52 protein-coding genes, 2 tRNA genes and 1 pseudogene (1 of these 55 cut by a window edge) are annotated in these 55,522 nt (G+C 70.8%); 20 read left to right on the forward strand and 35 right to left on the reverse strand.

Going from position 1 to position 55,522, the window contains the following annotated elements:
* Positions 1-110: 110 nt before the first annotated feature.
* The 9 genes from LVY72_RS12950 to LVY72_RS12990 form a co-directional block, all read right to left on the reverse strand.
* Entirely contained in the window at positions 111-527 is a 417-nt protein-coding gene (locus LVY72_RS12950) for a VOC family protein (RefSeq protein WP_237821485.1), read from the reverse strand.
* A gap of 92 nt (positions 528-619) precedes the next feature.
* The gene (locus tag LVY72_RS12955) at positions 620-994 is read right to left on the reverse strand and encodes a hypothetical protein (RefSeq protein ID WP_237821487.1); all 375 of its coding nucleotides are present in this window, start codon (positions 992-994) and stop codon (positions 620-622) included.
* Positions 960-1,886, reverse strand: coding sequence for an NADP-dependent oxidoreductase (locus LVY72_RS12960; protein WP_372463711.1), 927 nt, complete (start codon positions 1,884-1,886; stop codon positions 960-962). The genes LVY72_RS12955 and LVY72_RS12960 overlap by 35 nt, the downstream gene beginning before the upstream one ends.
* A gap of 69 nt (positions 1,887-1,955) precedes the next feature.
* Positions 1,956-3,203: a serine hydrolase domain-containing protein gene (locus tag LVY72_RS12965; RefSeq protein ID WP_237821491.1), complete on the reverse strand. Its 1,248-nt coding sequence runs from the start codon at positions 3,201-3,203 to the stop codon at positions 1,956-1,958.
* Positions 3,200-4,894, reverse strand: coding sequence for a biotin carboxylase (locus LVY72_RS12970; RefSeq protein ID WP_237821493.1), 1,695 nt, complete (start codon positions 4,892-4,894; stop codon positions 3,200-3,202). The genes LVY72_RS12965 and LVY72_RS12970 overlap by 4 nt, the downstream gene beginning before the upstream one ends.
* Before the next feature lie 276 nt (positions 4,895-5,170).
* On the reverse strand, positions 5,171-5,368 hold the full coding sequence (locus tag LVY72_RS12975) for a hypothetical protein (RefSeq protein ID WP_237821495.1): 198 nt from the start codon (positions 5,366-5,368) through the stop codon (positions 5,171-5,173).
* 100 nt (positions 5,369-5,468) lie between these two features.
* Positions 5,469-6,284 carry a hydroxymethylpyrimidine/phosphomethylpyrimidine kinase gene (locus LVY72_RS12980; RefSeq protein WP_237821496.1) on the reverse strand — a complete coding sequence of 272 codons (816 nt, stop codon included), beginning with the start codon at positions 6,282-6,284 and terminating at the stop codon, positions 5,469-5,471.
* 89 nt (positions 6,285-6,373) lie between these two features.
* The gene (locus tag LVY72_RS12985; protein ID WP_237821498.1) at positions 6,374-6,868 is read right to left on the reverse strand and encodes a hypothetical protein; all 495 of its coding nucleotides are present in this window, start codon (positions 6,866-6,868) and stop codon (positions 6,374-6,376) included.
* Positions 6,865-7,536: a TetR/AcrR family transcriptional regulator gene (locus LVY72_RS12990; protein WP_237821500.1), complete on the reverse strand. Its 672-nt coding sequence runs from the start codon at positions 7,534-7,536 to the stop codon at positions 6,865-6,867. Before LVY72_RS12990 ends, LVY72_RS12985 begins: the two co-directional genes overlap by 4 nt.
* 266 nt (positions 7,537-7,802) lie before the next feature.
* On the opposite strand from LVY72_RS12990, the gene LVY72_RS12995 reads away from it, so the two are divergent.
* A complete protein-coding gene (locus LVY72_RS12995; protein ID WP_237821502.1) occupies positions 7,803-8,498 on the forward strand; it encodes a queuosine precursor transporter in 696 nt (231 codons plus the stop codon).
* A gap of 118 nt (positions 8,499-8,616) precedes the next feature.
* Here LVY72_RS12995 and LVY72_RS13000 read toward each other — a convergent pair whose 3' ends face one another.
* Positions 8,617-10,356, reverse strand: coding sequence for a putative bifunctional diguanylate cyclase/phosphodiesterase (locus LVY72_RS13000; protein WP_237821504.1), 1,740 nt, complete (start codon positions 10,354-10,356; stop codon positions 8,617-8,619).
* Positions 10,357-10,429: 73 nt separating this feature from the next.
* Between LVY72_RS13000 and LVY72_RS13005 the strand changes: the two genes are divergently transcribed.
* The 3 genes from LVY72_RS13005 (at position 10,430) to LVY72_RS13015 (ending at position 13,165) form a co-directional block, all read left to right on the forward strand.
* Positions 10,430-11,011, forward strand: coding sequence for a DUF4126 domain-containing protein (locus LVY72_RS13005; RefSeq protein ID WP_237821506.1), 582 nt, complete (start codon positions 10,430-10,432; stop codon positions 11,009-11,011).
* A gap of 220 nt (positions 11,012-11,231) precedes the next feature.
* Entirely contained in the window at positions 11,232-12,638 is a 1,407-nt protein-coding gene (locus LVY72_RS13010; RefSeq protein ID WP_237821508.1) for a serine/threonine-protein kinase, read from the forward strand.
* On the forward strand, positions 12,635-13,165 hold the full coding sequence (locus tag LVY72_RS13015; RefSeq protein WP_237821510.1) for a hypothetical protein: 531 nt from the start codon (positions 12,635-12,637) through the stop codon (positions 13,163-13,165). The genes LVY72_RS13010 and LVY72_RS13015 overlap by 4 nt, the downstream gene beginning before the upstream one ends.
* A 21-nt stretch (positions 13,166-13,186) precedes the next feature.
* Here LVY72_RS13015 and tgt read toward each other — a convergent pair whose 3' ends face one another.
* On the reverse strand, positions 13,187-14,443 hold the full coding sequence (gene tgt, locus LVY72_RS13020; protein WP_237821512.1) for a tRNA guanosine(34) transglycosylase Tgt: 1,257 nt from the start codon (positions 14,441-14,443) through the stop codon (positions 13,187-13,189).
* A gap of 755 nt (positions 14,444-15,198) precedes the next feature.
* Here tgt and LVY72_RS24380 point away from each other — a divergent pair.
* A pseudogene (locus LVY72_RS24380) lies at positions 15,199-15,732 on the forward strand (FUSC family protein); the annotation flags it as partial.
* A gap of 92 nt (positions 15,733-15,824) precedes the next feature.
* On the opposite strand, the gene LVY72_RS13030 reads toward LVY72_RS24380, so the two are convergent.
* The 3 genes from LVY72_RS13030 to LVY72_RS13040 all read right to left on the reverse strand — a co-directional run bounded on the left by LVY72_RS13030 (position 15,825) and on the right by LVY72_RS13040 (position 18,220).
* Complete coding sequence (locus LVY72_RS13030) at positions 15,825-16,601, reverse strand: SRPBCC domain-containing protein (RefSeq protein WP_237821514.1); 777 nt, start codon at positions 16,599-16,601, stop codon at positions 15,825-15,827.
* Between the two features lie 55 nt (positions 16,602-16,656).
* The gene (locus LVY72_RS13035; protein WP_237821516.1) at positions 16,657-17,541 is read right to left on the reverse strand and encodes a DUF6707 family protein; all 885 of its coding nucleotides are present in this window, start codon (positions 17,539-17,541) and stop codon (positions 16,657-16,659) included.
* A 139-nt stretch (positions 17,542-17,680) separates the two neighbouring features.
* A complete protein-coding gene (locus LVY72_RS13040) occupies positions 17,681-18,220 on the reverse strand; it encodes an NUDIX hydrolase family protein (RefSeq protein WP_237821518.1) in 540 nt (179 codons plus the stop codon).
* 72 nt (positions 18,221-18,292) lie between these two features.
* On the opposite strand from LVY72_RS13040, the gene LVY72_RS13045 reads away from it, so the two are divergent.
* The gene (locus tag LVY72_RS13045) at positions 18,293-18,883 is read left to right on the forward strand and encodes a YdeI/OmpD-associated family protein (RefSeq protein WP_237821520.1); all 591 of its coding nucleotides are present in this window, start codon (positions 18,293-18,295) and stop codon (positions 18,881-18,883) included.
* 148 nt (positions 18,884-19,031) lie between these two features.
* Here the strand turns inward: LVY72_RS13045 and LVY72_RS13050 are convergent, their stop codons facing one another.
* The 4 genes from LVY72_RS13050 to LVY72_RS13065 form a co-directional block, all read right to left on the reverse strand.
* The gene (locus tag LVY72_RS13050; RefSeq protein ID WP_237821522.1) at positions 19,032-20,129 is read right to left on the reverse strand and encodes an ABC transporter ATP-binding protein; all 1,098 of its coding nucleotides are present in this window, start codon (positions 20,127-20,129) and stop codon (positions 19,032-19,034) included.
* A gap of 33 nt (positions 20,130-20,162) precedes the next feature.
* Positions 20,163-21,755, reverse strand: coding sequence for an ABC transporter permease (locus tag LVY72_RS13055; protein WP_237821524.1), 1,593 nt, complete (start codon positions 21,753-21,755; stop codon positions 20,163-20,165).
* Between the two features lie 51 nt (positions 21,756-21,806).
* A complete protein-coding gene (locus LVY72_RS13060) occupies positions 21,807-22,856 on the reverse strand; it encodes an iron ABC transporter substrate-binding protein (protein WP_237821526.1) in 1,050 nt (349 codons plus the stop codon).
* Between the two features lie 106 nt (positions 22,857-22,962).
* Positions 22,963-24,096 (reverse strand): glycoside hydrolase family 76 protein, encoded by a 1,134-nt coding sequence (locus tag LVY72_RS13065; protein ID WP_237821528.1) that lies wholly within the window; start codon positions 24,094-24,096, stop codon positions 22,963-22,965.
* A 97-nt stretch (positions 24,097-24,193) separates the two neighbouring features.
* Between LVY72_RS13065 and LVY72_RS13070 the strand changes: the two genes are divergently transcribed.
* Both LVY72_RS13070 and LVY72_RS13075 read left to right on the forward strand, forming a co-directional pair.
* Positions 24,194-24,970 carry an SDR family NAD(P)-dependent oxidoreductase gene (locus LVY72_RS13070; protein ID WP_237821530.1) on the forward strand — a complete coding sequence of 259 codons (777 nt, stop codon included), beginning with the start codon at positions 24,194-24,196 and terminating at the stop codon, positions 24,968-24,970.
* 219 nt (positions 24,971-25,189) lie between these two features.
* On the forward strand, positions 25,190-26,134 hold the full coding sequence (locus LVY72_RS13075; protein ID WP_237821532.1) for a hypothetical protein: 945 nt from the start codon (positions 25,190-25,192) through the stop codon (positions 26,132-26,134).
* Positions 26,135-26,209: 75 nt separating this feature from the next.
* Here the strand turns inward: LVY72_RS13075 and LVY72_RS13080 are convergent, their stop codons facing one another.
* The gene (locus tag LVY72_RS13080) at positions 26,210-27,019 is read right to left on the reverse strand and encodes a DUF1684 domain-containing protein (RefSeq protein ID WP_237821533.1); all 810 of its coding nucleotides are present in this window, start codon (positions 27,017-27,019) and stop codon (positions 26,210-26,212) included.
* Positions 27,020-27,225: 206 nt separating this feature from the next.
* Here LVY72_RS13080 and ppc point away from each other — a divergent pair, with 206 nt between their 5' ends.
* Both ppc and LVY72_RS13090 read left to right on the forward strand, forming a co-directional pair.
* On the forward strand, positions 27,226-30,033 hold the full coding sequence (ppc, locus tag LVY72_RS13085) for a phosphoenolpyruvate carboxylase (protein ID WP_237821535.1): 2,808 nt from the start codon (positions 27,226-27,228) through the stop codon (positions 30,031-30,033).
* 9 nt (positions 30,034-30,042) lie between these two features.
* Positions 30,043-30,351 (forward strand): hypothetical protein, encoded by a 309-nt coding sequence (locus LVY72_RS13090; RefSeq protein WP_237821537.1) that lies wholly within the window; start codon positions 30,043-30,045, stop codon positions 30,349-30,351.
* A 15-nt stretch (positions 30,352-30,366) separates the two neighbouring features.
* Here LVY72_RS13090 and LVY72_RS13095 read toward each other — a convergent pair whose 3' ends face one another.
* On the reverse strand, positions 30,367-31,188 hold the full coding sequence (locus LVY72_RS13095) for a TspO-related membrane protein (protein WP_237821538.1): 822 nt from the start codon (positions 31,186-31,188) through the stop codon (positions 30,367-30,369).
* Positions 31,185-31,835 (reverse strand): DedA family protein, encoded by a 651-nt coding sequence (locus tag LVY72_RS13100; RefSeq protein ID WP_237821540.1) that lies wholly within the window; start codon positions 31,833-31,835, stop codon positions 31,185-31,187. The genes LVY72_RS13095 and LVY72_RS13100 overlap by 4 nt, the downstream gene beginning before the upstream one ends.
* 53 nt (positions 31,836-31,888) lie before the next feature.
* On the opposite strand from LVY72_RS13100, the gene LVY72_RS13105 reads away from it, so the two are divergent.
* Positions 31,889-32,407, forward strand: a complete 519-nt coding sequence (locus tag LVY72_RS13105; protein ID WP_237821542.1) for an O-acetyl-ADP-ribose deacetylase — start codon at positions 31,889-31,891, stop codon at positions 32,405-32,407.
* Positions 32,408-32,513: 106 nt separating this feature from the next.
* Here LVY72_RS13105 and LVY72_RS13110 read toward each other — a convergent pair whose 3' ends face one another.
* Positions 32,514-33,440, reverse strand: a complete 927-nt coding sequence (locus LVY72_RS13110) for an RluA family pseudouridine synthase (protein WP_237821776.1) — start codon at positions 33,438-33,440, stop codon at positions 32,514-32,516.
* A gap of 32 nt (positions 33,441-33,472) precedes the next feature.
* A complete protein-coding gene (locus LVY72_RS13115) occupies positions 33,473-34,228 on the reverse strand; it encodes a DUF427 domain-containing protein (RefSeq protein ID WP_237821543.1) in 756 nt (251 codons plus the stop codon).
* 260 nt (positions 34,229-34,488) lie between these two features.
* Between LVY72_RS13115 and LVY72_RS13120 the strand changes: the two genes are divergently transcribed.
* The 3 genes from LVY72_RS13120 to LVY72_RS13130 all read left to right on the forward strand — a co-directional run bounded on the left by LVY72_RS13120 (position 34,489) and on the right by LVY72_RS13130 (position 35,833).
* Positions 34,489-34,953 carry an SRPBCC family protein gene (locus tag LVY72_RS13120; RefSeq protein WP_237821545.1) on the forward strand — a complete coding sequence of 155 codons (465 nt, stop codon included), beginning with the start codon at positions 34,489-34,491 and terminating at the stop codon, positions 34,951-34,953.
* On the forward strand, positions 34,950-35,288 hold the full coding sequence (locus LVY72_RS13125; protein WP_237821547.1) for an ArsR/SmtB family transcription factor: 339 nt from the start codon (positions 34,950-34,952) through the stop codon (positions 35,286-35,288). Before LVY72_RS13120 ends, LVY72_RS13125 begins: the two co-directional genes overlap by 4 nt.
* Before the next feature lie 104 nt (positions 35,289-35,392).
* Positions 35,393-35,833, forward strand: a complete 441-nt coding sequence (locus tag LVY72_RS13130; RefSeq protein ID WP_237821549.1) for an SRPBCC family protein — start codon at positions 35,393-35,395, stop codon at positions 35,831-35,833.
* Positions 35,834-35,925: 92 nt separating this feature from the next.
* Here the strand turns inward: LVY72_RS13130 and LVY72_RS13135 are convergent, their stop codons facing one another.
* The 8 genes from LVY72_RS13135 to LVY72_RS13170 form a co-directional block, all read right to left on the reverse strand.
* Positions 35,926-37,917 (reverse strand): DUF6541 family protein, encoded by a 1,992-nt coding sequence (locus LVY72_RS13135; RefSeq protein ID WP_237821551.1) that lies wholly within the window; start codon positions 37,915-37,917, stop codon positions 35,926-35,928.
* 28 nt (positions 37,918-37,945) lie between these two features.
* Positions 37,946-38,740: a DNA-formamidopyrimidine glycosylase family protein gene (locus tag LVY72_RS13140; protein ID WP_237821553.1), complete on the reverse strand. Its 795-nt coding sequence runs from the start codon at positions 38,738-38,740 to the stop codon at positions 37,946-37,948.
* Complete coding sequence (locus LVY72_RS13145) at positions 38,733-43,625, reverse strand: Lhr family helicase (RefSeq protein WP_237821779.1); 4,893 nt, start codon at positions 43,623-43,625, stop codon at positions 38,733-38,735. Before LVY72_RS13145 ends, LVY72_RS13140 begins: the two co-directional genes overlap by 8 nt.
* Positions 43,626-43,761: 136 nt before the next feature.
* Positions 43,762-44,412: a DUF4232 domain-containing protein gene (locus LVY72_RS13150; protein ID WP_237821555.1), complete on the reverse strand. Its 651-nt coding sequence runs from the start codon at positions 44,410-44,412 to the stop codon at positions 43,762-43,764.
* A gap of 235 nt (positions 44,413-44,647) precedes the next feature.
* Positions 44,648-45,370 (reverse strand): YcnI family copper-binding membrane protein, encoded by a 723-nt coding sequence (locus LVY72_RS13155; RefSeq protein ID WP_237821558.1) that lies wholly within the window; start codon positions 45,368-45,370, stop codon positions 44,648-44,650.
* A 131-nt stretch (positions 45,371-45,501) separates the two neighbouring features.
* A complete protein-coding gene (locus LVY72_RS13160) occupies positions 45,502-46,107 on the reverse strand; it encodes a hypothetical protein (protein WP_237821560.1) in 606 nt (201 codons plus the stop codon).
* A gap of 102 nt (positions 46,108-46,209) precedes the next feature.
* Positions 46,210-46,677 (reverse strand): 23S rRNA (pseudouridine(1915)-N(3))-methyltransferase RlmH, encoded by a 468-nt coding sequence (locus tag LVY72_RS13165; protein ID WP_237821563.1) that lies wholly within the window; start codon positions 46,675-46,677, stop codon positions 46,210-46,212.
* Between the two features lie 2 nt (positions 46,678-46,679).
* Entirely contained in the window at positions 46,680-47,522 is an 843-nt protein-coding gene (locus tag LVY72_RS13170) for a thioesterase family protein (RefSeq protein ID WP_237821565.1), read from the reverse strand.
* A 53-nt stretch (positions 47,523-47,575) separates the two neighbouring features.
* Between LVY72_RS13170 and LVY72_RS13175 the strand changes: the two genes are divergently transcribed.
* Complete coding sequence (locus LVY72_RS13175; protein ID WP_237821567.1) at positions 47,576-48,442, forward strand: ion channel; 867 nt, start codon at positions 47,576-47,578, stop codon at positions 48,440-48,442.
* A 78-nt stretch (positions 48,443-48,520) separates the two neighbouring features.
* Here the strand turns inward: LVY72_RS13175 and LVY72_RS13180 are convergent.
* Positions 48,521-48,610, reverse strand: a tRNA-Ser gene (locus LVY72_RS13180).
* A 152-nt stretch (positions 48,611-48,762) separates the two neighbouring features.
* Here LVY72_RS13180 and LVY72_RS13185 point away from each other — a divergent pair.
* Positions 48,763-49,935 carry a macrolide family glycosyltransferase gene (locus tag LVY72_RS13185; RefSeq protein ID WP_237821569.1) on the forward strand — a complete coding sequence of 391 codons (1,173 nt, stop codon included), beginning with the start codon at positions 48,763-48,765 and terminating at the stop codon, positions 49,933-49,935.
* On the opposite strand, the gene tadA is transcribed toward LVY72_RS13185, so the two are convergent.
* Positions 49,932-50,414 (reverse strand): tRNA adenosine(34) deaminase TadA, encoded by a 483-nt coding sequence (gene tadA / locus LVY72_RS13190; protein ID WP_237821571.1) that lies wholly within the window; start codon positions 50,412-50,414, stop codon positions 49,932-49,934. The genes LVY72_RS13185 and tadA overlap by 4 nt on opposite strands.
* 126 nt (positions 50,415-50,540) lie before the next feature.
* On the opposite strand from tadA, the gene upp reads away from it, so the two are divergent.
* Entirely contained in the window at positions 50,541-51,176 is a 636-nt protein-coding gene (gene upp, locus LVY72_RS13195; RefSeq protein ID WP_237821573.1) for a uracil phosphoribosyltransferase, read from the forward strand.
* A gap of 519 nt (positions 51,177-51,695) precedes the next feature.
* Positions 51,696-52,520, forward strand: a complete 825-nt coding sequence (locus LVY72_RS13200) for a winged helix-turn-helix domain-containing protein (RefSeq protein ID WP_237821575.1) — start codon at positions 51,696-51,698, stop codon at positions 52,518-52,520.
* Between the two features lie 120 nt (positions 52,521-52,640).
* Here LVY72_RS13200 and LVY72_RS13205 read toward each other — a convergent pair whose 3' ends face one another.
* Positions 52,641-54,077, reverse strand: coding sequence for a dihydrolipoyl dehydrogenase family protein (locus tag LVY72_RS13205; RefSeq protein ID WP_237821576.1), 1,437 nt, complete (start codon positions 54,075-54,077; stop codon positions 52,641-52,643).
* Between the two features lie 159 nt (positions 54,078-54,236).
* Between LVY72_RS13205 and LVY72_RS13210 the strand changes: the two genes are divergently transcribed.
* Positions 54,237-54,758 (forward strand): SixA phosphatase family protein, encoded by a 522-nt coding sequence (locus tag LVY72_RS13210; RefSeq protein ID WP_237821578.1) that lies wholly within the window; start codon positions 54,237-54,239, stop codon positions 54,756-54,758.
* Positions 54,759-54,882: 124 nt separating this feature from the next.
* Here the strand turns inward: LVY72_RS13210 and LVY72_RS13215 are convergent.
* A tRNA-Arg gene (locus tag LVY72_RS13215) sits at positions 54,883-54,959 on the reverse strand.
* 377 nt (positions 54,960-55,336) lie between these two features.
* Here LVY72_RS13215 and LVY72_RS13220 point away from each other — a divergent pair.
* Positions 55,337-55,522: the beginning of a phosphoenolpyruvate carboxykinase (GTP) gene (locus tag LVY72_RS13220; RefSeq protein WP_237821580.1), read on the forward strand. 1,656 nt of this gene lie beyond the right edge of the window; only the first 186 of its 1,842 coding nucleotides appear in the window; it begins with the start codon at positions 55,337-55,339; its stop codon lies beyond the right edge, outside the window.

Consider the following 55,522-nt stretch of genomic DNA (forward strand, 5'->3'; position numbering starts at 1 on the left):
TGCGGTTTTGTCCGGCGCCGTTTTCAATGCTGGGGGCGGGGGCACCGGGGCCGGCAGCGGACGACGGCGGCGCCCGCCGCGCCGGGGCGGGCACCGCCGTCGTGGCAGGCCTAGGCCTGGGCGCCGGCGATGTTCACCAGCCAGCTGATGCCGAACTTGTCCACGCACATGCCGAAGATGTCGCCCCACGGCGCCTTCTCCAGCGGCACGGTCACGGAGCCGCCGTCGGAGAGCTTGTCCCAGTAGCCGCGCAATTCCGGTTCGTCGTCGCCGCTGAGGGAGACCGAGATGCTGCTGCCGGGGGTGTAGTCCATGCCGGTCGGGGTGTCGGAGGCCATCAGCACCAGGCCGTTGGGGGAGGTCAGCATCGAGTGCATGATCTTGTCCCGCTCGGCCGGGTCGTCGCTGGCGCCGAATTCGCCAAAGGTGCTGCTGTTCAGGTCGCCGCCGAAGATGGAGTGGTAGAACTCCATGGCCTGCCCGGCGTTGTCACGGAAACTGATGTACGGGTTGAGCTGAATGGTCATCTCTGTCCTTCTGGTCGGCATCGTCAACGGTCCGATTATTGACGACCGGCAGGCAATGGGGAAGCCCGGCCGGTCCGTCGCGCCCGGCCCGGTTAGGCCGCGCCGGTGAGCCGGGCGACGGCGATCGGCACCACGATGAGCGCCGCGGCGCAGGCGGCGGCAATCCACCAGCCCCGGCTGCGGCGCACCAGTGCGATGCCGGCCAGCACCGGGGCCGCCGCCATCACGGCCAGGGCGGTGACGCCGAACATTCCGATGCCCGGATCCGGCGCGGAGCATTCGATGAAGCAGCCGGTGAAGCCCACGGCGGCGGCCAGCAGGGCCCAGAACATGGGAATGGCGAGCGCGGCCCAGGCCACCACGGTGAGCAGGATGCCCCACCAGACCGGGCGCCGTGCGGCGTTTCCGGCGATGCCGCCGGCCCCGGACCGGCTATCCGGAGAACGGCGTGAGGACGAGCTTGCCACCGGTATGTCCCTCCATGCCGGCCCGGAACGCCTCCGCGGCCTGCTCCAGCGGATAGGTCCGCTCGACGTCGACGGTGAGCTTGCCGGCGTCGGCCAGGGCGGTCAGCCGCGCCAGTTCCCGGCCGTCGGGGCGCACCCAGACGTAGCTGCCCCCGTGGTCCCGGACGGACGGGTCGGCGATCGAGGCGTGCCGGCCGCCGCCGCGCAGCACGGCCAGGGTCTCCGCCAGCACGCCGCCGACGAGGTCCGCCGCGGCGTCCACGCCCTGCGGTGCCAGCCTGCGCACCCGGGAAACCAGGCCCGGTCCGTATTCCACCGGTTCCGCACCGAGTTCGCGCAGCCGTGCATGGTGGCGGCCGGAGGCGGTGGCGATCACCCGGGCGCCGCGGTCGACGGCGAGCTGGATGGCCATCCGCCCGGCCCCGCCGGAACCGTTGTGGATCAGCAGCGTCTGGCCGGACGCCAGCTCGAGCAGGTCCAGCGTCCGCTGGGCGACCATCCCGGTCAGCGGCAGGCCGCCGGCCTGTTCCCAGCTCAGCGCCGCCGGCTTGCGCGCGACCATGGACACCGGCAGTGCGACCAGTTCGGCAAAGGTGCCGCCGCCCACCGAGTCGCGCCGTCCGTAGGCGTACACCTCGTCGCCGGCAGCGAATTCGGGGGTGTCGAACCCTACCGCCTCGACCACGCCGGCCACGTCCCAGCCCGGAATGACCGGGAAATGCACGTCCAGCAGCCCGTCGAGCTTGCCGCTCATCACCTTCCAGTCCACCGGGTTCACGCCCGCCGCCTTCACCCGGATCAGCACGGAGCCCGGGGGCAGTTTCGGGGCCGGGACGGTGGCGGCCTCCAGGACTTCCAGGCCGCCGTAGCGGGCATAGGTCATGGCTTTCATGGTCCTGTCCATGGCCCCAGCCTACTGGGCGCGTACCGGTCCGGCGCGGTGCCGGCCGGCCCCGGAAGCTCAGCCCAGCGCCGCGGCGATCGCGTCGAACGCCTGGATGGTGGAGAACAGCCGGTACGCATCCTGCGGGTACGGCCAGCTGGAGAGCTTGACCGCAACCAGCTGTGCCGCCTGGTTGATGTAGATCATCTGGCCGTGGATGCCCAGGCACAGCATCACGTTGCTGCCCGGGTACGGGAACCAGCACTGGTTGCGGTACATGCCGCCAGGCATCACGGCGGCATCCGGGCTGGCCGCGAACGCGGCCCGCGAGTCGGGGCCGCCGGCGAGGGTGTCGGCGATCCAAGCCGGGGAGACCACCGGCTGGCCGGTGAGGCTGACGCCGTCGCGCAGGAACAGCGAGCCGAAGCGGGCCAGGTCGCGCAGGCCCGCGTTGATGCCGCCGTCGAACATCCCGGTGCCGACCGGATCGACGCCGATTGTGGCGTCGGCCTGGGCGCCGATCCGGCTCCAGACCAGCTCCGAGAGGAGCACGGGCATCGGGGTGCCGGCCGCCGCTTCGCAGACCCAGCCCAGCACATCGGTCTCGCAGGAGCGGTAGTTGAAGGGGCCGCCGTGCGCGGACTTCTGCTGCAGCGTGAGCAGGAAATCGTACATCGTGGCCGGACCGGCCGGATTCCGCCGGGGCGCCCAGCCGATGGCCTCCTCGAGCAGGCGCACTTCGGCCTGCGGGTCCAGGTAGTCCTCGGAGAACGCGATGCCCGAGCGCATGTCCAGCAGGTGCCGCACCGTTGCCCCGGCATAGCCGGTTCCGGCCAGGGCCGGGACGTAGGCGGTCACGGCCGTGTCGACGTCGAGGGTGCCGGCGTCGCTGAGCGCGCCGACCACGGCGGCCACCAGGGTCTTGCTGACGGACATCAGCAGGTGCGAGGTGTCCGCCGTCATCGTGCCGAAGTACTGCTCGGTGACCGTGAGGCCGCGGTGCACCACCATCCAGCCGTCCGTTTCCGTGGCGGCCATGATCTGGCCGACGGTCCGCGGCCCGCCCAGCGCCGGCAGCGGGACGACGACGGCGTCCAGCGGCGAGGGGGCGGCGGGCAGATCCGCCACCGGACCGGCGCCGCGGAAAATGCGCGCGGTCGGCAGGAACCCGGCGACATTCTGGAAGGTCCAGTGCTGGTTCGGGGCGGTCTGCCAGTTCGCCAGGTCGATGCCCGGGGGAAACCCCTGCTGGCCCAGGCCGGGTGCCGCCCCGACCCTGTCCCGGGGACCACCGGGCGGGGGCGGTTGCTCCGTGCCAGAGGTCATTTGACCCCGTCCGCCGGCAGGTCTTTTGGGGCGTCGGCGTCCGCCAGCGCAACCCCCGCATAGGCGGCCCGCAGCGACTTGATCAGGTGCTGCGCGCGGATGGTCAGGGCCGTGCCGTTCTGGCCGGCATCGAACTGCAGCCGCCCCTTCGTCACCAGGATGCCCAGGTCGGCGCCCTTCCATCGGTAGTCGCCCGGGCCGTAGACGCGCAGGAAGAATGCCTCGGATTCGTCCTGCAGCTGGTGCCAGTCCAGGGCGGCGCGGCCGAACACCAGGGCGCCGCTGGCATCGAGATAGTACTGGCCGGTGCGCGGCGTCGCGGTCAGCTGTTCGACGATCGGCGAGGTTTCCTTGATGATCATCTGGCTCCAGACATCGGCCGAGGCCAGCTCGTCCCACCGCTGGTTGATCTCATCGACGTCGAGCTCGAAGTCCACATCCATGAATTCAAGCAGATGGAAGAGGAACAGGGGAACATCGGCGTAGGCGCCGGCCGTCACGTTGGTGATGGCCGAGGCGCCGCTGATCCGCGGGTTCAGTTCGCCGAGGTAGACCTCGCCGTTGTCGGTATCGACCAGCAGGTCGACTTCGAAGAAGCCCCGGTAGCCTTCCTTGGCCAGCCGGTCGCCCAGGCGCCGGACCAGTTCCACGGCGCGGGTGCGCTGCCCGCCCTCCAGCACGCACGGGTGCATTTCGTTGCCGCACCAGCCGCCGCGGTAGGGCGTGAGCTCGGCATAGCCCGTCAGTTCCGTCATGAACGGCCCGACGACGGTACCGCAGCGGGTGAGCACGGCCTCCACCGCGACCGGGCGGTTGTTGATCCGGCGCATCACCTTGATGTCCTGGCCGATGATCTGGTCCTTGTGCCGGTCCCAGTCCGCTTCCGAGCAGATGAAGAACGTGGTCTTGCCGGAGTCGCCGTACGGGGTCTGCACCACCAGCTCATCGCCGAGTCCCGCCGCTTGGGCGGCGGCCACGAGCCCGGGCCAGTCCTCGACCTTGGTCAGCACGTTCGGCACGCTGGGGGCGTTGGCCTCGTTGCCGAGCCGGGTGGTGACGATCTTGGAGTCCAGATGCTCGCGCAGGCCGGCGGCGGGCAGGATCAGGTCGTAGCCGAGTTCGGCGCAGATGCCCTCGGTTTCCGCGTCGAAGAACACCATCGCGACCTTCGGCCGGGCTCCGGCCGGCGTGCGCCGGGACATAAACGCCCTGACTTCGGGATTCCTCAGCAGCCAGTTGTTGATCTGCTCGGCGCTGTTGAACGTCCGTTCGGACTTCTGCGCGGGGGAGAACAGCCGGGGGTGGGCGCCATCCCAGCCGTCGTAGTAGGAGATGTAGGAGAAGTTCCGGACCCAGCGGTCCAGCCCCAGCAGATTGAACGGAGTGGCGCCGACGAAGAAAATCGGCACGTCGTTGGTGCGGAAGAAATGCCGGACCTCGGACACGTTCCGCAGCGCATGCCGCACCGGGGCCGGTGCAGCGGGGGCGAACGCGGCGTCGGTGCCCACGCTGATGTCCTTCGGGCCGGCCGGTGCCGGGGCGGCTGCCGCCGCCAGCTGCGCCTGCTGCTGTTGCTGCTGTTCCAGGACCTGCACCAGGCTCGGGGCCTGCTCCTGCTGCGGCCGGTGTGCTGCGGTATTCCGGAACAGGCGGCTGAGGCCAGCCTTGGGTTTGGGGCGGTTCAAAGGCATGATGATGGGCCTTCCGTACGTGGCGGCTGGGAGTGGATGGTGGCTCGAGGCGGGCCCAGCTTAACCAACGTGGGTAGCCGTTTCGTTATATAAGTGCGCTGACTTGTTACCTGTTGGGAGGCTGGCGGATAAGTTCCCAAGTCAGTGCCGGGGGAGCGGGCAGGGCGCGGCAAGCCCGGCGCATAACGGGTGCGTAACGGTTCGACACAATGTTGTCCGGATTACAAAAACGGCTTGGGTCTCTGCCGCCGGCGCCGGGCGGGGCAGGATCCGGGGTCAGGGGAACTCGGTGTAGGGGGTGTCCGCCTTCCCGTCCCGGTCCTTGTCGCCGTAGGCTTCCCGCTCGAGTTCCTCGGCCTTGGCCTTGCTGCCGCCGTGGGCCAGGTCCTGCGGGTCCCCCAGTTCCCTCAGCTCTTCGTCCAGTGCCGCGTTGGCACGTTCGTCCTCGCGGCTGGCAGCGCTGCGCAGCGGCACGGACCAGGATGCACGGAACCCCCTGTCGGGATTCGGGAGGCTGCCTCCCGGATCCCGCCAAGGGGTTCCTGTACCTACGGATTTCCAGCGGCCGGGACGGTTAGCCCGCGCCGCCCTGCCACAGCGCGTCGAACGGGGCGTTGGAGGACACCCTGGCCTTGATTCCCGCGGTCACGAAGGCCTTGGCCGTGCGGGCCGCCTCCAGCGGTGCGGCGCCCTTGGCCAGCTCCGCGGTGATGGCGGCGGCCAGCGAGCAGCCGGCGCCGCTGACGGCGACCTCGCCCACCTTCGGGGCTCTGAGCACCTCAAGGGTCTGCCCGTCGTAGTAGACATCCACGGCGTCCGGGCCCTCAAGCCGCACGCCGCCCTTGGCTAGCACCGCCGCGCCCGAGGATTCGTGGATGCGCCGCGCGGCCTCGGTCAAGTCCTCCACCGACGTGATCGGCATGCCGGCCAGGGACTCGGCCTCGAAGTGGTTGGGCGTGACGAAGGTGGCCAGCGGCAGCAGCCGGGCCTTGAGCGCCTGGTCGGTGTCCAGGGCGTGGCCGGGCTCCTGGCCCTTGCAGATCAGCACCGGGTCCAGCACGATGTGCTTCCAGTCCTGGGATTCCAGGGCGGCCGCGACGGTGTCGATGGTGGCGGGCGAGCCCATCATGCCCAGCTTCACGGTGTCCAGGGAGCCGGCGTAGCAGCTCTGCACGGCCTCGAGCTGGTCCGCGATGACCTGGGGCTCCACCGGCACGAATCGGTGGTTCCAGTTCTCCTTCGGATCGAAGGAGACGATGCAGGTCAAGGCCGCGATGCCGTAGGTGCCCAGCTGCTGGAAGGTCTTCAGGTCGGCCTGCGCGCCGGCACCGCCGGTCGCTTCGGAGCCGGCGATGGCCAGGGTGATCGGGGGAGTGGTCGAAGCAGACATGGCCATAATGCTATCGGGCCGACGGCGGCGGCCTGGCACCCGGGCCGGGCAGCGGGCGGGCGGGAACGACGCCGGCATCCGCCGTCGTACTAACCGCGGACGGTGACCATGCGCCAGACCGAGGCGCGGCCGATCGCCGCGCACAGGCCCACCATCACGGCGAACCAGACGGTCTCCAGCGGATCCCCGCCGTACAGCAGCAGGAAGATCAGCCAGGCGGCGAGCCCGACGACCACGAAGAAGGCCAGCACATGCAGCCACTGGGCGCGGACCGGCCGCAGCAGCATGCCCAGGGCAAAGGCGATCGGCGCCCCGAGGACCAGTCCGATCGCGGCCACGTAGAGGAAGACGACCAGGCCCATGAAGACCGTGCTGCTCAGGTGCAGCTCTCCGTAGGGGCTGCCGACCAGGGAGATGGCCAGGACCGCCACGGAAAATACCGCCGCGGTGCTCAGGAAGCCCACGGCGAAGGCGCCGGGGCCGAAAATCACCCGGTGCCGCGGGTTGGGGTCCAGGAAGTCGTCGAATTCCTCGACGTCGAAGCCGTCATCGGGCTCCTGCGGCTCCTGCTCCGGCGCCCTCATGCCTTCTCCCCACGGATCAGGCCGGCGGTCTCCTCGATGATCTTGCGGACCACCGGCAGCCGGGCCAGCACCACGAGCTTGGCCACCAGCGGCACCCCGTTGGCGATCAGCCGCCGGGTCCGTTCCTGCCTCGGGGAGCTGTCGTAGGCCCAGTACAGGGTGATGCCCCGGTGCAGCAGGCTGAGCAGGTCCGGCAGGCTCGCCCGGACGGCCAGCGGCGGCAGCGGACGGGAGCGCCGCACCGCCTCGCGGAACAGCTCCACCGACGCCTGCCGGGCCGGGGCGCCGGCCGGGACGCTGGTTCCCATCGCGGCGGACACGAAGACGGGGCCGAAGCCGTGGTAGGGCCCGAGCACGTCCAGCCCGGCGCCCAGGATGGCCCGCAGGTGCTCGCCGAGGCTCTGGCCCTCCCGCAGCAGCGGCAGGCAGCGGGCCAGATGCTCGGCCTGCAGCTGGCCGTAGAACTCGCGCACGAGCTCGTCCTTGGAGCCGAAATAGTAGTACGCGTTGCCCACGGAGACCCCGGCGGCCAGGGCGATGGCCCGCATCGTGGTCTTCTCGTAACCGCCGTCGCGGAACAGCCGCATCGCCGTGTCCACCAGCAGCTGCCGGGTCTGCCCGTGCCTGGGCGTCCGGACGGGAAGGACCGGAGCGGCCGCCGTCATCATTCCTCCTTGCCGGTGCGTCCGGATCCGGGCCAACATGGTTTTTGAACGCGTTCAAATGATATACGACCGCGCCGGGGTCCGGACGTGGGACAATGGACGGCGGTCCGGGTGGCAGGCGGGCCCGAGCGGGGTGCGGTCCACCTGCTGTGGCGGCGAAACCGGCACCGCGGGAGCACTCCATCCCTCCAGACAGCGGACGCACTTTTGTACCCGGCCCGGGGCGGCAGGCGTCGCGCGAACCACTAGCTACCAAGGTGAACCATCGGATGACTCAACTGCAGACTGCCCACCGCGCCCGCTTCGCCTCGATCGGCAGCCCCTACTTCGGCATCATGCTGGCCATCATGGCGGTGGTGCTGATCCTGTCCAACATCGGCGCCTCCAAGGGAGTGCTGATCGGTCCGGTGGTGACCGACGGCGGCTTCTTCCTCTTCCCGCTGGCCTACATCCTCGGCGATGTGATCAGCGAGGTGTACGGCTTCAAGGTGGCGCGCAAGGCCATCGTCACCACCTTCGCCCTCTCGGTCTTCGCCTCGCTGTGCTACTGGGTGGTCATCGCGCTGCCCGGCTTCGATGACGACTACGGGCTGGCCAAGCAGGCCGCGCTGGAGAACGCGCTCGGCCCGGTGCCGCTGATCGTGCTGGCCAGCCTGCTCGGCTTCCTGGCCGGGCAGACCATCAACTCCTGGGTGCTGGTGAAGATGAAGCAGCGCTTCGGCGAGCCGAAGCTGTGGGCCCGGCTGATGGGCTCCTCCGGTGTGGGCGAGTTCGCCGACACGCTGATCTTCTGCTCCATCGCGGCCTCGGTCATCGGCATTACGGACTTCGGCATGTTCGCCAACTACGTCGTCGTCGGCTTCGTGTACAAGACGCTGGTGGAGTTCCTCTTCGTCCCGGTGACGACGGCGGTGATTCGCTGGGTGAAGCGGCGCGAGCCGTCCTACGGCCGGATCGCCGCTTAGCGTTCGCCAGCTAGTGCCGAGGGACCCGCCGCGAGCGAAGCGAGCAGCGGGAAGGCACGACGCGCTGCCCCGCACGCTCCGCGCACGGGGACCCCGGGCGGGCTCTCTTGCCGGACCGTCAGTTGAGGGAGAACGCCGGGGCGGCCGACAGGTCGGTGACGGTCCGCGGCTTGGCAATGAGGTAGCCTTGGGCCGTGTCGCAGCCCAGTTCGCGGAGCACCTGAAGCTGCTCCCTGCGCTCCACACCCTCGGCGGTCACCTTCAGCCCCAGCGCGTGGGCGGCCCGGATGAGGCCGCCCACGAACGAGGCCTCATGGTGCGACCGGTCGATATCGTCGATGAACGATTTGTCGATCTTCACGGTGTTGAGCGGAAGGCTCCGCAGCATCGAAATCGAGGAATATCCGGTGCCGAAGTCGTCCAGGTCGACCCGGATGCCGATGGCCTGGAGCTGCCGAAGCTGCCGGCTGGCTTTGGGCAGGTCCGCGATGGCAGAGCTTTCGGTGATCTCCACCCGGATCAGGCTGGCGGGTATGGCCTGGGCCTGCAGCGCCGCGGTCAGGTCCGCCACGACGTTGTCCGCGGCAAGCTGGATGGGCGAGACGTTGATCGAGATGGTGCGGGGGGTGCCCGCGTCCAGCCAGAGCCGGGCCTGGCCGCAGGCTTCGTTGATCACCCAGCGGCCGATATCGTGGATCAGCCGGACGCTTTCGGCGATGGGGATGAACTCGGCCGGGGGCACGTCCCCGAGTTCCTCGTCCTGCCAGCGCAGCAGTGCCTCGACGGAGGAACTGTTGCCGGTGGAGAGTTCCAGCTGGGTCTGGTAGTGCAGCCGGAACGAGCTGTTCTCCACGGCCAGCTGGAGCCGGCGCCGGATGTGCGCGTGCCGGGCGAAACGCGAGGTTTCGCGGCGCTCCAGCCAGACCACCCGCCCCTTGCCGGAGTTCTTCGCCTCCAGCATGGCCCCGTCGGCCTGGCGCAGCAGCACGTCCAGCTGGCTGAGCTCCTCGTCCTGGACGATATCGCTGGCCATGGCCAGCCCGATGGACGCCGAAATATGCAGGTTGTGGCCTTCGTGGAAGAAGGGCTCGGCGGCTTCGTCAAGGATCCTGTTGGCAACCCGGTGTGCCGCGTCGGCGGTGACATCGATCAGCAAGGCCGCAAACTCATCACCGCCCAGCCGCGCCAGGACGTCGGTCGGACGGACGCAGCGCCGCAGCCGTTCGGTGAACTCGACCAAAACGTCGTCGCCGGCGCGGTGGCCGAAAGTGTCGTTGACCGTCTTGAAGCTGTCCAGGTCGATGAAGAGGATCGCCACCCGGCTGCGGTCGCAGTCGCCGATGAGGTCCAGGCCTTGCTCGTCCAGCAGCCGCCGGTTCGGCAGGCCGGTCAGCCGGTCATGCAGCGCCTCGTACCGGAACGTATCCGAGATCGCGTGGAAGACCTGCGAGACGGACACGACCCGCGGGCCGTCCTCGCCACGGATCAGGAAGTCCTGGTAGCGGGTGCGTGCCGGACGCTGCAGGATCAGCTGGGCGGCCGCCAGCAGGGGCAGGCGCGGGTTGAGAGTAAACGTTTCATCAGGGGGCAGGTCGGCCACCTTGGTCCGGCTGTGCAGGGCCCGGCCGTAACCGAGCCGCCCGCTGAGCTCGAACTCCAGCCGTTCCCGGGTCAGCAGCCAGCAGCTGCCCGGGGTCTCGACCACCACGGACCGCAGGGTCCGGTCGGCGCGAAACGAGGCGTCCAGCTCCCTCACCGGGATTTCCGCGGAGACCACGGAAACCTCGTGCCCCAGGCTGCACAGCTGCGGGATTCCGTCCTGCCGGGGCATGGCGAAGGGGGCGGCACTGATAGTCATGGCGTATGCATACCACATCCGGATGCATGCTAAGTGAACCGATTCACCATGGTGGCAGGCGTAGCCTTGAGCCATGGAGTTCCTCACGGGTGTGGGCCTCTCGTCGGCCGCCGGGCTCAACGCCTATATCCCGATGCTGATCCTGGGCCTGCTGGACCGCTATACCGGGCTGGTGCAGCTGCCGCCGGCCTGGGCCTGGCTCTCCAACGGCTGGGTGCTGGCCATCCTTGGCGCCCTGCTGGCGGTGGAGATCGTGGCGGACAAGGTTCCGGTGCTGGACAGCATCAACGACTGGCTGCAGACCGTGGTGCGCCCGGCCGCCGGCGGGATCGTGTTCAGTTCGGGTGTGTCCTCGGAGACCGTGAGGGTCGCCGATCCGGACTCGTTCTTCGGCAGCAACCAGTGGATCCCGGTCGCGATCGGGATCGGCATCGCGCTGGCCGTGCACCTGGTGAAGATGACGATGCGGCCGGTGCTCAACGCCACCACCGCCGGTACGGCGGCACCGGTGGTGAGCACGGCCGAAGACGCGGTCAGCGCGGGGCTGTCTTTCGTGGCCGTGCTGCTGCCGGTGCTGGTCCTGGTCGGGCTGGCCGCCCTCGGCATGGTCCTGTTCCGGACCTACCGGCGGTTCCGGCGCCGGGCCGCTGCCTGAGCTGCGGCAGGGGAGCGGACGGCTATGGCGGAGCACCAATCGACAGCCGGATCTTATCCCTATCACAGCTGCCTCCTAGGTTCTGCGCCTAGGCTGGTGGCCCGCAGCCTCACTCCTCACGTTGCCGGGCCGGACGGCAGCACGGACCGCACGGTGGGATGACTGCGGTACCGCAGCTCCTGCCTGAAGACGAAGCGTCGGACTTGGGAAGGCGGATCAGGTGGACGAAAACCTGGCTCCGGAACCATCGAACAGCCTGCTCGGCGGCAGGTACCGGCTGGGGCCGGTGATCGGCCGCGGCGGCATGGGCGCCGTCCACCGCGGCCTGGACCAGGTCCTGGACCGGGAGGTGGCCGTCAAAGTGTTCGGCCCCGACCAGATGGACCCGGGCCAGCTCCGGTGGCAGCAGCAGGAAATCGCCATGCTGGCGCGACTGAACCACCCGGGGCTGGTTGCGCTCTACGATGCGGGAAGTTCCCCGTGCGACGGCGGGACACTGTGCTGGCTGGTGATGGAACTCATTCCCGGTGCGGACCTGGGACTATATCTGGAGTTCGGGCCGCTGGACCTGGGAGCGACGGCCCGGATCGGCGCAGAGCTGGCCGATGCCCTGCACTACATCCACCGGTGCAATGTGGTCCACCGGGACGTGAAGCCGGGCAACATCGTGATGGCCCGGTATTTCGACGACGACGGACCCCGGCCCAAACTGGCCGATTTTGGCATCGCCAAGACGATGGACGCGGTCCAGCTGGCCTATGCGGACACGTCGCTGGGCACGGCAGGCTATCTCAGCCCGGAGCAGGTCACGGGGGCGGACGTCGGGCCGGCATCGGATGTGTACTCGCTGGGACTGGTGCTGCTGCAGTGCCTCACCGGCAGGGTGGAGTATCCAGGGCCCGCCATGGAATCGGCGCTGGCCAGGCTGGCACGGCCGCCGGGCATTCCGGCGAGTCTGGACCCGCACATGGCCGGGCTCCTGGAGGCCATGACGGCCACCGAGCCCCGGCGGCGCCCGGACTGCCTCGAAGCGGCCCGGACCCTGCGCAGGATCGCCGGCCGTGACGAGGCGCCCGCGGGCCGGGACTGGCCGGCCGCGGGGTGGGAGGGAGCAGCCGCTGGTTGGGAGGAGCCGGCCGCGGGGTGGGAGGGAGCAGCCGTTGGTTGGGGGGAGCCGGCCGCGGGGTGGGACAGACCGCCTGCCGGCCGGGACGCTGATACCGCGGTCTACCGTCCGGCACCCACGGCCCGCCTCTTTGCCGAGGAGGCTCCGGACTCCGCCGGGCCGGCCCCAGCCCCTATCCTGCCGGCGCTGGAGGCCAACCAGCTGACCAACGCCACCCAGGCCTGGCCCTGGCTGCCCCTGTCGGATCTGCCGGCATGGCAGCCATTGCCCGACGACGGGTTCACCCGGTCCGGCAGCAGGCCCACCCGCGGACTCCCCGGCCGCCTGCTGCGGCTGGCCCTGGGGGCAGCGGTGGTCCTGATTTTTGCGTCCGCGGCGCTGGTTTTCGGCGCTGCCCTGCTCGGTCCGGCGTTGTCCGGCCTGGGACCATCGCCGTCGCCCGCCGTGCCTGCCCAGCTGGAGGACCACCTGCGGCAACTGGAAGGAAGCCTGACGCCATGACCCGGCCGAGAATCCTTGTCCGTACGCTCCTGCCCGGTATTTTCGCCGCGGCCCTGCTCGGTGGCTGCAGCCTGCAGACAGCGGAGGTCGCCGGAGCCGCAGCAGACAAGCTGCAGGAACGTGTCCAGACTGTCAGGCAGCTGGTTTCGGAACAGAAGCCTACCGCGGCCCTGGACGAGATCAACGCGCTGGCTGACGACCTGGCTGCGGCGGCCGCCAACGGGGAAATCTCGACGGCGCAGCAGCAGCGCGCGGAGACGGCCCTCGCCGCCGTCCGCACGGATCTGGAGTCGATGGTCCAGGACACCACGGCCCCGGCGGAACCCACCGACGAAAGCAGCGGCGGCCGGGACGGCCGGCAGGAGGACGGGGACCGCAGCGGCGGCCGGGACGGCCGGCAGGAGGACGGGGACCGCAGCGGCGGCCGGGACGACCACGACAGCTGGAACCACGACGAGGCCCAGGACGAAGACCAGGACGGTGAGGACCAGGACGACGACTATGGCTGGGACGAGGACGATGACTGACACCGCCGCCGGCGGGAGCGCTCAGCCGTAATAGCGGCCCAGGGTCTCCGCCTTGAAGTCGAAGAAGGTTCCGTCCGCGATGGCCCGCCGGGCGTCGTCGACCAGTTTGACGATGAAGCGCTCGTTATGGATGGAGATCAGCGTGTGGCTGACCATCTCCCCGGCCTTGTGCAGATGGTGGATGTAGGCGCGGGTGTAGTTCGCGCAGGCGTAGCAGTCGCAGCCCTCCACCAGCGGGCCGAAGTCCTTCTTGAACCTGGCGTTGGACAGGTTCTTGCGGCCTGCCGGGGTGTAGAAGGCGGAGTTGCGGGCCACCCGGGTGGGGGAGACGCAGTCGAAGGTGTCCGCGCCGTTCTCGATGGCGGTGAAGATGTCGTCCGGTTCGGAGATGCCCAGCAGGTGCCGGGGCTTGTTCTCGGGCAGTTCCTCGTTGCACCAGCGCACGATGGTGCCCAGGTTCTCCTTCTCCAGCGCCCCGCCGATGCCGAAGCCGTCGAAGTTCATGTTGCCCAGGTCCCGGCTGGCCTTGCGCCGCAGGTCCTCGTACTGGGCGCCCTGGATTACGCCGAAGAGCGCCTGGTACGGCCGGTGCGAGCGTTCGGCGGTCAACCGTTCGTGCTCGGTGACGCAGCGCTCGGCCCAGCGCCGGGTGCGTTCGAGGCTTTCCTCCTGGTAGCCACGGGAGTTCTGCAGCGTGGTCAGCTCGTCGAAGGCGAACATGATGTCCGCGCCGAGCTGGTGCTGGACCTGCATCGACACCTCGGGGGTGAAGCGGTGCCGGTCCCCGTTCAGATGGGACTTGAACCACACGCCGTCGTCGTCCACGTGCGCCAGGCGCTCCTTGCCGGCGGCCACCTGGTCGTCGGGTCCGGACTGGTCCACCGCGTCCATGTTGATGACCTTCTTGAACCCCGAGCCCAGGCTCATCACCTGGAAGCCGCCGGAGTCGGTGAAGGTGGGGCCGGCCCAGTTCATGAACCGGCCCAGTCCGCCGGCGGCGTCCAGCACCTCCGGGCCCGGCTGCAGGTACAGATGGTAGGCGTTGGCCAGCAGGGCCTGGGCGCCCAGGTCGCGCATGGCTTCGGGCAGCACGGCCTTGACCGTGGCCTTGGTGCCGACGGCGATGAAGGCCGGCGTCTGGATCTGCCCGTGCGGGGTGGAGATGGTGCCCGTGCGCCCGAGGAATCCGCCGCCGTTGGCTTGGGTGTGGGCGGCCGTCGGCGCAGCGGTCTCGGCCAGGCGCTGGCCGATGGTGAAGGAGAAGTCAGACTGGGGCACCTATCCATTTTGCCCGACGCCGCCAAATCGGGTCCGGCGGGGCCGGACGGTGACTGGTTGGTCACAAAAGTGGGCGGCCTAGGTAGTTGACCGGTAAACTATCTGCGTGGCGGGTGGCCATGGATCCGCGGCGGTCCGCCGCCCGGCCCCCGAAGCCGCCAGTGCCGCCGGAACTCTCCTGCCGGATCCGGCAGGGCAGGCAGCGCCCCTCGGCGCACCCCGGATTTGCCAGCCGGCCCGGGCCGGCTTCGGCCCGCCCGCGCCGGACCTGGATGTATTGGCGCAGGAACAACGAAAGGACCCGCAGACAGGCAGTGGCAGGCACACTCAAGCAGCACGTCAAGGAATTCCTCCGGGTCGGACCGGCCCGGAACGACCACTATGTGGCCACCCGGGTTGCCATCAGCGGCGGCGTACCGCTGCTGGCCCTGCTGGCCATGGGCCGGTACGACCTGATGGTCTTCGCGGCCTTCGGCTGCATTGCCGGCATCTTCGGCCGCGGCGAGGAGCACGGCAGCCGGCTGGTCCACCAGGCGCAGGCCGGCGGCCTGCTGATGCTGATGATGTTCTCCGCGTATCTTGCGTCCCTGCTCGGCGGCGGGGCCTGGCTGACCGTCGCCGGCGTCTCGGCGGCCGCCATGCTGTTTTCGCTGGCGGTCAACTACTTCGAACTGCGGCCCGGAGGCGTCGTCTTCTTCACCTTCGGCTTCGGCGCGATCGGCTCCGTCCACCACACGGCGCCGCTGTGGCAGGCCATGCTCACCGGGTTCCTGACCGTCGTCTTCTCCGTCCTGGTGGGCATCAGCAGCCGGCTGGTTCCGTCCTGGCGGACCTCGCTGGCGCTGCCCCGGCGTGCGCACTTCGACCGCGCCCGGTGGCGGGAATTTGGCATCGAGGCCGGTGTCAACGGGCTGGCGGTGCTGGCGGCCGGCAGCCTGGCGACGGTGGTGGGGCTGGGGCACAACTACTGGGCGATGGTTGCCGCGGTGGCGCCGCTGACCGGCCCGTCGCTGGCCCAGCGCGTGCACAAGGGCGTGCACCGGATCCTCGGCACCTTTGCCGGCGTCGGCACCACGGCCCTGCTGCTGTTCTGGCATCCGCAGCCGTGGGCGATGGTGCTGATGGTGATCTTCATGCAGTTCATGGCGGAGATGCTGGTCATCAGGCATTACGCTGCGGCGCTGATGTTCATCACCCCGATGGCGCTGATCATGGCCGAACTGGGCAAGCCCTCCGATCCCGGGCCGCTGCTCGCGGACCGGGCCTTCCAGACGCTGATCGGCGCCGTCGTCGGGCTAGCGCTGGTGTACGCGATGCACCGGCGGACGCTGCGCAAGCAGGCCGCCGGCCGCCGGCTGCGGGACCGGGAAACGGCCGGAGGTCAGCCGCCGGCGATCGGGCCCGCCTCGTTGCCGATCACCAGCGGTTCGGAGGACGGGAAGTGCCTGGTCCTCCAGCCATCCCACTTCGAGCGCAGCTCCGAGAGGGCCTTGGCACCCAGACCGTAGCTGGTGATGAGCACCTGCGTGCCGCCGTCGGGCCGGGTCGGCGTGGCGGGCAGGTCCGCCACGATCAGCAGTCCGTCCCCGTGCCCGGCGTAGGAGCGCACGGTCAGGCCCACCTGGTGCGCCGACCGGAACCAGACCTTGCCGGCCAGCGATTCGCCGGTGCCGAGCGTGGCTTCGTAGTCCTCACCCGGTGCCGGCAGCTTGTCCAGGCCGAGGTTGTGGGCGGCGCCGCCGTGCGGGGCCGAATTGTCCTGGAAGTAGGTGGTCTGGCGCTTGTCGTTTGGATGGCGTTCCAGCGCGAACCGCAGCTGCTGCAGGAAGGACTGCCAGCCCTCGCGGACATCCTCCTCCGGCGGCTCGTTGGGACCCGGTGCGGCGCCGCTGCGCGCCACGGTGACCTTGGTGCCGTCCCCGACCGGTTCCAGGGTGAACGTATAGCGGCCGCCGAGGGTCAGGCTCCGGTGGTCGGCACTTTCGACGGCGTCGGAGAAGTAGATCAGCTCGATCTCCTCGTCCAGGCCCTCCGTTTCCCAGCCATGCCATTGGGCCAGCCGGGACGGTTCGCGCAGCATGACCCACACCTGCCGGGCGTCGGCGTTGATGTGGACGCTCAGCGGCTCGGTCTCGGTATCAACAGTGCTATCCGACATGGCGCCGACTCTACCCCTGACGTGCGGGGGGTGGCCAGAGGCAGGGTGCGTGCCGCTAGTTCAGCGCCCGGATGGCAATCAGCTCGTTGCTGATCCGCCGGTCCAGCTCCAGCGGATCCAGCGTCTCGGAGCCGCCGTGCGTGCGCAGGAACATCAGCACGCCCAGGCGCAGCACCCGCCAGTCCCGCTCGGCGGGCTTGTCCACCGCCGCCATGGCGCGGTGGATCTCCTTGTCGTACAGGTTCGGCTCGTTCATCTGGCGCTGCCGCACGGTGGCGCTCATCTTGGCCCGGAACGGATCGCCGTCGTCGGCGGCGTCGGGGGCGCGCAGCGCCTCGGCGAACCGGTCCGCCGCCGCCAGGTCCCCGGCGTCGTAGCTGATGTAGGCGGCCAGGGCCAGCGCGGACTCGATCCACTTCCAGCGCCCGAAGTTCCCGTCGTAGGGCAGGTCCGTGATCAGCCGGCAGACGGTCAGGGCGTTGTCCTTGTCGTCCAGGTCCACGAACAAGGTGTGCGCCAGGTCCCGCACGTCCTGGAGGTTGCTGCCGGACTTGGTGTTCAGGCCGCGGCTGAGCCGGGCGGCGATGCGCTGGATCCTGGGCCGGTCCGGATGGGCGCGGGCGACGGCCACGATCACCGCCTCCGGGGTGCCCTCCTCGGCCGGAATCAGCTCCAGGTCATCCAGCGCCAGCGCGGTGCCCTTGATCAGCTTGGGCCGGTTGGAGACCACGCGGATGGTGGAATTGTGGGCGATCCGCACGCTGGTGCCGTCCTCGAGCGTGGCGATGATCAGCGCCGGGGTGCCGAAGTCGTCGTGTTCGACGGCGGTGGAGACCACCGCCGCCGAGTGCGTGCGGTTGCGGGTCAGGAACCTGTGTCCGCGGGTGACAGCCTCAGCCTTGACGATATTGATGTATGTCTTCAGCTGAAGCTCTATCATCGGTGCACCCTTCATCAACCCGCCTGAACCCGGCCCCCGCCCTAGTATATGGAACCGTTACCAAAGCGGCGGCGGAGCCACGCGGAGCCGGCGGCATCCGTCCGGCCGGATACGGCCCGGGCGGGCCGGAGGCAGACAGTCAGCGGCACCAGCCGGCATGGGCCAGGGCCTGGCGCAGCAGGTTGCCGCGGCCGCCGGTGAACTCGGCCTGCACCTGCGGGCTCAGGGCGTCCTGCGGGGACATCCAGGTCAGCTCGAGGGCATCCTGCCGGGGATGGCACTCGCCGGTGACCGGGATGAGGTAGGCCATGGCGACGGCGTGCTGCCGGTCGTCGGTGAGGCCGGTTTCCGACGGCGAGGGGAAGTACTCGGCCACGGTGAAGGGGATGGGGCTGGCCGGCAGCTGCGGCAGGGCCAGCGTCCCGAGGTCCTTCTCCAGGTGCCGGAGCAGGGCGGCGCGGATGGTCTCGCGGTACATCACCCGGCCGGAGACGAAGCTGCGCACGAACTCGCCGTCGGCGGTGGCCTGCAGCAGCAGGCCCACCTCGGTGATGTAGCCGAGGGCATCGAGCCGGACCGGGACGGCTTCCACGTAGAGCATGGGCAGCCGCTGCCTGGCTTCGTACAGGTCTTCTTCCGAGAGCCAGCCGGGGTACGGGTCGGGTGTGCGCACGTTCATATAGTTGTTCTACCTTACGACCCCGGAACCGTCACATTAGGGAGTGCTCCGGCCGCCATTACACTGGGCGCCATGGCTGCCGAACTGCCCGAACTGCTGCTGCCCGACGCCGCCGCCTGGCGCGGCTGGCTGGCGGACAACCACTTAGCGTCGCCCGGGGTCTGGCTGGTGCTGGGCAAGAAGGGCGGCGACGTCACCGCGCTGACCTACGACGATGCCCTGGACGAGGCGCTGTGCTTCGGCTGGATCGACGGGCAGGTGGCCAAGCGGGATGCCGGCAGCTACCGGCAGCGGATGACCCGGCGCGGGCCGAAGAGCGCGTGGTCGGCTCGCAACGTGGCGCATGTGGAACGGCTGGAGGCCGAGGGTCGGATGCAGGACGGCGGCCGGGCCGCCGTCGACGCCGCGAAGGCGGACGGGCGCTGGGAGACGGCTTACGCGGGCCAGGCCCGGGCCGAGGTGCCGGCGGACCTGCTCGCCGCGGTGGCCGCGGTACCCGAGGCGCAGGCGATGTTCGAGGTGCTGTCCGCGGTGAACCGCTATGCCCTCTGCTACCGGCTCAACGCGCTGAAGACCCCTGCCGCCCGGGAACGGAAGATCGCCCAGTTCGTGCAGATGCTGGCCCGGCACGAGGCACCGCACCCGCAGCGGAAGAAGCCGTAGGGCGGGGTGCCGGGCGGCGGTTGCGTGCCGCCCCGCCCGGTTTTGAGCCGCCGCCCCCTTGTTTACCCTTCAAGCAACGCGCCGGCCTGCGGCGATGCCGGCGGGGGATTTCAATGGTGGGCGGGGAGGCCCGCCGTGCCGGGCCGGGTCAGGCCGGGAAGGCGACGCCTTCGCCGATGACGCGCAGGGACAGCTCGGAGCCGGGTTTGGCCAGGGTGGCGTTCCAGTGCCGGATGGTGATGGTCTCGCCGTCCAGGTCGCTGCTGCCGCGGCCGTCCGGGTGGAGCCGGAGCCGGACGGTGATTTCCGGTCCGAAGAAGTCGGTTTCCAGCACCGTGCCCTTGATCTGCCCGTCCGGGACGATCCGGATCTGTTCCGGACGCAGCATCAGGTGCACCTTGCCCTGGCAGGTGGGCCGGCGCACCGGGATGCCGCCGAGCGCGCAGGTGGCCAGCGAGCCCTGCAGGTCGGCGTCCAGGATCACCGCATCGCCGAGGAACTCCGCGGTCTCGCGGTCGCTGGGCCGGGTGTAGACCACGAACGGGTTGCCGATCTGGGCCAGCTCGCCGCGGCGCATCACCGCCACCTGGTCCGCGAAGGACAGCGCCTCGCCCTGGTCGTGCGTGACCAGGATCGTGGTGACGCCGGCCTCGGCCAGGGTGCGGGCCACGGCTTTGCGGGTGGCCACCCGCAGGCCGGCGTCCAGCGCGCTGAACGGCTCGTCCAGCAGCATCAGTTCCGGTTCCCGGGCCAGCGCCCGGGCCAGGGCCACGCGCTGCTGCTGCCCGCCGGACAGCTCGTCCGGGCGGCGCCGCGCATAGCCGGGCTCCAGCGAGACCATCTCGAGCAGTCCGGCCACCCGGGCATCCACCGCGGCCCGGCCGGCGAACTTCTTCTTGTCCAGGCCAAACGCGATGTTCTGGCCCACGCTCAGATGCGGGAACAGCGCCCCGTCCTGTGCCACATAGCCCACGTTCCGCCGGTGCGCCGGAATCCAGCGGCCCTCGCCGGCCACGCGTTCGCCGGCCAGGGTGATGGTGCCCGAGTCCGGCGCCTCGAACCCGGCAATCAGCCGCAGCAGCGTGGTCTTGCCGCTGCCCGAGGGGCCCACGATCGCCGTCGTAATGCCCCGGTGCACGGACAGGCTGACGCCGCGCAGCACCTCGGTGTCGCCGAAGGATTTGGTGACCTTGTCGATGATCAGGTGGCTGTCCGGTGTAGGGGTATCGGCTGAGGCTGGGCTCACGGGTGGACGCTTTCGTTTGGGGCGGGGCCGGGCTTACTGCCCGGCGGCCTTCTGGGACTGGGTGTAGAGCAGGTAGGTCATCGGCAGCGAGAGCAGGATCAGGATCAGCGCGTACGGCGCGGCGCCGCTGTAGTCGATCTGCGAACTGAGGATCCAGAACCGCGTGGCCAGGGTGTTCACGCCGGTGGGCGAGAGCAGCAGCGTGGCGGTCAGTTCGTTGGCGATACCCAGGAAGACCAGCGCCGCGCCGCCGGCGGCCGCCGGGGCGGCCATGCGCAGGGTGATCTTGACGAACGTCGCCAGCGGGGAGCGGCCCAGCGACTGCGAGGCTTCCTCCAGTTCCTGCGGGACCTGGGCCAGCCCGGAGCGCAGGTTGACCAGCGCCCGGGGCAGGAACAGCAGGGCGTAGGCGGCGATGACCAGCGGCACACTCTGGTAGAGCGGGCGGAGGAAGTTGATGGCCACGGTCACGAAGGCCAGCGCCACCACAATGCCCGGCAGCGAGGAGGTGATGTAGTTGGTCCCCTCGAGCAGCCGGGTGAACCAGCTGGGGTAGCGTACCGCCAGCCAGGCCAGCGGGAAGGCCAGCAGCACCGTCACCAGGGCGCCGGCCAGGCCGAAGAACAGGGTCTGCAGCAGCGTGTGGACGATCATCGGCCCGTTCCAGACCTCGGCGCCGCCGGCGAGGGTCCAGCGCAGCACGTTGCCCAGCGGCACACCCAGGGCCAGCAGCGCCAGCACGGTGACGGCGGCCAGTGCCGGCAGCCGGTAGCGGCCCAGCGGCAGGGGCTCGGGCCGGCCGGCGACGCCGGAGCCGAGCCGGGCGTAGCGGGCGTTGCCGCGCAGCCGGGATTCGAGCAGCAGCATCAGCAGGCAGAAGCCCACCAGCACGCTGGCCAGCATGTTGGCGGCGGCGCCGTTGAAGGTGGAGCGGTACTGTTCCATGATCGCCGTGGTGAAGGTGTTGAACCGGATCATGGAGAAGGCGCCGAATTCGGCCAGCAGGTGCAGGCCCACCAGCAGCGCCCCGCCGGTGATCGGCAGCCACAGCTGCGGCAGGATGACCCGGAAGAACGTCCGCCAGCGGCCCAGCCCCAGCGAGGCCGCCGCCTGTTCCTGCGCCGGGTCCATCCGGCGCAGCGCCGCGGCGGCCGAGATGTAGACCAGCGGATAGTAGGAGAGCACCGAAATCAGGGTGCCGCCGCCGATGCCGCTGAGCGAGGGGATGGTGCTGACCCAGGCGTAGCTGTTCACGAAGGCCGGCACGGCCAGCGGCGCGGCCAGCACCAGGGCCCAGAACCGGGCGCCGGGCAGCCGGGTGCGTTCCACCAGCCAGGCGGCGCCGATGCCGATCACGATGCACAGCGGCACGGTCAGCAGGATCAGCGCCACGGTATTGAACAGCAGCTCGCCGACCCGGGGCCGGAAGATGAGCCTGGCCGCGGTTTCCCCGCCGGTCAGCACGGTCATGGTGATGACGAAGCCCAGCGGCACCAGCGTGGCCAGCGTGACCGCCACGGCCGCGGCAACCATGCCTGCCGGCGGGCGGGAACGGCCGCGCCGGTTCCGGACCCGGCCCCCGGTCTTGTCGCGGTTCGGGCGGGAGACGACCGTAGCCGGGGTCATCGGACCCCGGCTACCGGCAGAAGATAAAACACCACTTCAGAATATCTGGTTCTAGAGCAGGCCGGCGTTCGTCATCAGTTCGACCACCTGCTGGCCGTTGAGCTTGGCGGGATCCACCTTGGGGGCCTCCAGCTCCTCGATCGGGACCAGGCCCGCGCGCAGGGTGGCATCCTTGCCCACCGGGTACTCGTAGTCAGCGCCGGTGCCCAGCGTCTCCTGGCCCTTCTTGGACGTGATGAACTCCACGAACTTCATGGCGTCCTCCTGGTGCTGGGAGGACTTCAGCACGCCGGCGCCGGAGATGCTCAGGAACGCGCCGGGGTCCTGGTTCTTGAAGTAGTGCGTGGCCACATTCGCGGAGTTTTCCTTGGTCTTGGCCTGGTCCGCGACGTAGTAGTAGTGGTAGATCACCGCGCTGTCGATCTCGCCGGCGTTGACGGCCTTCATGGCGGCGCCGTTGCCGGGGTAGACCTTGGCGTTTTCCTTCATGGCCTTCAGCCAGTCCGCGGTGGCCTGCTCGCCCTTGAGTTCCAGCATCGCGGAGACAATGGCCTGGAAATCGGCGCCGCCGGGGGCGGCGCCCCACTTGCCGGCCCACTTCGGGTCCGCCAGGTCCATCAGGGACTTGGGCAGGTCCGCCTCCTTGAGCTTGTCCTTGTTGTAGACGAAGACGGTGGAGCGGGCGGCGACGCCGGTCCACTTGTCCGAGGACGGGCGGAATTCCTCCGGCACGTTGGCCTTGACGGTGTCCGAAATGTCGGCGAACAGGCCGGCATTCTCCACCTGCGTCATGGCCGGGGAGTTTTCGGTGATGAAGACATCGGCGGGGGAGGCGTCGCCCTCCTGGATGATCTGGTTGCTCATTTCGGTGTCGTCACCCTGACGCAGGTTGACCTTGATGCCGGTCTCGGCGGTGAACTCGTCCACCCAGGCCTGGGTCATGGTTTCGTGCTGCGCGTTGTAGACGGTGATCCCGGCGCCGCCGGAGCCGGCTCCCGCGGAGCCTTCGGGGGTGGCGCTGCCGGAGCCGCAGGCGGCCAGCGTCAAGGCCGCGGCGGCGGCGGTGGCAGCGAAGGACAGCTGCTTGAGTCGGAACTTCATCGGAAACCTTTCGGGAACAGGGGCCGGGCAAGGGTAGGTATGCCTTACCCGGCGGAGCATTCCCCGCTATTGTTCACGACGGTGCGGCTATTTCGCAACATTTACGTCACCTAATGACCGCGGCGGCTTCGAGGGTCAGCCAGGCCTGCAGCTGGGTGGACAGTTCCACGGCCGTCCCGGGCGGGTAGGATTCCTCCGCCGCGACGGCCGCGTCCGCGGAGAAGACCAGCGACTCCCCGGTCCGGTGGCGCTGGAACCGGCGGCCGTCCCAGAAGGCATCCGCCGTCCGGAGCACCAGCCCGGCGGCCAGCTGCCGCACCCCGGAGGGCAGGCCGCCGGCGGCCGCCGCGGCGGCGAGGTAGCGGGCGAGGATGCCGGTGAACAGCCCGCCGTCGCCGGACCCGTGGCTGAGCAGCACCGGCCCGCCCGGCAGCTGCCGGGTCAGCCCGCCGGCCACCCCCTGGACGACCTCCGCCGCGCGGCGCAGGTCCGGCCCGGTACCCAGTTCCAGCAGCGCCCCCAGCACCGGACCCTGGTTGTAGCTGTAGACCTCGGGCACCAGCGTCTGCCGGCCGCCGGCGGTGCGGATGCCGTCCTGGTACAGCTGCCGCGCCGGGTCGTAGAGCCGCGCGTCCAGCCAGTCCAGCAGGTCCCGGGCCCGCTGCCGCTGCCCGGTGCGGGCAAAGTACAGGGCAGCCGGGGCGGTTGCCGGGGTGTTCTTGAAATCCCGCGCGATGTTCCAGAACAGGCCGCCGCCCAGTTCCGGGGTGTGCGCGGATTCCAGCTGGGGCAGCAGCACCGCCGCGGCGTGCCGGGTGCGCCGCCGGGGCTTGCCGGCCGCGGCGGCCAGCGCGTCCAGCCGGTGGGCGGCCAGTGCCAGCCAGGCCATGTCGTCGAAATAGGCATTGGCGAAGCGCAGATGGTTGCGCAGCCGGATGGTGCCCAGCACCCGCGCGGCCAGGGCGCCGGCGCTGGGGCCGTAGCCGCCGTCGTAATGCAGCCCGCGGACCAGCTCCCGGCGGCCGGCGTCCACCAGGGCGTCGATGTAGTGCGCCTGCCACCAGTAGTGCCACGGCCGGCCGAGGTAGCACGGCGCCCGCCGCGGGCTGCTCACCGCGCCCAGGTGCGTGCCGGGCAGGCCCAGCAGGCGGCGGCCGAACTGGCCGACGACGGCGGTGGCGGCCTCGTCCGCCCGGCCCCCGGCCAGGCGTGCGGCCCGTTCGTCTGCTGCGGTCGACATGGCCCCAGCATAGGGGCCCGGGCCGGCCGGCAGGGCCGGGTTATGCTGGCGTCGTCAGCGCGCCGGACGGCGCACCGCAGACCGCAGGGAGCAGCCCATGGAGATTGCCAACACCGTTGCACTGATTACCGGCGGCGCGTCGGGGCTGGGCGCGGCCACCGCCCGCAGGCTGTACGACGCCGGGGCGTCGGTGGTCCTGGTGGACCTGCCGGGGGCGGCGGGCGAGGCCGCGGCGGCCGGGCTGGGGGAGCGGGCCCGGTTTGTGCCGGCCGATGTCACCAGCGGCGAGCAGGTGCAGGCGGCGGTGGAAGCCGCGTCCGGGCTGGGGCCGCTGCGGATCGTGGTCAACTGCGCCGGCGTCGGCACCCCGGGCAAGGTGCTCGGCCGGGACGGCGTGCTGCCGCTGGAGGCATTCGAAAAGGTGGTGAAGATCAACCTGGTCGGCACCTTCAACGTCATCCGGCTGGCTGTCGCGGCCATGGCCGCCACCGAGCCGGTGGAGACCGGGCTGGGCGGACCGGAGCGCGGCGTCATCATCAACACGGCCTCGGTGGCCGCCTTCGACGGGCAGATCGGGCAGCCGGCCTACGCCGCCTCGAAAGGCGGCGTCGCGGCCATGACGCTGCCGCTCGCGCGCGAGCTGGCCCGGTCCCTGATCCGGGTGGTGGCCATCGCGCCGGGGATCTTCGAGACCCCGATGCTGGCCGGGCTGCCGGCCGAGGCGCAGGAATCCCTGGGGCACCAGGTGCCGCATCCGGCCCGGCTGGGCCGGCCGGCCGAATTTGCCGGCCTTGCCGCGCACATCGTGGAGAACGCGATGCTCAACGGCGAGGTGATCCGGCTGGACGGCGCCATCCGGATGGCGCCGAAGTGACGCACGCCGGCGGCAACGGCGTTCCCGCCGGCCGGGGCCGGGCAGGCGCCATCGATGCCCGCGGCGCCGGTGAAGCCGGCCTCCTGATTGTTTGCCGGCCCGCCACAAGAATTCATGAACTTTGCCTAGTACGGCAGCGGGCTGCGGATTATTGTGTGCTTAACCGATTCATTCGCCCGGACCGGTTGCCACTTGCCACGCACCCTGAGGAGTACTGCTGTGTTCAAACGAGTCCTGACCTGTGCCGCTGCCGCCGGCCTGGCCGCTATCCTGGCGGCAACTGCCGCCGGCCCCGCCTCCGCCGCCGGCCCGAAGGACGCCGACCGGGACGGCATCCCGACGAGCTGGGAAATCAAGTACAAGCTCAATCCCCGCAGCGCCAAGGATGCCCGCCTGGACTACGACCGGGACGGGCTGAACAACCTCCAGGAGTACAAGCACAAGGGCAACCCGCGCGACGAGGACACCGACAACGACGGCCAGGATGACGGGGATGAGCTGGCCACCCGCACGAAGGTCAACCGGGCCGACACCGACCGGGATGGCATCCTGGACGGCGACGAGGACCGCGACCGGGACGGCATCGCCAATGAGGACGAGGACGACGCCCGCGAAAAGTGCTCCGCGGACGACGACGACGTCGACCGCGACCACGTGGCGGACGAGGACGAGAACGAACTGAAGCTGAAGGTCGGCCGCGCGGATTCGGACCGGGACGGCATCAAGGACGGCGCCGAGGACGCCGACCGGGACGGCCGGACGAACGAGGACGAGGACGACAACGCCAAGGACCGCTGCCGGCACGACCGGGACCACGACGAGCGGGACGACGAAGACGAGGACGACCTGTTCGGCACCATCGTTTCCTACGACCCGGCCACCGGGGCCCTGGTCATTTCCACCGCGGCCGGCCGGTCCGTGACCGTCACGGTGACCGACCGGACCGAAATCGAGCAGGAAAAGTCGGAGGATTCCGAGGGCCGGGAGCACGAAGATTCCGACGACGAGGATTCGGAGCATTCCCGCGACGGGGAAGACTCCGGCGATTCCCGTGACGAGGCCGGCGACGACGCCGGCACCGCGGCCTTGACGCCCGGACGCAAGGTCCTGGAACTGGAATTCAGCCGGAAGTCCGGACAGCTGAAGGAAATCGAGCTCGGCTAAGTCCCCTGCCGGGACCGGTCCGCGGTCCGCCGTGCCACCGGCGGGACCGCGGACCGCCGAGGCACCGCTTCCGGCCTAGAGCGTTTTCTCCCCGGCCTCGACGGCCAGCGGGAGCCGGTTGGCCGCGAACGGCTCGGGACAGGATGTATGCGCTGAGAAGGCGAACGGGTAGTCCAGCGTGCGGTTGAAGTCCAGGTGCACGGTGCCGTCCGGGGCCGGCGCGGCGGCGTCGAGGTAGCGCCAGGCCGGGGTGGTGCGCCCGTTGGTCCGGTCCCGGAACGGGATCCGCAGCCCGTCGGCGGAGGCCTCCACCGCCAGCCGGCAGGCGGTGCCGCGGTACCGGAAGCTGACCTCGCCGGCCGCGTGCAGGGTCAGCTCCACCTTCGGGTGGGCGGTGGGCACCCGTTCCGGGACCGGCGCGGCGAAGGAGGTGTAGTGGCCGCGGAGCACCCAATCCGGCGAGTAGTCGTAGGTGGGCACGCCGCTGAAATTCTGCTGCTGCACGGACCCTTCCTCGCGGGTGCGCACCAGGTAGCGGTGGTCCCGCCGCAGCAGTTCGACGACGACGTCGTGCTGGCCGCCGGTCCACTTCACCCACAGCGCCTGGCCTCGCTCGTCCAGAGCCTTGGTGAGTTCGCCGATGGCGTCCCGGCCGCCGTCGCAGAGCACGAACTCGTCCTCGTGCCGGGCCACCAGCGCGGCCCCGTGCTCGTCCGCGCTCCAGAGCCCGGGGACCTCGTCCACGGCGTCCGGTTCCGGTCCCAGGCGCTGGAAGGAGGTCAGGCTCAGCCAGCCGAAGTCCGCGGCCAGGGCGTCCTCGCGTGCCCGGCGCCAGGCGGACCAGTCGGCTTCGGCCGTGGTTACTTCATTCTCCAGGCTGGTCATGGCCCTCCCTTCCGGTGCCGCCGCCGTCGCCGTCGGCCACGGCAGCCTGCCACAAAGTCTGCTCCTGCCGCCCGAACAGGACAAGTCCCGCCGCAACGGTTAGCCTTGCGATTAGCGGCCTGCCGTTCCTCGCCCCGTGCGGAGCGGGAGCCTGGGCCGTTGGACTGCAATGTTGTTGGCACCTTCGACGGAAAGTTCCATGGAATATGCCTGCGGTGACCCCGGCCAAGGACCTTGATGCGCGGCTGCGCGCGGATGTGCGGCGCGTGAGCACCCTGCTGGGCGAATCGCTGGTGCGCCAGCAGGGACCGGAGCTGCTGTCGCTGGTGGAGCAGGTGCGCCTGCTGACCAAGGAATCCAAGGAAGCGGCCCGCGGCGGCGGCGAGGCAACCGGCCCCTGGACGGCGCGCGACGTCGCCGAGCAGGTGCGCGAGCTGCTGGCCGGGCTGCCCACCGGCCGGGCCACTGACCTGGTCCGCGCCTTCGCCTTCTACTTCCACCTGGCCAATGCTGCCGAGCAGGTGCACCGGGTCCGCGGGCTGCGGACCCGGCCGGAGGAGGACGGCTGGCTTGCCCGGGCGGTGCGGGAGATCGCCGGCCGGGCCGGGCCCCGGGTGCTGCAGGAGGTGGTGGACCGGCTGGATGTCCGCCCGGTCTTCACCGCGCATCCCACCGAGGCGTCCCGCCGCTCCGTGCTGGACAAGCTGCGCGCCCTCTCCGACGTGCTGGCGGCCGACACCGCCGAGGGCAGCGCGGCCCGGCGCCGGCAGGACCGGCGGCTGGCCGAGATCATCGACCAGATGTGGCAGACGGACGAACTGCGCCAGGTCCGCCCCACGCCGCTGGACGAGGCCCGCAATGCCGTCTACTACCTGGACAACATCCTCACCGACACTATGCCCGGACTGCTGGCGGAGCTGGCCGAAATCCTCGCCGGGGCCGGTGTCAGCCTGCCCGCAGCGGCGGCCCCGCTGCGGTTCGGCTCGTGGATCGGCGGGGACCGGGACGGCAACCCGAACGTCACCGCGGAAACCACGCGGGAAATCCTCAAGATCCAGAACCAGAGCGCGATGCGGATCTGCCTGGCGTGGGTGGACGAGCTGATCTCCATCCTGTCCAACTCCACCGCGCTGGCCGGTGCCAGCGAGGAACTGCTGGCCTCCATCCAGGCCGATGTGCAGAAGCTGCCCGGACTGGACCCGCGGGTCTTCGAGCTCAATGCCCAGGAGCCATACCGGCTGAAGCTGACCTGCATCAAGGCCAAGCTGATGAACACCTCGCGCCGGGTCCAGGCCGGCTCCCGGCACGAACCCGGCCGGGACTACGTATCCACCGGCGAGGTGCTGGCCGAGCTGGCGCTGGTGGAGCGCTCGCTGCGCTCGCACTCGGCGGGGCTGGCCGCCGACGGCGCGCTGGCCCGGGCCAGGCGGACGATTGCCGCCTGCGGCCTGAAGCTGGCCACGCTGGACATGCGCGAGCTGGCCGAGCGCCACCATGCCGTCCTGGCGGTGCTGATGGACCGGCTGGGCGAGCTGCCCGGGCCCTACCTCGGGCTTGGCCGCGCCGAGCGGTGCAGGGTGCTCTCCGCGGAGCTCGGGTCGCGGCGCCCGCTGGCGCCGTCGCCCCCGCCGCTGGACGCGGACTCGGAGCGGATCTTCGCGGTGTTCGGGGAAATCCAGCGGGCCCTGGACACCTACGGCTCCGACGTCGTGGAGTCCTACATCATCTCCATGACCCGCGGTGCCGACGACGTGCTGGCCGCCGCAGTGCTGGCCCGCGAAGCCGGGCTGCTGCGGCTGCACGGGCCGGAGCCCTACGCCCGGATCGGTTTCGCGCCGCTGCTGGAAACGATCCCGGAACTGCAGGGGGCCGGGGCGCTGCTGGACGAACTGCTGTCCGATCCGCACTACCGCCGGATCGTCCAGCTGCGCGGGAACCTGCAGGAGGTGATGCTCGGCTACTCGGATTCGAACAAGGAGGCTGGCGTGGTGACCAGCCTCTGGCAGATCCAGAAGGCCCAGCGCAGCCTGCGCGACACCGCGGCGCGGCACGGCGTGCGGCTGCGGCTGTTCCACGGCCGCGGCGGGTCCGTCGGCCGCGGCGGCGGGCCCACCTACGAGGCGATCATGGCGCACCCCAACGGGGTGCTCGACGGCGAAATCAAGTTCACCGAACAGGGCGAGGTGATCTCGGACAAGTACTCGCTGCCGGAGCTGGCGCGGGAGAACCTGGAACTGTCCCTGGCCGCCGTGATGCAGGCGTCGGCGCTGCACCGTACGCCGCGCTTCTCCGCGGACGAACTGGAGCGCTACGAAGCGGTGATGGACGTGGTCTCGGACGCCGCGTCCGCCAGCTACCGCCGCCTGATGGACCACCCGGACCTGCCCGGCTACTTCCTCGCCTCCACCCCGGTGGAGCAGCTCGGGGCGCTGAACATCGGCTCCCGTCCGGCCCACCGCCCGGGCACCGGGGACGGCCTCGCCGGGCTGCGGGCCATCCCCTGGGTGTTCGGCTGGACCCAGTCCCGGCAGATTGTCCCCGGCTGGTTCGGCGTCGGCTCCGGGCTTCGGGCCGCCCGCGAGGCCGGGCTGCAGGGTCAGCTGGAGGAGATGATCGGGCGCTGGAACTTCTTCCAGACGGTCGTTTCGAATGTCGAAATGACCCTGGCCAAGACGGATATGGACATTGCCGCCCATTACGTGGACACCCTGGTGCCACCCGAACTGCGGCACCTGTTCGGCACGATCCGCACCGAGTACGAGCTGACCGTGGCCGAGGTGCTCAGGCTCACCGGGGAGCAGGAGCTGCTGGAGAACCAGCCGGTGCTCAAACGCTCGCTGGAGGTCCGGGACCAGTACCTGGATCCGATCTCCTACATGCAGGTGGAACTGCTGCGCCGCTACCGGGCGGGCAAGGAAGCGGGGGATGGGGCCGGGAGCCTGGACGGCAGCCTGCAGCGCGCCATGCTGATCACGATCAACGGCGTCGCGGCGGGCCTGCGCAATACCGGCTAGCCTGTTACCGTGCCTTCCTACCGAGCCCAGCTGGGCATTGCCGGCCTGCGTCCGGGACACCGGCCCGAGCGCGTGATGGAAGCGGCGGTCGACGCGGTCGGCTCCGCCCATGTGGTGGAGGCGAACCAGCTGGACATCGTTGCTGGGACGCCGCGGATTGCGGTCCGGTTCACCGTCGATCCCACCGCCCGGGACATCGAGGACCGGCAGGCGCTGCAGGCGGCGGCGAACATGCGCCACGCCGTCGGCCAGGTGGCCGTCACCGGGCAACTGCAGGTGCTGCGGCGGGTGCGCGGGCGCTGGGAGCCGGTCGGCTGAGGAAGGTGCGCCGCGCTAGGACGCCACCGGGCGGCGGTGGCGCAGGTCCAGGTGCTCCTGGTGTTCGACATCGGAGCGGCGGGTCAGCCCGCACACCAGCACGAAGAACATGCCGAAGCCGGCTGCGATCGCCACCGGCGGGGACTGCGGCTCGCCCGCCCACCGGGCCACCATCAGCCAGGCCAGGCCCCAGCAGAGGGAGAGCGCCACGGACAGCCGGCCGCGTCCGGACAGGGCGGTGGCGGCGCCCGCGGCCGCGGCTGCGGCCACCGCCAGCACGGCCCAGATGGTCCGGTCCCCGAAGCCGATCCGCTGCACGGTCAGCCAGATGGCGGCGTTGGCCGCGGAGGCGAACAGGATCCAGCCCAGGTACAAACCCATCGGCGCGTCCACGAGCAGGCCGTCCGCCCGGGTTTCGTCCGGGTACCGGTTCAGCACGTGCACCGCGGCGGCCAGCACGGCCAGCAGCAGCAGGATGACGATCAGGGTCAGCCCGACCTGGCCCGCCTGGGCGGCATAGATCCAGCCGGCGTTGAGCAGCATGGCCGCCGCCGCCAGCCAGCCCATGCCCCGCTGCCGACGGCTGCGGCGCTGCGCGGGCCACCATTGGTACACGGTGTAGGCCAGCAGCCCCAGATAGATGGGTGCCCAGATCAGGAAGGCGCCGTATCCCGGCGAGAGCAGGGTGTAACCGGGAGCGAAGGCGCCGCCGGCGGCCTCGGCGATGGGGGCGGCGCCGCTCAGGCTCGAGCCGCGCACGGCGGTGTAGGCGCAGGCGGCCAGGGACAGGGTCACGGCGAGCTGGCGGGCCACATCGGCGGCCCCGCGCAGGCTCATGGCCAGACCTCCTCCAGATCGGTCTCGTCCCCGTCCTGCACGGGTTCGGTAGTTTTGGCCCGGTGCCGGTGCCGGTGCCGGTGCCGGTGCGCGAGCACGGCGGCAATCAGCGAACCGGCGGCGAGGCCGATCCCGGTGCCGAGCGCGAGGCTGGCCCAGAAGGGGAAACCGGTGGCCAGCCCTGTGGCCATGCCGAGGCCGACCTGCCAGGTGGCCCAGAGCGCGGACCCGGCGGCGGACAACGCGATGAACGGGCGGAACGGCACGGCGGCCAGGCCTGCCGCCGCCACGGAGGCGGTCCGGCCGCCGGGCACGAAGCGGGCGGCCAGCACGGCCGCGTAGGTGGATGAGGTACCGGCGCGGTGCAGGGCGGCATTGACTCCGCGGTCCAGCGCCCGGCCCCAGCGGAACCGCCCGAGCCAGGCGCTGATCCGGCGCTGGACGAGCAGGAACAGGATCAGGTCCCCGGCCCAGCTGCCCAGGAACGCGGTACCGTACACCAGGGGCAGGACCAACTGCCCGCCGGCCAGCAGCGTACCGCCGCCGATCACCGCGGCTTCGGACGGCGAGGCCGGCATCCCGGCATCGAGGATGACCAGCACGAAGGTCAGCGGGTAGTAGAACCACTGCCAGGGGCCGTCGGGCATCTCCACTTCTTAAATCTAGTCTCAACCACCGCCCCGTGGCAGACTCCGGTGCCATGGAAATCAGCATTCTGCAGGGCGACATCACCGTCCGGCCGGTGGACGCCGTCGTGAATGCCGCAAATTCGCGGCTGCTGGGCGGCGGCGGGGTGGATGGGGCCATCCACGCCGCGGCCGGGCCGGCGCTGCTGGCCGCCTGCCGGGACCTGCGCCGGACCACGCTGCCCGGCGGCCTGCCGGTGGGGCAGGCCGTGGCCACCGCCGGGTACCGGCTCCCGGCCCGGTGGATCATCCACACCGTGGGACCGAACCGCGGCGCCGGGCAGACGGATCCCGGACTGCTGGCCTCGGCGTTCCGGCAGAGCCTGCTGGTGGCCGAGGACCTCGGGGCCCGGACCGTCGCGTTCCCGGCGATCGGCGCGGGCATTTTCGGCTGGGACGCCGACACCGTGGCGCGCGTGGGGCTGGGCGAGACGCTGGGGCACGACGGCGGCGTGCAGCTGGTGGAGTTCGTGCTGTTCACGCCGCGGCTGGCCGAGGTGTTCCGGCGGGTCCATGCGGAATTGGCCCGCTGAACCGCCGGCCTGCACATTTTGGGCGGGATAGATGCTGTTTTCACCCGTGAAAACAGCATCTATCCCGCCCAAGTTTCAGGGTGGGGAGGGGAGGGGGGTGGGGCGGTTACGGTGCGGTGTGGGCAAGGCCTGCGGCGGCCCATTCGGAGAGTTCCAGCTGGCTGCGGTACTCGACCGGCTTACCGGAGAGAGGGTCGGTGAAGCGGATGCCGCGGGCCAGCAGCTGCAGCGGGCGGCCGAAGTCGTCCGGGGCCTGGTCCAGCAGCACCGGGTAGAACGGATCGTGCAGGATCCCGATCCCCAGCGACGCCATGTGCACGCGCAGCTGGTGGGTCTTGCCGGTATGCGGCTGCAGCCGGTACCGGCCTAGCCCGCCGCGGGAGTCCAGCAGCTCGATCCGGGTCTCGGTGTTCGGTTCCCCGGCCACGGTTTCGGCCAGCAGGTAGGTGCGGGACTTGACCATCCGGTTGCGCACCAGCAGCGGGTATTCGTGCTCCGGGTCCACCGGTGCCACGGCCTCGTAGTCCTTCTGCACCCGGCGCTTCTCGAACAGAACCTGGTACCGGCCCCGGGTCGCCGGATTGGTGGAGAAGAGCAGCACGCCGGCGGTGAGCCGGTCCAGCCGGTGCATCGGGATCAGGTCCGGGATATCCAGCTGGACGCGCAGCCGCACCAGGGCGGATTCGCTGATGTAGGTGCCGCCCGGCGTCGTGGGCAGGAAGTGCGGCTTGTCCACCACCAGGATGTTCTCGTCCTGGTGCAGGATGTTGATTTCCACCGGCAGCCGCTGCTCGGCCGGCAGCGTCCGGTAGTACCAGATGAAGGTGTGCTCGGACAGCGCGGTGCCGCGGTGCAGCCTGACCCCGCCCTGGCCGACGATCTCCCCGCGGTCGAAGCGCTCGCGGATGCCGTCCGGATCCACATGGCCCCAGCGGTGCAGCATGTAGTCCAGGGCAGTGGCCCACGGCCCGGCGGCGGGCAGGCGCAGCCGGGTGGCATTGACGCCGTCGCGCACGGGCAGGGGGGATTTCATCACCCATCAAGGGTACCCGGCCGTCCCGGCGGTCAGGCCCTGGCCGTGACCGACCAGACCGTCCGGGGCCGCTCCAGCCGCACCCCGTCGACAACCAGGTCCACCCGCTCGTTGAAGAAGCACAGCAGGTCGCGGATCTTGGGGATCTCCGGGATCGGCTCCGGGTAGCTCCAGGCCGCATCCCGCACGAAGACGTCCCCGGCCCGCAGCGACCAGTAACGGGCCAGCCCCTTGTAGGGACAGGCCGTGACCGTGTCGCTGGCTTCGAGCAGCTCGGTGCGCACGTCCTCGAACGGCAGGTAGTAGCGGACCGGCAGCCCGGTCTCGAAGAGCAGCAGCGGCCGGACACTGTCCGCGACCTGCTGCCCGCCGGCGAACACCTGGACCCGGCGGGAGCTGCGCAGGGTGTCCACGCGCTTGTGCGGATCCCGCGCATGCACCTGCACCCGCTCGTCCTCCTCGTACCACTCCAGCTGCTGCCAGGAAAAGGTGACATGGCCGGCCAGTGCGGCCAGCGGGCCGGTCGGAGCGGGATGCGACCACGCCGCGCCGCGGGCCTGCCTGCTGCCCGCCTGGACGGTCCAGGTCCGCCCGCCCTGGCGGCCGGCGGCCTCGTCGACGAGGGCCCCGGGGAGGACATCCTCCAGCGGCAGGAAGTAGGTGGGCAGTCCGTGGGCGTCGTACCGGACCAGCAGCAGCGCCCGGGTGCTGTCGGCAACCAGCCGGCCGTCCAGCCGCACCCGGATGCGCCGCGGCGTCGGCTCGACGAAGGGAACGGAGGTCTCCATGGCGGACACTCTACTCCGGCTCACCCCTTCCGGGCCGCGGGTGCAGCCCGGGGGCCGGCAGGGTGCTATGGCGCAGTTGCGAGCATCTCGGCGATCATCACCGCGGGACATTCGCAGCCGGTCCGGCGGGACATCCCTGGCGGGGGCCGGACGATCGATCCGCTGCTGGCCAATCCCTGGAGCAACCAATGGTTGCACATAAAGGAGGAATGCCCTACAGTCATATGCAACCAAAGGTTGCGAGAGGGCGGGAGAGTGGAATGGAATACGGCAGCATCGAGCGGACGATCCACATTGAAGCCGCGCCCGAGGTGGTCTACGAGGTCATCAGCAAGCCCGAACACCTGCGGCAGTGGTGGCCGGACGAAGCAGAGTTCGAGCCGGTGCCCGGCGCCGCCGGGGTCATCTCGTTCGGCGACCGGACGGCACCGGAGGCGCACGTCGTACCGCTTACGGTGGTGGAGGCCGACCCGCCGCGGCGGTTCTCCTTCCGGTGGGTGTACGACGAAGGTGAGGCCGCGACCTCGGCCAACTCGCTGCTGGTGACCTTCGAGCTGGTCCCGTCGGGCGCAGGCACGCTGCTGCGCTTCACCGAGGCGGGGTTCCGGGAGAAGGGCTGGGAGGCGGCCGTGCTCGAGGAGCAGTACCGCGAGCACGTCGCCGGCTGGGACTACTTCCTGCCTCGCCTCGTCACGTATGTCGCCGGGCTGGTGTCGACGCCATGAGCGTCACCATCGACGACGAGCTCTGGTCGGCGGTGGGGGACCCGACCCGGCGGCGGATGCTCGATCTGCTGTTGGCCGACAGCGGCGGCACGGCGACCACGCTGAGTGAGCAGCTGCCGGTCACACGGCAGGCGGTCGCCAAGCACCTCGGCGTGCTCGACCGGGTCGGTCTGGTCCACGCCACGCCGTCCGGACGCGAGCGTCTCTACGAGGTGGACGAGGCCCAGTTCGCCCGCGCGGTCGCACAACTGTCGTCGGTCGGGGCCGCCTGGGACGCCCGGCTGCACCGCATCAAGCGGATCGCCGAAGAAATCCAGCGCAGTCAGGAAGGCTGACGCCCCGCAAACGAATGCCGTCACATCCGCGGCGGCGCTGATGAACCGCGCCCGAACGCGGGCGCCTGCACAAGAAACCGGCACAAGAAGAAAGAGGTATCGAGATGGTGGACATCCTGCATCGGATCGGAGTCACGTCGTCTCCCGACGACGTCTACGCGGCCTTGACCACGGTCGATGGGCTGGCGGGCTGGTGGACGGAGGACGCGGAGGGCGACGGCAATGCCGGGGGAACACTTCGGTTCCGCTTCGGGCCCGGCGGGTTCGATATGAAGGTCCTGGAGGTTCGGCCCGCCGAGCTCGTGCTCTGGGAGGTCGTCGACGGTCCCGAGGAATGGATCGGCACGCAGGTCCGCTTCGAGCTCAAGCAGGAGGACGGCTTCACGATCGTGTTGTTCCGGCACGAAGGCTGGAAGGATCCGGTGGAATTCATGTACCACTGCAGCACCAAGTGGGCGACCTTCCTGATGAGCCTCAAGAAGCTGCTCGAAACCGGCAAGGGCGAGCCCGCGCCGCATGACGTCAAGATCAGCAACTGGCACTAGACCTTGAAGCGGATTTCAGGTTGCGGGCCCGGGCGGGCTCCGCGCGTCGGACCTTCCCACCACTCGCTTCGCTCGCGGCGGGCCCCTCGGTCCTAGCTGCAGCCGGTGATCCGGTACAGCCTCGCGTCCGGGCCCTGCTGGTCCACCAGCTCGAAACCCGCGGACCGGGTCAGGTGGTCCAGGCCGGCCACCTGGGCCGGCTTGTCCCAGCTCACTGACTGGTCGCCGAAGTCCAGGACGTACTGCACCTTGCGCTCGCGCACGATCGGGCAGATGGCCGGGTCCGTCTTCATCTCGTCCAGTTTCGCCACCAGCAGCTGGGCATCCGTCATCGGGGCGGTCTCGCCCGAGGGCAGCAGGGTCCGGATCCCGGTGTACGCGTAGGACAAGGCGGCGCCGGTGAGCGGATCCCCGATGGTCATCGCGCCGGCGGGCACCCGTTCCGGCAGCCGCTCGATCAGGGCCAGTTCGTCCGATGACAGCAGCGGCGAGGTCGGGGTGAACCGGTACTTGGCGGCCGCGACCTCCACCCCGCGGGTAACGGCAAAGAACGGCACCACCGCCAGGCTCACCGCCACCAACAGCGCCGTGGCCGCCGGCCGCAGCCAGGCCTGCGGCGTCCGATCCCGCTTGACCAGCCAGGCGCGGAAGAAGGACCGGGCCGTGCTGGCCAGCGCGGTGCCGCCGATGGCTGCGGTGAGGAGCCCGGCCGCGGGCAGCAGGCCGGCAATCCGGAAGAAATCGTTGTAGAAGACGCCGGTGACCCACCAGCGCAGTTCCGGGGCTTCCTTCCAGTTGCCCACCACAAAGAATGCCGCGGCGATCAGGTAGATGCCCAGCACCCAGCGGTTCCGCCGGGTGTTCAGCACAACGGCGGCCCCCACCACGGTGAGCACCGTGGGCAGGACGGCCATCGGCCGGTCGATCGCCCCGTGGGTGAAGACCTCCACCAGCGAGCGCAGCACCTCGCCGAGGTTGTCCCAGTTCCGGGTGGCGCTGCGGCCCGGGCGGATGAGCACCCAGGCCACCACGACGGCGGCCAGGTAACCGGCCGCCAGCAGGCCGGCCGTGCGGCGGCGCCGTGCCGCCTCGGGGCCGGACGCCAGCCGCCGGGCGCGGCGCGCGGCGGCGAGGACCATTGGGACGGACAGGGCCAGCAGGGCCATGACGGCGGCGGGATGGGACAGCGCCATCCCCGGCAGCACCGCGGCCAACGCCAGCGCGGCCGCCTCCGTGGACAGGGCCGCCGGAAGGCCCAGGCGCAGCAGTTGGATGACCAGGCCCAGGGCCACCGGCAGGATCGCCATGGAGAGCAGGAACGGGTAGACCACGCCGAATTCCAGCAGCAGGTAGGGGAAGGTGCTGTAGGCGGTGGCCAGCACCCCGGCCACCAGCAGCGACAGGGTCCGTTCGCCGGTGACCCGGCTGGCCAGGAACAGGCAGCCCAGCGGCCACAGGCAGGTGATGACGACCAGGTTCGTCGCGTTGATCGCGGCCGGGATGGAAACACCGGAGGCGAGCTGGACCAGCGAGACCAGATCGTGCCAGCCGGCCGGATAGAAGGCGGTGCCGCCGGCGGTGCCCAGATAGCCCAGGGTCAGGGACGAGGCCTTGCCGGTGTCGGCAATGTAGCGCAGCGCGTTGAGGTGGAAGATGTTGTCGTGGGACTGGGCGATGTTGCCCGGCGAGCCGAAGACGCCCAGCAGCACCACGCCCAGGAATACCGCCGGCACCGCCCACGCCAGCGCGATGGACCGCCAGGGCGCCGGCGGCGGAGCGGCCCGCGGATCGTGATGCACCCGGTAGCGCCAGCGGTGCAGCAGCAGCCGCCGGGCCAGTGCCAGCACGGCGGCGATGGCGGCGGTGACCGCCAGCAGCAGCGGCCAGGACCAGGACCATCCGGTGAACCCGCCCAGTTCGGCGGCGATCACGATGGCCGTGACGCCCAGCGGCCCGGCCACGGCCAGCAGGGTCAGCCGGCGCAGGCCCAGGATGGCGCCCCAGATGAGGCCGGGACCGTAGAGGAAGAGGACCGCCAGCACCAGGGCAGGAATGGTCGACACCCAGTCCAGCACCCAGCTCATTGTCCCCCCTGAGGAATATCAGAGACCATCATACGGTGGGGCCGGGCTGGCAGTGCGGGCAGTAGTACAGATCCCGCTGGTCCAGGTCGGTATTGCCCAGCAGGGTGTGCACCACCGGTCCGCCGCAGCGCCGGCAGGCCTGCCGGGCCCGCCCGTAGACCCAGTAGCCCCCGCCGCGGGGCACCGGGCCGCCGGTGGTGCTGCGCGCGCCGCGGTCCTTGTTCGCCTCCAGCAGCCTCTTCGACAGGCCGACCAGCCACGGCAGGTCCGGCACCTGGCCCACCGGGACGAGTGGATGCACCCCGGCCAGGAAACAGACCTCGCAGCGGTAGATGTTGCCGATGCCGGCCAGGTTGCGCTGGTCCAGCAGCGCCAGCCCCACCGGCCGGGCCGGATCCAGCCGGAGCCGGCGCAGCGCTTCGTCCTCGTCCCAGTCCGGGCCCAGCAGGTCCGGCCCAAGGTGTCCGACGACGTCATCCTCCTTCTCCCGCGGGACCACGTCCAGCAGCCCCAGCTGGAAGCCGACCGCTGTCGCCGCGGCGTTCTCCAGCACCACGCGGGCCTGGAAGCCGGGTTTGCGCCAGCGCTCGCCGGGCCGGTAGACCTGCCAGCTGCCCTCCATCTTCAGGTGCGAGTGGATGGTCAGGTCCCCGGTGCGGATCAGCAGGTGCTTGCCGCGGGAGACCGCCTCCTCCACGGTCCGGCCGGACAGGTCCAGGGTGGCGTAGCGGGGCACCCGGAAGTCGGTGCGCAGCAGTTGGCTGCCGGCCAGGGCCGCGTGCAGCCGCCGGGCGGTGCGCCAGACGGTATCGCCCTCAGGCACGGAACCGCAGCCCGCGCGGAGTGCCGTAGAAGCCGGCTCCGGCCAGCGCCCGGGCCAGCTCGGTGTCCAGCACCGGGGCGCCGTTGACCTTCTCCACCGCCATCTTGTCCGCGGCGCCGCGCCGGATCACCGCGACCAGCGCCTGCGCACACCGGGCCAGCACGTCGGGGTCCTCGGTGAAGGTCAGCAGCGTCTTGCCGCCGCGCTCCACGTACAGGGCCAGCTCCCCGTCCACCAGGATGACCAGGGCGCCGGCCTTGCGCCCGGGCCGGTGCCCGCCGTCGACGGCGGGCCAGGCCAGCGCGGCGCCGTACGGGTTGGCCGGGTCCGTGGCGGCCAGCGCGACGGCGGCCGGCGGGTTGGCCGCCTCCGGCTGCAGCTGGGGATCCTTGACGAACGAGCGCAGCCGGTCCACGGTGGCGGGCACGGCGAACTGGGCGGCGCCCAGATGCTCGATGAAGTAGCCTCGCCGGCAGCGGCCCATCTCTTCCAGCCGTGCCAGCACCTTGTACATCAGGGCGAAGCCGCCGGGCACGCCCTCGGCCCCGACCGCCCCGCGGGTCACCACGCCGTAGCGGTCCAGCAGCAGCTCCGCGGCGGCGTGGGCGCGGACGGTCGCGTCGGCCTCCGCCGCCGGCAGCAGGGACCAGCGCCCGCCGGCCAGCGGCGGGGCGCCGCGCGCGGGTGCCGCGCCGCCGCCGTCGTCGTGCCGCAGCCCCGCGCCGGAGGCAGCGCCGAGCCCGCGCAGCCGGCCTGCCCGGCGGAACCCGGCGGTCCGGGCCCGCGGGGTGGCCGGACGCTGCCGGTGCGCCGTGGTGCCGCCGGCGAGCAAGGCCCGGACCGGGGCGAAGGTGTCGTTGCCGATCCGACCGGCCCAGACCAGTTCCCAGAGCGCGGTGACCACCTCGGCATCAGGCGCCGGTGACCCGGCGGCGGCCAGCGCGTCGGCCAGTTGGCGGAAGAAATAGGCGCCGCCGGGCTGTCCCGTCGAGCCGCCGAGCGCGTTGAGCAGCTCGTACTGCAGCACGCTGGGCTCGAAGTCCGGCTGCGGGTTCAGTGTCAGGTCCGCCGTGTCGGCCAGGTGCAGGCTGATCCAGCCGTCGTTGCCCGGCAGCGAGCCGGCACCGGACCAGAGGACCTCGCCGGTGGCCATCAGCTCGTCCAGCATGGCCGGGCTGTAGTTGTCCACCCGCGAGGCCAGCACCAGCGGTTCCCAGGCCGAGGCCGGGATCGGCACGCCGGAGAGCTGGTCCACCACGGTGGCGATGCCGTCCAGCCCGCGCAGCCCGGCCCCGACATTCTGCCAGGCGGGCAGGAAGCGCCCGTAGGCCGCCGGCTCGACCGGCTCGACTTCCTTGCGCAGCGCGGCCAGCGACCGCCGCCGGATCCGGCGCAGCACCTCGACGTCGCACCACTCGTTCCCACCCGTCCCGGCTCCGGCGGGCCGGAATTCGCCTTCGACCACGCGGCCGTCGCGCTGCAGCCGCTCCAGTGCGACGGCGACGACGGCGGGGCCCAGGCCCAGCCGTGCGGCGCACTCGGCGGCGGTGAAGGGCCCGTGGGTGCGGGCATAGCGGCCGACCAGGTCCCCAAGCGGGTCCGCGACCGGTTCGATGAAGGCCAGCGGCACACCCACCGGCAGCGGGACGCCGAGGGCATCGCGCAGCCGGGCGGCGTCCTCCACCGCGGCCCAGCGCGGGCTGCCGGCGATGTGGACCTGCAGTGCGCGGTTGGCGTGGACAAGTTCGGCCAACAGCGGCTCGACGTCGGCCTCGGTGACGGGACCGGCCTCCGGTGCCTGCACCCGCTCGGCGACCTCCACCGTCGTCAGCGGCCCGAGCAGGCGCAGCAGGTCCGCGATGCCCTCGATCCCGCGCACTCTGCGGTCCTCGGTGAGCCGCTGCAGCTCGCGCTCGGTCTGCGCGATGACGCCCTCGTCCAGCAGTTCGCGCAGCTCGGCGCGGCCGAGCAGGTCGTTCAGCAGCGCCGGGTCCAGCGACAGCGCCGCCGCCCGGCGCTCGGCCAGCGGGGAATCGCCCTCGTAGAGGAAGGAGGCGACATAGCCGAAGAGCAGGGAGCGGGCGAAGGGCGAGGGCTGCGGCGTCGTCGTTTCCACCATCCGCAGCTCGCGGCGCTCGATCCGCCCGGCAATGTCCTTCAGCGCCGGCAGGTCGTAGACATCCTGCAGGCACTCGCGCACGGTTTCGAGCACGATCGGGAAGGTGGGGTACTTGCGTGCGACGTCCAGTAGCTGGGCCGAGCGCTGGCGCTGCTGCCACAGCGGGGTGCGTTTGGCCGGGTTCTGCCGCGGCAGCAGCAGCGCACGGGCGGCGCATTCGCGGAAGCGCGAGGCGAACAGCGCCGAGCCGCCCACCTCGGCGGTGACGATCGTGTCCAGTTCCTCCGGGTCGAACAGGAACAAATCCGCCCCGGGCGGCTCGTCCTCCATCATCGGCACCCGCAGCACGATGCCGTCGTCGGCCGCCATCGCCGAGCCGTCCAGCCCGTAGCGCTGCTGCAGCCGGGCGCCCACGGCCAGCGCCCAGGGGGCATGCACGGGCAGGCCGAACGGGCTGTGCAGCACCACGCGCCAGTCGCCGAGTTCGTCGTGGAAACGTTCGACGACGAGGGCCCGGTCGCTGGGGATCACGTCGGTGGCCTGGCGCTGCTCGGCCAGGTAGGCCAGCAGGTTCCCCGCGGCCCAGTCGTCCAGCCCGCTGCCCGCCAGCCGGTCCCGGGCCGTGTCCTCGGCCAGGCCGGAGACTTCCCGGACGAAGCTGCCCAGCGCCCGGCCCAGTTCCACCGGCCGGCCCAGCGAGTCCCCCTTCCAGAAGGGCAGCTTGCCGGGCTGGCCGAAGGCGGGGGAGACCAGCACCCGGTCATGGGTGATGTCCTCGATCCGCCAGCTGGTGGCGCCGAGCGCGAAGACGTCGCCGACCCGGGACTCGTAGACCATCTCCTCGTCCAGCTCGCCGACCCGGCGGCCGCCTTTGTTTTTCGCATCGTCGGAACCGACCAGGTAGACGCCGAAGAGCCCGCGGTCCGGGATGGTGCCGCCGGAGGTGACGGCCAGCCGCTGGGCACCGGGCCGGCCGGTCAGGGTGCCGGCGATCCGGTCCCAGACGATCCGCGGGCGCAGTTCGGCGAACTCGTCCGAGGGGTAGCGTCCGGCCAGCAGGTCCAGGGTGGCCTCGAAGGCCGAGCGCGGCAGCGTGGCGAAGGGCGCCGAGCGGCGGACGACGTCGAACCATTCCTCCACGTCGATGCTGCCCAGCGCGGTGGCGGCCACGGTCTGCTGGGCCAGGATGTCCAGCGGGTTGGCCGGGATGGACAGCGGCTCGATCCGCCCGGAGAGCATCCGTTCCACGGTGACGGCGGTGTTGACCAGGTCCTGGCGGTGCTTGGGGAACAGCACGCCGCGGGAGACCTCGCCCACCTGGTGCCCGGCCCGGCCCACCCGCTGCAGCCCGCTGGCCACCGACTGCGGGGATTCGACCTGGACCACCAGGTCCACGGCGCCCATGTCGATGCCCAGCTCCAGGCTGGAGGTGGCCACGACGCAGCGCAGCCGCCCGGTCTTCAGGTCGTCCTCGATCAGGGCCCGCTGGTCCTTGCTGACCGAGCCATGGTGGGCGCGGGCCAGCACGGGCTCGGCTCCTGCGCTGGAGCCGGCCTGGGCCATGATCTGGGCCGGTGGTCTGGCGGCCTTTGGTATGGCCGCCTTGGGGACGCCGGATCGGCCCTCGGCCGGCGGCAACGAACGTTCCTCGACTCCCAAAGCTCGCAAGCTCGCTTCGGGTCCCTCGTCGAGTCTCTTAGCGGCCGCGGACGGCCTTGCATTATTAAAGCCGCCTTCCCCGAGGTCCGGTCCGGTTTGCCAGGCGTCACCTGCCGCCGCCTGCCGTTCGGCCCAGATTTCGTTGAAGCGGGCGGTCAGCCGTTCGGCGAGCCGGCGGGAGTTGGCAAAGACGATGGTGGAGCGGTTCTCCGCGATCAGGTCCACGATCCGCTCCTCCACATGGGGCCAGATCGACGCCGGCTGCGGGTTCGGATCCAGTTCGTCCGCCGGCGGCGGGACCAGGGCGGTCATATCCTCCACCGGCACGGCCACGGTCAGGTCCCAGCTCTTGGCCGCCGGCGGCGCCACGATTTCCACCGGCGAGTTCCCGCCGAGGAACCGGGCCACGGTGTCCAGCGGTTCCACCGTGGCGGACAGCCCGATGCGCTGGGCGGGCCGGACCAGCAGCGCGTCCAGACGCTCCAGCGAGACGGCCAGGTGCGCCCCGCGCTTGGTCCCGGCCACGGCATGGACCTCGTCCAGGATCACCGTGTCCACGGCCGCCAAGGTCTCGCGCGCCTTGGAGGTCAGCATCAGGAACAGTGACTCCGGCGTCGTAATCAGGATGTCCGGCGGGTGGCTGAGCAGCTTCCGCCGCTCGGCGGCGGGGGTGTCCCCGGAGCGCACGCCCACGGTGACCGGCGGCGCGGGCAGTCCGAGGCGCTTGGCGGTCTGGGTGATGCCGATCAGCGGGGCGCGCAGGTTGCGTTCAACGTCGACCCCGAGGGCCTTCAGCGGGGAAATATAGAGCACCCGGGTCCCGCGCGATCCCTGCTTCGGCCGGGCCGGCAGTTCTTCGATGGGCAGTTCCGGGGCCTCGCCGGCGGCCTGCAGGAAGCCGTCCAGCGCCCACAGGAAGGCCGCCAGCGTCTTGCCGGAGCCGGTGGGGGCGACCACCAGGGCATGGGAGCCGTGCGAGATCGCCGTCCAGGCGCCGGCCTGGGCGGGGGTGGGCGCGCTGAAGGCACCGGCGAACCACTGCCGGGTGGCCGGGGAAAACCTCTCCAGGACGGCCAGGTCTGCTGCCTGCTGCGCGTTTGTTCCGATGTATCCGAGACTATCGCCCGCTGCCGACAAGCCGCACCGGCACCTCTTCCCAAACTTGGGCGGGATAGTTGTGGTTATCCCGCTGGATAACCACAACTATCCCGCCCAAGTTTGTGATGGGAGGGAAAACCGGGCCCTACGGGGCCTGGAAGGTGCCCACGGTCATCAGGACGATCTTCTCGTTCGCGCAGCCGAGCGTGGACTGCGGCGCCACCAGCGAGGCCGTGTCGTTCGGCGGGTAGACCCGGACGCCGGCGACCTCGGTCGGCTGGCACTCCGTGCCGTAGTTCTGCGCATTGGTCTGCTGCACCTCGGCGACGGCGCTGCCGCCGGGGGCCACCGTCACCGCCGTCACCGCAGCGTCCGGATTGCGGTCGGCCGGTGCGCCTACCTGCTTGCCGGCGGCATCCACGTAGGACAGCCCCGGGTAACCGCGCAGCGTGCACGCGGTGGTGCCGGTGTTCGCCAGGACCACATTGCGGTAGACGCTGCCGGCAGCCCCGCCGCCGGGCTGGGTGACGATGCTGGCCTTGAGTTGGGCGGCTTTGCAGTCGCCGCCGGTACCCATGGCTCCGCCGGTGGCCGGGGCCGATGCGGTGGCGGCCGGGGTCGACGCAGCGGTGGTCGGCGTGCCTGAGGCGGTGGCCGCCGCGGAGGCGGACGCGGGGCTGCTGGCCGCATTGGAGCCCGTGGGGACCAGGCTCTGGGGCTGCCCGCAGCCGGTCAGGCAGAGGACCGCTCCCGCCGACGCTGCTGCCATTGCCGTCCACCAACGGTTGCGTTTCATGATTCCTCCGTCGCCCCGAACACTGCGTTACCACCCCATTATGCGTGCGCCGGGGCCGGCGGGCGCCCAGCCGGGCTGCCGTTTCCCCAAGTCACCGGCAATTTATTTGGCCGGCCTGCCGGGCGCGGGCAGCTTCGCGGGCCGTGGCCCCGGAAATCCGGGGCCACGGCGTGCGGCGGTGTTCGCTGTGGTGCGCGATGGTGCCGGTGCCTGCTGCGAAGCGGCGGGGTCCGGACTAGTTCTTCTGCTTGCGGGTGCGCAGCAGCGCGGCGCCGCCGGCCACCAGTCCGAGCAGGCCGGCGACCAGACCGGTCCAGCCCGCGGCGGCCGAGCCGCCGTCGCTGCTGGTCGCGGAGGCGGGTTCGGCCGCCACCTCGTGGGCCGCCGCTGCGCCGTGGCCGTCCCCGTCCGCGGATGCCGCGGTGACGGTGAAGGTGGGAGCCGGGGATTCCAGGTCGTGGTCGTCCTGGCCGGCGGCCGGGACCTGTGCCCAGTCCGTCTTGCCCTTCTCACAGGTCTGCAGCACCGGGAAGGCCAGGGTCTTGCCCTCGGCGGCCGGCACCTTCACCTGCACCTGCAGGGTGTCGCGGATGCCGTCGGGCAGCGGGGTCTTGGCGGTGTAGACGATCTTGCTGGTCCGCTCGGTGATGGTGGTCCCGGACTCCAGTTTCTTCGGGGCGTCCAGCTTTTCGGTCACCTTTTTGACCTCCCAGCCCGGGTGGGCCGTGGGGGTGGCGTCATCCAGTTCGGCCGGCAGGGAGATGGCGATGCCGGTGGTCGGGGAGCCGTCGCAGCCGTGCGCGAAGGAGAAGGTCAGCACCGAGGTGGACCCGGCCGCGGTGCTGTCCGGGGTCACATGCACGTGGGCCGAGGCGGCGGAGGCCCCGGCGGCGAGCAGGCCGGCGGTGGCGGCGGCGGTCAGGGCGGTCTTCAGGGTACGGCGGGAGGAGGTGTTCATGGCAGTGCCTTTCAATGGCGCGCGGGCGCGCGCAGGAACAGTAAGAGGGAAAGTACGGCCGGAGCCGGAAACTGTTGAGCGTGCGCAGCCCGCCCCGCACGCTTTGCGCACGGGGACCCCTGGCTGCTCGCTTAGGCGACTGCCGGAGGCCCGCGCCGCGGATCCAGCCGGTGGTGGATAAGGGTCCGGGGCAGCGGGAGTGCCGCCGGTGCCTCCGCCCGCGTTCCGGCCGGCGGAAGCACGACGGCGGCGGGCAGGTGGACGAGCGGGCGCAGCCAGGCCAGCAGGGTCCAGAGGGCCTGCTCGCCCTTGAGCAGCATCAGGCCGGCCAGCACGCTGGCCAGGATGTGGGCGGCGGTCATCGCCGCGCTGCCGGAGTGGTCCAGGCCGGACGCGGCGGCGCAGTCCAGGGCGGCAACGTCCCCGGGGAAGGTGTGCCAGGCGTGCAGCGTGCCGGCCGCTCCGCCGGGGGTGCAGGAGGCGGTCACGCCCAGGGCCGTGAAGGCCTGGTGCAGCACCCACTGGCCGCCGCCGAGCAGCCCGGCCAGCGACGCCGCGCCGAGCCTGCGCCCGGCCAGCACGGTGGCCGGCAGCATGGTCAGCGCCGCCAGCGCGGCCAGGATGCCGGGGGCCGGCAGCGTTCCGCCGCCGGCGACGTGGGCGGCCGCGGACAGGGACAGCACCACCGAGGCGACGGCGGCCGAGCGCAGCAGCCGCCATAAGGCGCCGGTCTGCATGCTGCCCCCTTCCCCGGAATGTCTTCTACGCACCGTCGAATAGTTGTTGGAGTTTACCGCGTCACCGGGCCACCGGCCGATTCCTGCGGCCCGGCGCCGGTATTAGACGTGATGGTACGGACGCCCGCCTGCGATTTCCTGAGACCGGTAGAGCTGCTCGACCAGGATCAGCCGGACCAGCTGGTGCGGGAAGACCAGCTTGGACAGCGACCAGACGAAGTCCGCCCGCTGGTGGACGGCCGCGTCCACCCCGTAGGCGCCGCCGATGATCAGGGTGACATTGCGGGCCGCATCCAGCGGCTGCTGCAGGGTGCGCGCCAGCGTGGGGGAGTCGATGTTTTTCCCGCGCTCGTCCAGCAGGATGACGAAGTCCCCGGCATGCTTGCCGCCCAGCCGGGCCAGCAGCGCCTCGGACTCCTCCCGGCGCGCCGCATCGTTCTCCCGGGCGGAGTGCGGGATGGTCAGCCAGACGGTGTCGAAGGGCTTCTTCAGCCGCTTCTCGTAGCGGGCGATGCCTTCGGCCACCCAGGGCTCGTGCTTGCGTCCGACGGCGAGGATGCGCAGCGCCACAATCAGGCCCCGGTGCCGGGGAACTTGCGGACCGTGAGGCTCTGGGCGGCGCGGCCGAGCAGGCCCTGTTCGTCATACAGTCCGGACTCGGTCAGCCCCACCCCGCCGGCGCCGAAATGCACCGTCGTATCCAGGCCGGTCCAGCCGTCCTCGGGCTGGCGGAAGAGGTGGACGGTCAGTTCCACATTCGGGAACATGTATTCGCGCGGGCTCTGCCGGACGGCGATGCCGTTGGCGGTATCCACCAGGCCCAGGAAGCGGGCGACCGGCTCGGTCGGCTCGCCGTCGACGATCGCCAGCGGGGTCCGGACCCAGGCCGCACCGCGGCCGGGGCCGCCGTCGTACGCCGAACGGCACTCGATGGATGCGATGTAGCCGCCGGGCCAGGCGGTCTCGATTCCATGCGGCGGGCATTCGGCCGGCGGCCGGAGCCGGCCGCCGGGGCCGCCGGCGACGTCGCTGGTGTCCCCGGCCAGCAGCCGCCAGATGAACGCGCGGATGGCGGGGCGGCCGTTGCCGGCCAGCGTGGCCTCGATCAGTTCGATGGTCCGGCCCGGACGGACCACCTCGGTGCGCACCTCGATTTCGCCGCCCGGGATCACCCCGAGGATTTCGAAAGTCACCTGGCTGATCACCATCTCCGGGCGCGGATGGCTGCGCAGCACCTCGTGGACCAGCAGGCCGGAGGCCGGGGCCATGTGCTGTTCGTGGTCGTTCCAGGCGCCCTGCGAGTGCAGTGTGGAATGGAAGCGGGGCCCGTCCAGCCGCACATAGTAGGCGTCGGGAACGGGGCCGCCGCCGGCACCAAGGTGCTCGCGGGCGGAAGTCGTCAGGGAATCGGCCATAAAGCCAGTCTAGTGAAGCCGCCGCCGCGGCCGGTCCCGGCTAGAGTCTGCCCATGGCGTGGTTCTACACGGTCCTGGGCGCGGTCCTCATCGCCGCAGGGCTGGTGGATGTCTTCCAGACCCTGCTCCATCCCGGCGGCCGGGGCAAGCTCAGCCGGCTGGTGACGCGGGCCGTGTGGGCGGCCGGCAGGATCGCCGGCGGCCCGGTCCGGTCGATCGTCGGCCCGCTCGCCATCGGCGCGGTGGTCACCATGTGGGTGGTGCTGGAGGTGCTGGGCTGGGCCCTGATTTGCCTTCCCTACGTCCCGGATGGTTTCTCGTATTCTCCGGGGCTGGAACCGACGGCGTATCCGGATGCCGCCGAAGCGCTCTACATCTCGCTGGTGACGATCTCGACGCTGGGTTTTGGCGACGTCGTCGCCACCGACGGCGGGCTGCGCCTGCTCCTGCCGCTGGAGTCGCTGACCGGCTTCGCCCTGCTGACCGCGGCGGTGTCCTGGTTCCTGCAGATCTATCCGGCCCTGGCCCGCCGGCATGTCCTGGCGATCCGGCTGGCCATGCTGGAGCGGACCGAGTACGCCCGCATCCTCGACAGTGCCGACGACACCAGCAGCAGCCGGATGCTGGAGATCCTGGCCCGGGACTTCATCCAGCTGCGGGTGGACCTGATGCAGAACCCGGAGACCTACTATTTCCACGAACCCGCTGCGGAGATCCTGCTGCCGGCCCCGCTGGTGCACGCGTACGAGCTGGGCCGCCGCGCGCGGCAGTCCCGTCGGCACGACCTCCGCCTGGCCGGGGAACTGCTGACTGCGGCGCTGGACGACCTGGCGTTCTTCCTGCGGAGCGAATTCGGCGGGCCGGGAGAATCCCCGGTGGAGATATTCCGCTCGCTGGGCGTCAGCCGGGGGGAGGACTGAGGGCCCGGCGGCAAATGCGGACCGGACAAAGCGGAAGGGCCGGTTTCCTGCGATGGCAGGAAACCGGCCCTTCCGGGTTGGCGGTGACGGAGGGATTTGAACCCTCGTTGGCTTTTACACCAAACATCATTTCGAGTGATGCACCTTCGGCCGCTCGGACACGTCACCAACGCCATAACTTTACCCGGTGTTCGGCTGCGGTCCCAAACCGGGGCTGCCGCCGGGCGGATTGGCCGGGATTTGCGCGGCCCGGGGTGGCGCCGGCGGGCGGCCGCTGGCATGCTCTGAGCGGCAGCACCGCCCGGACGAGGAGGACAGGTATGGACCGCAGGCACATTGCCATGGTCGGGATTCCGGCCCCGGGGCATGTGAACCCGGGCCTGGAAGTCATCCGGGAACTGGCCGCCCGCGGCCACCGGGTCAGTTACGCCAACGATCCGTCCTTCCGCGGCATCATCGAGGCCACCGGCGCCGGGTTCGTGCCGTACCGGTCCACCCTGCCCCGGCTCGGCGGAGACGGGAAACCGGACGGGGGCCCGGAATCCGGCGGGGCTTCCTGGGACGGCGACGTGATCGACCAGCTCTCGATCTTCCAGCGGGACTACGAAGCCATGCTGCCGCAGCTGCGTGCCGCCTTCGACGCGGACCGGCCGGACCTCTTCCTGTACGACATCGCCGCCGGACCGGCCCGCATCCTGGCCATGCAGTGGGAGCTGCCGGCCATCCAGCTCTCGCCCACCTACGTGGCCTGGGAGGGCTACGAAGAGGACATGCGCGGGTTCACCGACGGGCTGAAGGCGGATCCGCGCGGCCGGGCCTACTTTGACTGGCAGGCCGCGTTCCTGGCCGGGGAGGGCATCGGCATGGACCCGGCCGAATTCTTCGGCCGCCCGCCGCGCGCCGTCGTGCTGATCCCGGAAGTCCTGCAGCCGAACGCCGACAGGGTCAACCGTGAGGTCTACACGTTCACCGGCCCGGCCCTGGCCGCCGCCACCGGGCAGTGGCAGCGGCCGGCCGCGGCCGAACACGTGCTGCTGGTCTCGCTCGGCTCGGCCTTCACCGACCGGCCGGAGTTCTACCGCAGCTGCATCGAGGCCTACGGGAACCTGCCGGGCTGGCACGTGGTGCTGCAGATCGGCCGGTACGTGGATCCGGCGGTGCTGGGGCCGGTGCCGGCGAACATCGAAATCCACCCGTGGGTGCCCCAGCTGCGGATCCTCGAGCAGGCGGACGCCTTCCTGACCCACGCCGGTATGGGCGGGGCCAGCGAGGGCCTGTTCACCGGCACGCCGATGATCGCCGCGCCGCAGGCGGTGGACCAGTTCGACAACGCGGACGCGCTGGTGGCCGCCGGCGTCGCGGTGCGGATCGAAAGCGCGGCGGCGGATGCGGACCTGCTGCGCCGGGCCCTGGCCGAGGTGCGCTCACCCCAGGTCGTGGCGCGCTGCGCCGGGCTTGCCGCCCGGCTGCGGGCGGCCGGACGGGCCGCCTAGCGGTGCCCGGCGAAGAAATCGCGCAGCAGCGCCCCGCATTCGTCCTCGCGGACCCCGGGGTAGACCTCGACCCAGTGGTTCAGCCGGCGCTCGCGCAGGATGTCGAAGACGCTGCCGGAGGCGCCGGCCTTCTCGTCCCAGGCGCCGAAGACCACCCGCGGTATCCGCGCCAGCACAATGGCTCCGGCGCACATGGCGCAGGGTTCCAGCGTGACCACCAGGGTGCAGCCGTCCAGCCGCCAGGAGCCCAGCGCCCGGGCGGCCTGGCGGATGGCCACCATTTCGGCATGCGCGGTCGGGTCCTGATGGGCCTCGCGCTCGTTGCGTCCGGTGCCGACCACGGACCCGTCCGGACCGACGACGACGGCGCCGATCGGCACGTCCGCGCTGGCCAGCGCCAGGCGCGCTTCGGCCAGCGCCAGGCCCATCCAGCGGCCGTGGCTGCCGGAATCAAGGCGGGGGGTGGTGGAGTCCGTCATGGGCCCAATTCTTCCCGCCCCGGCGTCCGGGTCCAAGCCGCGGGGAGGCGGCGATCGCTACCGTCCAGCCGCCTCCCGCTCCTCGCTTCGCTCGGGGCGGGACCCTCGGCGTCTAGACTGGGTGCCATGCGCGTTCTCGAGGTCGACCACCCCCTAGTTGCCCACAAGCTGACGGTCCTTCGCGACCGCAACACCCCGTCCCCGGTGTTCCGGCAGCTGACCGAGGAACTGGTCACGCTGCTGGCCTACGAAGCCACCCGGGAGGTGCGCACGGAGCCGGTGGAAATCGAGACCCCGGTGACCCGGACCGTGGGCACGGCCTTCACCAAGCCGACGCCGCTGGTGGTGCCGATCCTGCGTGCCGGCCTGGGCATGCTCGAAGGCATGACCAAGCTGGTCCCCACCGCCGAGGTGGGTTTCCTGGGCATGGCCCGCAACGAGGAGACGCTCGAGGCCATCACCTACGCCGAGCGGCTGCCGGCGGACCTGACCGGCCGCCAGGTGTTCGTGCTGGACCCGATGCTGGCCACCGGCGGCACGCTGCGCGAGGCGGTCAAGTTCCTCTTCGCACGCGGGGCCTCGGACGTGACCTGCATCTGCCTGCTGGCCGCGCCCGAAGGGCTGCAGGCCCTCCAGTCGGAGCTGGCCGAGGCCAATGTCACCATCGTGGTGGCCTCCATCGACGAACGGCTGAACGAGAAGGCCTACATCGTGCCCGGTCTGGGCGACGCCGGGGACCGCCTCTACGGCGTGGCCGGCTAGCAGCCGGTCCGGAGAGCGGGCACCGCCCGCCGGGCCTGCCGTTACTTCGCGGTCGGCCGCAGTTCACCTTTTGTCCAAATAGTGGACGTTTTGCCAAAACGCCGCAGTTCTGCTTCGTGTGCCGCGTGGGCGTATGCCCTGTGAATAGGGCAAAAACTGCGCATTTGCAGTGGAAAGCATGCTTTCTTTCGGTCGCCGGAACCTGTTTGGACTGTGAGCTGCGCCACAAATAGCCGGAAAATCTCATTATGTGAGACGATTCGGCTTTTATTACTTGCACGTACCCTTTGTTACGACCAATATCTATGGCGTGAACAACATTGCAACAGCATCTGCAGCCGCAGCGACCCGGATCGGAACGTCCCCCGGGAGACGATGCTGTTGTCGAATGCAGGCCTAGCTCGGCATCCCAGAGTTATCCAGGCAATTCCTTCTGTCCAATGGCGGGCAACTTCATCCCGTGCGGGCACACAATGCATTCGCGCCGCGGTGACGGCCATTCACACTATGAGGTAAGAAATGTCAGTTTCATCCGGATACGTCCACATCTCAGTCCGCAACGCCCAGAACCGTGCCGCGGCGGCACAGCGCCAGGGCGGTGCCCGGCTGCTGGACCAGCAGGGCCACCGCGTGCTGCGCCCGGTCCCGGGCCAGGCGGTCCCCGACCAGGCACATCCCACCACCGCGCCAACCCCGGTTGTTGTCCCCAACGGAACCCCCGGTCCGCAGGCAGTCAGCAATGACACTGTGGCTCGAGGGTTCGTTTTGTATGTGGGCCTTGACGAGGCAGCCGCCGCCGCGGCCGGCACCTCGCTGACCCGGCTCGCTTCGCAGGTCCGCGCCTACGTGCAGAGCCTGGCCCCCGCCGCGCAGAGCCATGCGGCCGTGGCGCTGGCCCCGTCCGATGCCCCCGGCGAGAACATCGACGTCGTCCGCCAGGCGCTGGGGGACCCGACGGCCGGCCGCCGCCCGCGCACCGAGGCCCAGCACGCCCCGCAGCCGGCGGCGCAGAGTAGCCGCCCCAGCGGTGTGCTGATCGACCTTTCGCGCCGCGAGGTGCATCTGGACGGCGAGACCCTGAACCTGACGTTCAAGGAGTTCGAGCTGCTGAACTACCTGGTGGAGAACGCCACCCGCACGGTGGGGCGCGAAGAGCTGCTCTCGGGCCTGTGGAAGAACGCGGAAGAGGTGCCCAACGAGCGCACCATCGACGTGCACATCCGCCGGCTGCGCTCCAAGCTGGGCCGGCTGGCCAACACCGTGCGTACCGTGCGGGGCCAGGGCTACCGGTTCTACGAGCATCCCGAGGTTGTTGTCTGGGCCGCCCCGGAGTACTCGATCTAACGGCCGAGGGACCCGCCGCGAGCGAAGCGAGCCAGAGAGAGGTCAGGGGTCCCCGTGCGCGAAGCGTGCGGGGCAGGCCTCGAACGGGGAGGACGGTAGATCGCTAGCTGACGCCCCGCGTCAGAGCCCGTATTTCTCCAGCAGCCGCAGCCAGACTTCGCTGATGGTGGGGTAGCTGGGGACGGCATGCCAGAGCCGGTCCACCGGCACCTGCCCGACGACGGCGATGGTGGCCGCGTGCAGCAGTTCGGCCACGTCCGGGCCGGCGAAGGTCATCCCCACCACCACCCTGCGGTCCTCGTCCACCACCATCTGCGCCCAGCCGGCGTACCCGTCGGCGTGCAGCGAGGAGCCGGCCACGGAGATCGGCAGCTCGGTGGTGCAGACGTCCAGGCCTCGTTCCCGCGCCATGTCCGCGGTCAGCCCCACCATCGCCACCTCGGGGTCGCTGAAGACCACCGAGGGTACCGCCGCCTCGTCCGCCGTGGCCGCCCACGGGCTCCAGGCCGCCGGCTCGCCGTCGAGCTCTCCGGCCGCGCGGGCCGCGATGGCGTCCCCCGCGGCGCGCCCCTGGTACTTGCCCTGGTGGGTCAGCTGCGCCTTGCCGGCGGCGTCCCCGGCTGCGTACAGCCAGCCGCCGTCGACGCCGCGGACCTGGCCGCTCGGATCCACGCGCAGCCGCTCCGGCTCCAGTCCCAGTTCCTCCAGGCCCAGGCCGGCCAGCGCCGGTTTCCGGCCGGTGGCCACCAGCAGCCGGGCGCCGCCAACCTGCTCCGGAGCGCCGCCGTCGGGGGCCAGCTCCAGCCGGTAGCCGTCCGCGTCTCGGCCTGCCGTGCGGATAGCCGTGTTCAGCCGCAGATCCACCCCGTCCGCGCGCAGGCCCTTTTCCACCAGCCGACGGGCCGGCTCGGGGTAGCGGCCCAGCAGGTCCCGGCGGGCCACCAGCGTCACCCGGGCGCCGAGCCGGGCGTAGGCCTGGGCCAGCTCGGTTCCGGACACCCCGCCGCCGAGCACCAGCAGGCTCTGCGGGACCTCGGCGGCGGCCGTCGCCTCGCGGGTGCCCCAGAAATCCAGCGCGTCCAGTCCGTCCACCGGCGGGACCGTGGGGGTGGAGCCGGTGGCCAGCACGACGGCGCAGCGGGCCTCAATGCTACTGTGCCCACCATCTGCCCCGGCCACGGATACCTGCCGGACGCCCGCCAGCCGGGCGGTGCCGCGCAGCAGGCGGATGCCGGCGTCGTGCACCCACCGGACCTGGCCGGCGTCGTCCCAGTGCGAGGTAAAGCCGTCGCGGCGCCGCAGCACGGCCGCGGCGTCCAGCTGGCCGGTGACGGCCTGCCGGGCGCCCTGGACGCTGCGGGCGGCCTGCAGCGCCGCGCCCGAGCGCAGCAGCGCCTTGGACGGCATGCAGGCCCAGTAGGAGCATTCGCCGCCGACCAGGTCGCGCTCCACCAGAAGGGTCTCGAGCCCGGCGCGAGCGGTGCGCTCGGCCACGTTTTCGCCCACCGCGCCGGCACCGATGACGACGACGTCCACGGTCAGGGTCTGCTCCGTCATGGTCCGAGCCTTCCACCGGCGCCACCGGAGGGCAAGGGCCGGTAGCGTCTGCCGGCCTCCCCGATCGAGGCCTGCCCCGTACGCTTCGCGCACGGGGCCTCTGGCCTCCCGCGGCCCGCTTCGCTCGCCGCGGGGCCCTCGGCCAGTAGACTGCGTCGCATGAGCGGACATCATGTGAAGCGGCTGATGATCATGCGCCATGCCAAATCCGCATGGCCCGACGATGTGGCGGACCATGAGCGTCCGCTGGCCAAGCGCGGCCACCACGAGGCGCCGATGGTGGGCCGCTGGATGGTCGAGAACGGCTCCCTGCCGGACTTCATCCTGTGCTCCTCGGCGCTGCGGACCCGGCAGACCTGCACCTGGGTCTGCAGCGAGCTGGGGGAGAAGGCCCCCACTCCGCTGCTCTCGGACGAGGTCTATGCGGCCTCCGGGGACCGGATCCTGCACGAAATCAACCACCTGCCCGGCGGCATCACCAATCTGCTGGTCATCGGCCACATGCCCGGCGTGCAGGAACTGGCGATGCGGCTGGCTTCGGTCGAATCCGACGAGGAGGCGGTGATGAACATGGCCTCGCACTATCCGACCTCCGGGCTGACCGTCCTGGAGCATGCCAAGGAGTGGGCCGAACTGGACGGGCGGGACGCGAAGGTCACGAATTTCGTGGTGCTCCGGTAGGCAGCTGCTGCGGCCGGGCCGGAAGCCGTCCCCGGGCCCCTGGACCGCCGTCGGGCTGTCCCACGCGGGCCGCCGGCCCAGGAAACGCAAAAGCCCCCGCCGAAGCGGGGGCTTTTGCATTCTATGGTGCGCCCAGAGGGATTCGAACCCCCGGCCTTCTGTTCCGTAGACAGACGCTCTATCCAGCTGAGCTATGGGCGCTTGGCCTCGCGGCCGGAAATAACTCTAGCGCGCTCTGGCCGAGTTTCCAAATCGGCGGGTTTTGCGCCCGTTTCCCCGGAATTCCGCGGCTGTTCCCGGCCCGGCAACTGTCCAAAACCGGAAAACGGCCGAAACCGAGCTGAAGATGTGTCGAAGGCCGCGGGCGATTCATCTGAACTAGACCGGTCTATGTGACCTTTATCACAAAATTTGGCTGTCGATTTTTGAAAATAATGCTGAATACCGCGGAAATTCGGGAAATTCGCGATACGAACACCGCGAATCGGTCCTTTGGAGGGAAAATCGGAGATGATCCGGTCTACCTGCCAGCCCCTACCATCGTTAGACACCACTGACCTAGCGAAGGGGAGAGAGTCATGGGCGATACTGCGCGTCAAACCGTCCTTGAGGGGGCACTTATGGAAGCACCGACCACTCACGAGAAGCTGCGTTCCTGGGTTTCCGAGGTTGCCGAACTCACCCAGCCCGATTCCGTCTATTGGGTCGACGGGTCGGAAGAGGAATACGCGCGGCTCACCGGCGAGCTGGTGGAGGCCGGCACG

Origin of the sequence: Arthrobacter hankyongi (assembly GCF_022012395.1) — a bacterium.
In the GTDB taxonomy this organism is placed as follows: Bacteria; Actinomycetota; Actinomycetes; order Actinomycetales; family Micrococcaceae; genus Crystallibacter; species Crystallibacter hankyongi.

Coding starts and splice junctions, on each gene's coding strand:
- tadA (WP_237821571.1), bottom strand. CDS start 50,414: ATGACGGACTCCACCACCCCCCGCCTTGATTCCGGCAGCCACGGCCGC.
- LVY72_RS13060 (WP_237821526.1), bottom strand. CDS start 22,856: ATGAAGTTCCGACTCAAGCAGCTGTCCTTCGCTGCCACCGCCGCCGCC.
- LVY72_RS13150 (WP_237821555.1), bottom strand. CDS start 44,412: ATGAAACGCAACCGTTGGTGGACGGCAATGGCAGCAGCGTCGGCGGGA.
- LVY72_RS13035 (WP_237821516.1), bottom strand. CDS start 17,541: ATGATAGAGCTTCAGCTGAAGACATACATCAATATCGTCAAGGCTGAG.
- LVY72_RS13105 (WP_237821542.1), top strand. CDS start 31,889: ATGGAAATCAGCATTCTGCAGGGCGACATCACCGTCCGGCCGGTGGAC.
- LVY72_RS12980 (WP_237821496.1), bottom strand. CDS start 6,284: ATGTCTGCTTCGACCACTCCCCCGATCACCCTGGCCATCGCCGGCTCC.
- LVY72_RS13030 (WP_237821514.1), bottom strand. CDS start 16,601: ATGTCGGATAGCACTGTTGATACCGAGACCGAGCCGCTGAGCGTCCAC.
- LVY72_RS13080 (WP_237821533.1), bottom strand. CDS start 27,019: ATGACCAGCCTGGAGAATGAAGTAACCACGGCCGAAGCCGACTGGTCC.
- upp (WP_237821573.1), top strand. CDS start 50,541: ATGCGCGTTCTCGAGGTCGACCACCCCCTAGTTGCCCACAAGCTGACG.
- LVY72_RS12990 (WP_237821500.1), bottom strand. CDS start 7,536: ATGATGACGGCGGCCGCTCCGGTCCTTCCCGTCCGGACGCCCAGGCAC.
- LVY72_RS13115 (WP_237821543.1), bottom strand. CDS start 34,228: ATGGAGACCTCCGTTCCCTTCGTCGAGCCGACGCCGCGGCGCATCCGG.
- LVY72_RS13125 (WP_237821547.1), top strand. CDS start 34,950: ATGAGCGTCACCATCGACGACGAGCTCTGGTCGGCGGTGGGGGACCCG.
- ppc (WP_237821535.1), top strand. CDS start 27,226: ATGCCTGCGGTGACCCCGGCCAAGGACCTTGATGCGCGGCTGCGCGCG.
- LVY72_RS12970 (WP_237821493.1), bottom strand. CDS start 4,894: ATGCCTTTGAACCGCCCCAAACCCAAGGCTGGCCTCAGCCGCCTGTTC.
- LVY72_RS13120 (WP_237821545.1), top strand. CDS start 34,489: ATGGAATACGGCAGCATCGAGCGGACGATCCACATTGAAGCCGCGCCC.
- LVY72_RS13130 (WP_237821549.1), top strand. CDS start 35,393: ATGGTGGACATCCTGCATCGGATCGGAGTCACGTCGTCTCCCGACGAC.
- LVY72_RS13065 (WP_237821528.1), bottom strand. CDS start 24,096: ATGTCGACCGCAGCAGACGAACGGGCCGCACGCCTGGCCGGGGGCCGG.
- LVY72_RS13205 (WP_237821576.1), bottom strand. CDS start 54,077: ATGACGGAGCAGACCCTGACCGTGGACGTCGTCGTCATCGGTGCCGGC.
- LVY72_RS13200 (WP_237821575.1), top strand. CDS start 51,696: ATGTCAGTTTCATCCGGATACGTCCACATCTCAGTCCGCAACGCCCAG.
- LVY72_RS12950 (WP_237821485.1), bottom strand. CDS start 527: ATGACCATTCAGCTCAACCCGTACATCAGTTTCCGTGACAACGCCGGG.
- LVY72_RS13100 (WP_237821540.1), bottom strand. CDS start 31,835: ATGCCCGACGGCCCCTGGCAGTGGTTCTACTACCCGCTGACCTTCGTG.
- LVY72_RS12985 (WP_237821498.1), bottom strand. CDS start 6,868: ATGAGGGCGCCGGAGCAGGAGCCGCAGGAGCCCGATGACGGCTTCGAC.
- LVY72_RS12965 (WP_237821491.1), bottom strand. CDS start 3,203: ATGACCTCTGGCACGGAGCAACCGCCCCCGCCCGGTGGTCCCCGGGAC.
- LVY72_RS13210 (WP_237821578.1), top strand. CDS start 54,237: ATGAGCGGACATCATGTGAAGCGGCTGATGATCATGCGCCATGCCAAA.
- LVY72_RS13005 (WP_237821506.1), top strand. CDS start 10,430: ATGGAGTTCCTCACGGGTGTGGGCCTCTCGTCGGCCGCCGGGCTCAAC.
- LVY72_RS13170 (WP_237821565.1), bottom strand. CDS start 47,522: ATGGCCGATTCCCTGACGACTTCCGCCCGCGAGCACCTTGGTGCCGGC.
- LVY72_RS13045 (WP_237821520.1), top strand. CDS start 18,293: ATGGCTGCCGAACTGCCCGAACTGCTGCTGCCCGACGCCGCCGCCTGG.
- LVY72_RS12995 (WP_237821502.1), top strand. CDS start 7,803: ATGACTCAACTGCAGACTGCCCACCGCGCCCGCTTCGCCTCGATCGGC.
- LVY72_RS13095 (WP_237821538.1), bottom strand. CDS start 31,188: ATGAGCCTGCGCGGGGCCGCCGATGTGGCCCGCCAGCTCGCCGTGACC.
- LVY72_RS13055 (WP_237821524.1), bottom strand. CDS start 21,755: ATGACCCCGGCTACGGTCGTCTCCCGCCCGAACCGCGACAAGACCGGG.
- LVY72_RS13185 (WP_237821569.1), top strand. CDS start 48,763: ATGGACCGCAGGCACATTGCCATGGTCGGGATTCCGGCCCCGGGGCAT.
- LVY72_RS13070 (WP_237821530.1), top strand. CDS start 24,194: ATGGAGATTGCCAACACCGTTGCACTGATTACCGGCGGCGCGTCGGGG.
- LVY72_RS13000 (WP_237821504.1), bottom strand. CDS start 10,356: ATGACTATCAGTGCCGCCCCCTTCGCCATGCCCCGGCAGGACGGAATC.
- LVY72_RS13135 (WP_237821551.1), bottom strand. CDS start 37,917: ATGAGCTGGGTGCTGGACTGGGTGTCGACCATTCCTGCCCTGGTGCTG.
- LVY72_RS13110 (WP_237821776.1), bottom strand. CDS start 33,440: ATGAAATCCCCCCTGCCCGTGCGCGACGGCGTCAATGCCACCCGGCTG.
- LVY72_RS13040 (WP_237821518.1), bottom strand. CDS start 18,220: ATGAACGTGCGCACACCCGACCCGTACCCCGGCTGGCTCTCGGAAGAA.
- LVY72_RS13015 (WP_237821510.1), top strand. CDS start 12,635: ATGACCCGGCCGAGAATCCTTGTCCGTACGCTCCTGCCCGGTATTTTC.
- LVY72_RS13175 (WP_237821567.1), top strand. CDS start 47,576: ATGGCGTGGTTCTACACGGTCCTGGGCGCGGTCCTCATCGCCGCAGGG.
- LVY72_RS13160 (WP_237821560.1), bottom strand. CDS start 46,107: ATGCAGACCGGCGCCTTATGGCGGCTGCTGCGCTCGGCCGCCGTCGCC.
- LVY72_RS12960 (WP_372463711.1), bottom strand. CDS start 1,886: ATGAAAGCCATGACCTATGCCCGCTACGGCGGCCTGGAAGTCCTGGAG.
- LVY72_RS13155 (WP_237821558.1), bottom strand. CDS start 45,370: ATGAACACCTCCTCCCGCCGTACCCTGAAGACCGCCCTGACCGCCGCC.